Origin of the sequence: Acinetobacter rudis, from assembly GCF_031157835.1 — a bacterium.
Lineage (GTDB): Bacteria > Pseudomonadota > Gammaproteobacteria > Pseudomonadales > Moraxellaceae > Acinetobacter > Acinetobacter rudis_A.
Genome location: NZ_JAVIDR010000015.1, coordinates 1 through 57671, shown reverse-complemented (window position 1 = coordinate 57671; position 57671 = coordinate 1). Strand labels below are relative to the sequence as shown.

The window sequence follows — 57671 nt, the reverse complement described above, 5'->3', positions numbered from 1 at the left end:
AGCCCTTGATTTTAAATTAAGGGCTTGTTGTTTTTTAGGCTGATTGCATATAAATGGTATTATTTTATTCTCGTTTGGGGGGATATAGGATCACACCATTGAAAATGATTAAAACTGTAAAAACACATATTATTTCTGGTTTTTTAGGCGCTGGTAAAACAACGCTGCTGGCTCACCTACTCCAGCAGAAACCTGAAAATGAGCGTTGGGCTGTTTTGATGAATGAATTTGGGGAGATTGGTGTCGATCAGCAATTGCTTCAGTTACAAGATGGTTATGTGGTTAAGGAGTTATTAGGTGGATGTTTGTGTTGTACTAGTCAGCTCCCAATGCAGCTAGCATTATCTCGTTTAATTCAGGAACAGCAACCTGATCGTTTATTCATAGAACCAACAGGTTTGGGACATCCAGGTCAGTTATTGGATCAATTGTCTGAGCCACATTGGCGTACTCATCTAGATTTGCGCGCGTTGGTTATTTTGATTGATGGCTCACGTTTACACGACCATCAATGGACCAGACAAAATCTATATCAAGAACAATTACAAGCGGCACAAATTGTTGTGATTTCTCATCAAGATTTAATGACGGCTGCTGATGAATTGGCTTTAGAACAGTTAAAAGAACAATATTTAGGGAAAGTTGAGCATTGGTTGGTCATTAAACATGGCGCGTTGGACTTGAATGCCATTGATATTGCATTACGTCAGACACAACGGAAATTGAGTCCATTACTACATATAAAAAAGACGGTGGATTTCAAGCATGAAAAGGTTGAAGTTAAAACATTGCCTTATCATTACACTCAACAGAATGGTCAATATTTAGTTGCAGGATGGCGCTTGCCTAAACAGTGGTGTTTTGATTTCTATAATTTATTAGACACGCTTAGCGATTTAAAAGATTGGCTTCGTATTAAAGCAATTTTTAATACCAATCAGGGATGGAAGAGCTTTAACTTTAATCCTGAGCAGTTAAATTATCAAAGCCAACCCGAAAATTTGGATAATCGCATTGAGATTATTACTCAAGTTGCATTGGATTGGGAGGTGGTGGAAGCTAAGTTATTGGCTTGTAGGTTGGGCATGTAAAGAATATTGACTAGAAAAATATCAACTTAAGGTTCTAGCGCTGATTTGATCATGCTTTATTAAAAAAAATCTTATATGCTTAGCGCCAAATAGGAGTAGCCCATATGGCATTAAAAGCAACGATTTATAAGGTCAATCTGAATATTGCCAATATGGATCAACATGTGTATCAAGATTATCAACTCACAATGGCTTTACATCCATCTGAAACTATTGAACGCCTTATGGTGCGTTTATGTGCATTTGCGCGCTATGCATCAGATGATTTACAGTTCACTCAAGATTTATTTGAAACCAGTGAGCCTGCCTTGTGGGAAAAAGATCTAACTGGACAAATCGTAAAGTGGATTGAAGTCGGATGTCCAGATGAAGATAAGGTTAAAAAGGCAAGCCCACGTTGTCAGCAAGTAGCTGTAGTAAGTTATGGTGGGGCTGTTGATGAGTGGTTTAAAAAATCATCCAAACTTAAAACGCTATCTAATGTGACTGTTTGGAAAATCGAAGAAAGTAGTACTCAAGCAGCGGCTGAATTATGTCAACGCACAATGCAGTTACAGTTGAATATTATGGATGGTGAGTGGGATTTGATTGCAGATCATGGTCAAGCTCGAATTGAGTGGACACAATTACAGTAATGATTTTCATAACCTATGCATTTGGTGATAATACTGAGTTCATAGATGATAGATTGTAAATAGGGGTGATGTGAATGAGTGCAACTTTAGAAATTATTGAATTGAAAGAAGGGACTGGTAAAGAGGCAGTTAAGGGTGCTTTGATTACAACTCACTATACGGGTTGGCTTGAAAATGGTACTCAGTTTGATTCTTCTGTAGATCGTGGTCGTTATTTTGAATGTGTAATTGGAACTGGGCGTGTAATTAAGGGGTGGGATCAGGGCATTATTGGCATGAAAGTGGGAGGCAAGCGTAAGCTGATTGTCCCTGCACATCTTGCATATGGTGAACGCAAAATGGGTAATGTGATTCCTGCGAACTCTAATTTGATTTTTGAAATTGAATTATTTGATGTTAAAACCCGTGATGAATAAGTTGATTTACTAAGTCAGCTATAAGGGTTTTAAGCTACTACTGCATGTTTAAGTTGTTATTTTTACTGTAAACATGCAGTTGAAAAAATTTCATGTTTAGATGTAGTGTTTGAAACTAATTATGTTTTTTAATTAGCTGTTTTTTTATAGAATATTTTAAAATTATAAAAGAATCAGCGTGTTTAAATAGAGGATTATTTCCAATGAATATACATCTATATGGTTCTCTAAGAAAAAAACAATATTGATTAATAAGTTTTAATAATAAGATGAGATAGGTTTTGTACCAACCAATGAAAAAAATCAAGAGTCACGAGCATAATTAAAATGAAAACATGTCATCTAAGGTCACTTACTGATTGAATAATTACAATATTAACTACTTAATTTAACATATATCTCTTTGTAAAAATAAAACTTGGGTCTTAATATCGTCACCTATTTGTTTGGAATAGGTGCTGTTTGTAAACAGCAATTAATTAGACTTTTAACTCTAATTAAAAAGTATGCTGTTCTCTTTAAATATAAGAGGGCAGTAATTAATAGTGGTGTACGAGTAAATAATTCATGCTGAATCATTATGAGTTTTCTGTTCTAAAAATTGGGATGAGCTTGTGCTTGGCATTAGCAGCAACGTTTAGTTCTGCCGAAGAAATTCAAGATGCCGAATTACCTCCCGTTGATTTAAGTACACTTACTGTCATTGGGTATCATGAAATTGTTGCACAAAAAAATGCAATTATTCCAGATTATGCAGTGACAACTAAGCAATTCGAGCTACATTTAGATTGGTTGCAGAAAAATGGTTATCATTTTATTACTGTTGACCAGCTATTGAAGGCCAATGAAGGGAAATATAAACTTCCCTTAAAGCCTGTGCTATTAACAGTCGATGATGGATATCAGTCCTTCTATCAAGATGCTTACCCAATTATCAAAGCGCGTAAAATTCCTGTTGTACTTTCTGTTGTAGGTTCTTGGTTAGAGCCTAAGGCAGGTTCAATTGTACAATTTGGTGATGATCAATTGGCGCGTGATCGTTTGCTGAGTTGGAAAGAATTAAAAACAATGCAAGATAGTGGCTTAGTCGAAATCGGTAGCCATAGTTATAATTTACATCGAGGTGTTATGGGGAATCCCCAAGGCAACTCAGAACCCGCAGCAATTACCCGCATTTATGATAATAAAACTGGTCAATATGAATCAGATGCAGATTATGTAAAACGAATTACTCAAGATTTAAAAAAGAATAATCGTGTTTTAACTTCTCATGGCCTGCGTTCTCCTCGTGTTATGGTTTGGCCTTATGGTCGATACAATATGGAGACAGTGCGCATAGCTAAAAAAATGGGCATGCCTGTCGCGATTAGTTTAGATGATGGGCCAGACCATATTAAGAAATCTTTGGGTCAACTGAATCGTATTTTGGTTGAGGGAGATATGAGCACAGACAGTTTGGCTCAGGAAATTCAGAATCGACAAATGAATCTGGGAGATAATAATCGTCCACAGAAAATCATGCATGTTGATCTTGATTATATTTATGATCCTGATCCTAAACAGCAAGAGCGTAATTTAGGTTTATTGTTGGATCGTATCCGAGAAATGCATGTGAATACAGTATATTTGCAGGCATTTTCAGATCCTGATGCAAATGGTTCAGCAGATATGGTGTATTTCCCTAATCGCTATATTCCTATGCGTGCAGATATATTTAATCGTGTTGCCTGGCAGATCGCAACACGTACACAAGTGAATCGAATTTATGCTTGGATGCCACTTTTAGCTTGGGAGTTACCAAAGGATAATCCAGTTGCCAAAGATTTGGTTGAAACACAATCAAGTGGCGAAGGTAATCATTTGAACATGGGATATATTCGTTTAAGCCCATATTCAGAAAATGCGCGTAAAGTTATCAAAGGGATCTACCAAGATCTTGCGAAATCGACGCCATTTAATGGCATTTTATTTCACGATGATGTCACGTTATCTGATTATGAGGATGCAAGTCCAGCAGCAATGAAATTTTATAGCCAGAATGGTTTACCTACTGATTTAGCAAAAATCAGAAATGATGATGCTTTATTACAGAAGTGGACAACCTTAAAAACGAATAGTCTAGATAATTTTGCATTAGAGCTTGCTGCTGATGTACGTGAGTATCAGCCATTTTTAATGACTGCCCGTAATTTATATGCGCAGGTGGCCTTATCTGCTTATGCGGAAAACTGGTATGCACAATCATTAGAGCAGTCCCTTAAAAAATATGATTTTACCGCGATTATGGCCATGCCTTATATGGAGCAAGTTGATGATTCGAACAAGTTTTATCAGCAACTCATACAGCGCGTGAAACAGTATCCACAAGGGATGAAAAAAACTGTATTTGAATTGCAAGCCGTAAACTGGCGTACAAATCAAAAAGTTCCAACAGAGGAAATGGTGAATACAATCCAATCATTGTATCAACAAGGGGTAATTCATGTTGCTTACTATCCCGATGATCCAATTCAAGGTCATCCGAATACAGCTGAAATGCGTAAAGTTTTTGATACCAAGTCGTATCGTTTAATTCCATAAGGCAAGCACATGTCGACTTTTCAGAGTATTTGGCAGTCTATACTGAACTTCATTTTCTATTATCCATTGTTTATGTCTTTTCTATGGATGATTGGTGCATTGATTTTTTATTGGTCTGAACGTAAAGAACCACCTTATCAACAGCCAAAGGAATTACAAGAGTATCCCAAAGTTGCCGTTTTAATTCCTTGCTTCAATGAAGGTGAAAATGCCTACGAGACCATAAGTCATGCTTTAAAACTTGATTATCCAAATTTTGAAGTAATTGCAATTAATGATGGGAGTTCTGACAATACTGCTGAGGTATTGAACCGAATTGCTGAACAGTTTGAGCATTTGCGTGTTGTACATTTGGTTGAGAACCAAGGTAAAGCAATGGCATTGCAGGCTGGAAGTTTAGTGACTGATGCAGAGTTTTTGATTGGTATCGATGGTGATGCTTTATTAGATCCTCATGCTGCTAAATGGATGATTCGACATTTTCAACATAACCCGAGCATTGCCGCAGTAACAGGAAATCCACGAATTCGTAATCGCTCGACTCTATTAGGGCGAATACAAGTGGGAGAGTTTTCTTCTATTGTCGGGATGATTAAACGTGCTCAACGTACTTTTGGTCGCGTATTTACAGTTTCTGGGGTTATTACTGCTTTTCGTAAAAGTGCAGTACATGATGTTGGTTATTGGTCTCCCAATATGCTAACTGAAGATATTGATATTACATGGAAGTTGCAGCGAGCAGGTTGGGATGTACAGTTTGAGCCAAATGCCTTGGTATGGATTCTCATGCCAGAAAGTTTGTCAGGTTTATGGAAGCAGCGTTTACGGTGGGCGATGGGGGGAGCGCAGGTATTGATAAAAAATATCGATATCATTGTTAAACCTAGCTTGAACTTTTTATGGCCACTTTATATTGAATTATGTTTAACATTAATTTGGTCATATTTAATGTTATTCATTGCCATTATGTGGTTATTACAATGCATTTTACCGTTAACAGGATTTCCTGAATTTGGATCTCCATTTTTACCCTTGGGTGCTGGGGTATTGTTGGGGGCAACATGTTTGTTGCAATTTGCGATTAGCAAATGGATGGATAGCCGTTATGAACCTGGCCTTTGGAAAAATTACTATTGGATGATTTGGTATCCATTTGTTTTTTGGCTTATTACAATTTCAGCAAGTATTGTTGCCTTTCCACGAGTATTATTTAGAAGTCGAACTGAGCGCGCGCGTTGGATTAGTCCAGACCGAGGAATAAGACATGATCGTTAACCATTTGAAGGAGAATTGTTTGTGAAAAAGAATCCTCTCATCATTGATTTAAGGCAGCAATTTCCTTTACATAAGCGTTATTTCTCAAATACAACAACGCTATTGTTATGGGGGAGTTGGCTGTTGCTGTGGCGACCTGTGATGATTGTCGTGAGTTTGATTTATGCGCACCAAATTAATTTACTGAATCGAGTTTTCGACACTTTTTCTTCGGTTGTTGAAAATGGGTTTGCTGCTTTGGTGGCATGTGCAATAACACTTTGGATGTGGAGTACTTTTGTGTCACCAAAGTCAAAAGTGCAAGTTACGCAAAAAAAAGTGGAAGATTATGCAAAATACTTTGGTTTGCATCAACAACATTTAGAGCAGACAAGGCAGCAGAAAGTTGTGTATGTCCATCATAATCAAGAAGGCAAGATTACTCACCTGAATTGATTGTTTTTCAAATAGCACACTACAAATGAGTGGTTTTATAAAACCACTCATTTTCAATGATACAAGTAGCTCTAGTTTATGCAAAAGTTAAATGCTGCAGAAAGTATTCGGGGAGTCGCTAGCTTGGTCGTGGTGTTCTCACACCTGAGTTTAAGTTTTTTACCTGGTTTACATCGCTTTGATCCACCTCCCACTGAAATATCATGGGTTACCTGGGTTCACAATTCACCTTTAGGTTTTTTATATTCAGGTACTGCAGCAATTTATGTTTTTTTTGTTTTAAGTGCATATGTACTCAGCTTTGCAATATACAAACATCAAACTCAGATTAATCAACAGCTGCAAAGTATGATGATTAAACGCTACCCGCGTTTAATGATTCCTGTACTGAGTTCTTGTGTGCTGACATGGCTCATTGTTAATAGTTTTCAAGTTGATCCGCAATATACTCAAGCATGGTTAGCAGAATATTTAGCTCAAGACGTTACATGGTCACAGGCGATCTATGAAGGTACAGTAGGTGCTTTTGTTTTTGCAGAAAGTTCCGTGAATTGGGTACTTTGGACTATGCAAATTGAGTTTTTTGGCTCATTTCTTCTATTTTTACTCATTTATATTGGACAAAAGAATCAAGCCTTATTCTTTATGAGCGCTAGCTTATTACTCATGCTTAGTTACTGGGTATGGGGTGAAGGTATGCTATTAGGCTTAAGCTGCTTTGTGATTGGTTTATATATCTATCGTTATGCGAAACCACTTCATCGGGCGAGTGCTTTACTGTTACTCACATTGGGATTGTATTTGGCAGGTGTCCATCAAGATAGTACAGCGTATCAATGGTGGGTTACATTACTTGGAGAGCGTGCCTATGAATATGGTAATTTCTTTGCGGGTATTTTAATTGTATATAGCATTGTCATGAATGTGGAATTATCAAAATACTTAGATAAAACAGTATTGGTCATGTTGGGTAAATGGTCTTTTTCCATTTATTTATTACACTTACCTTTACTGTATTTATTTGGAGTCCCCATTTTAAATTATTTGATGACTTGGCAAATGGGGGATGCTGTAACATTGGTTATTTCATTATTGTTATATATCGTATTGCTTATTGTTAGTGCTGCAATTTTTAGTCGATATATTGATCAGTTTGCAATAAAATTAGCTCAAAAGTTGAATTATTGGTTTCAGCAACGAAAAGTGTAGTGCTTGACACGATCATTGAAGATTTAGCCTGGATTTTTCAAATTTCGACAATATATGGTGTCTTTGACACAAGTTATTCGGTTTCTTTTGATAAGTGGTAAATCGACTGATACTTTGCTTAAAGAACCAATATAAATCGTGAGATAAATGAATAAATAGCTCATGGTTTTGCAAATGTCTTAGAAATATAAAGGTCTATTATGCTGGTATGGGAATTGTTGTTTTTATTATTTGTCATTGTTTTATGCCTGCTTATATATTGGCAGTCTCAACGTAGTGAAAAAAATAAAGCGCATAGTAGATTTATAAAAATCAATAACATGTGGTCTAAAAATCAAAAAACCAAGGCAAATACTTCAGCAACAGAGTTGTTACCAGAGCAACTTGCTGAGATCGTAGAAGATAAACTACGTTTTGATCAAGTAGCTGACTTACTTTTTGAACAGCGAAAACACATTATTTCAAGAGCAATGGCTGAGCAAATTCAACAACAATTTTTAAATAAAATGCCTGCAAAGTGTCTGAGTCAAGTTGTTGACTATGAACTTGGTGAATGGTCTGTATATTGGAGTTATGGGGAACAATCATTGGAATATTATGTCAGTCGTTATGGTGTTTTTTATACTCATGTTGACCGTTTTGGCTGTGAACATAAGAAATAGAATAATGCTAGTCTGAATTTTAAGCATCAATATAGTTTTGTTTGAAATAAAAACTAATTTTAAATCATTGGTCATTTATTTGAGAAATCTATAGCAATAGTCATGATTTTTTTATTGTATATTGTGAGATTTTTTGTATATTGCCATTTAAAATCAGATGCATATTTAAACTGGGTGTTTGGTAAATTTTTTAGGCTTAAATTTTAATGCCTTATATTTTGATATTATTTTCTACTTCATATTCTCGATAGATTTTGATATTGAATATTTATGTTATTCATTACAAGATAATCGAGTATTCTAAAATTTGTACTATAGTAAGATCATGAACTGTAAAAAATAACCATTAATTGTTAATAGTATTTAAATTTCTTTGGGGTAATCTCATTTCATGATATTTAATGTTTGGCTAAGAGCTGAGTTGTTTTTTACATTACTGCTCATCTAAAATAATCATAATTAGAGCATTTTAGTAGTAAAAATAGTTATAATTCAATTGGTTGTTTTGATTTTAATAAAGAAGATGGAGAAATAATATAATGAAATTCGCCTATACAATTTTGTATGTTGAAGATGTTAAAAAGACTGTGCAGTTTTATAAAGATGCCTTTGATTTTGAGCTTAAGTTTCAACATGAAAAGGGGGATTATGCCGAACTGGAAAGTGGTCAGACCACAATTGCTTTTAGCTCTTTTGACTTGATTCGTTCATTGGGGAAAAATCCTAAACGTGCAGACAGCCAAGCTCCTCATTTTGAATTGGCCTTAGTTACCGATCATTTAGAAGAAGCATTGCAACAGGCAATTGCTGCTGGAGCCAAGGAAGTTAAACCAATCGAGCGTATGCCTTGGGGACAATCCATTGCATATGTAGAGGACATTAATGGCTTCTTAATTGAGTTGTGTACATCAATGATGATCTAATCAGAGTAATAAACCACACACAAATACCTTGTGTGTGGTTAGTCTTCTAAGCAAATTGCTTTAGTACAGCGAGATAGTCTTCACTATGGCGTGGGAATTGTGCAATCACTTGATGAATGGTTTGGCCTTGTTTATTCGTTGCTTGTAAATCTCGACCATCGGCAACAAAACGTTGTAACAGGCGCTGATAGTCACCAGCACGCATGTGTTTATATGCATGATAAAGTACATGGAAATCAGCACTTTCGCCAACAGGAGGAAGTTGATTTAAATAGGCAAATACACGTTCATCTGACCATTCTTCATTGAACGTTGCAGGCTGAGAGAGTGCCATGTCGATATCTCCATATTCTAAGAAAAATAAAAAAGGCAAAATAACTTGGGTCATTCTGCCTTTTTTAATCATTGATGACTAATCAATTATGTTTTTATCGTTCTTCAGGTAAATTGATATTCATTTCTAGCATTTCAATATTTGCTTCAGAACGAACTTGCATTTGAATGTGTTGTTCATCAACACCACGTACATAACGATTGACCACCTGCATGATTTCTTTTTTCATTTGGTCAATTTTATCCTGGCTTAAACGTTTTTCTAAGCCTTGTTCAGACGCAACAATAACTTTTAAACGGTCTTTTGCTGTTTGAGCACTGGACGGTTTGTCATCGCTGCTGAAAAGTCTACTCCAAAATCCCGCCATGTTTATGCTCCAAATAAACGTGCCAACCAACCTTTGGGTTTCACGTTAATGTGACGATAAGGACGCTCTTCACCAAGGAAGCGTGCAACAAGATCATCATAGGCTTGACCAGCACTTGCATCGGTATACAGAATGACAGGTTTACCTTCATTCGAAGCTTGAAGTACGCTTGGGCACTCAGGAATAACACCTAAAGTTGGAACACGTAAGATATCTTTAGAAATATCATCAACAGTCAACATTTCCTGTTTATCTGCACGCTCTGGATTAAAACGTGTAATACATAAATGCTTACGTACGCGTCCTTCATTTTGTTCTACTTTTTTGGTCTTACTGTCTAACATCCCAATAATACGATCTGAGTCACGAACAGATGAGATTTCAGGGTTAGTAACAATAATTGCCTCATCAGCATGATACATGGCTAAAATTGCACCACGCTCAATACCAGCTGGAGAATCACAAATAATATAGTCAAATTCCTGTGATAATTCATCCATCACACGTGCAACACCTTCATCTGTAAGTGCATCTTTATCACGTGTTTGTGAAGCAGGTAAAATGTATAAATTTTCGATTTCTTTATCACGAATTAGTGCTTGTTGTAAGCGTGCTTCGTTATTTAATACATTGACAAAATCATAAACGACTCGACGTTCACAACCCATGATTAAATCAAGATTTCGTAAACCTACATCGAAATCAATAACAACAGTCTTATGGCCTCGTAGGGCTAAACCTGTTGCAAAAGATGCGCTAGTTGTGGTTTTACCCACACCACCTTTGCCTGATGTAACAACAACAATTTTGGCCACCGAATCCACTCCTGTTATGGTTATACCCCAGTTGATTGAGGTTAATGGTGTTTAGGTTAATTACATTAAATTTGTAGAGCTTCAAATACAAGCTCTTGTTGTTCATTCAAGTAAATATGTACGGCTTTTTTTATCATATCTTCAGGAATATCATCTGAAACACAGTAGGTTCCAGCAATTGAAACCAACTCGGCCTCTAATGAATGGCAAAAAATTCTGGCAGAAGTATTACCAGTTACGCCTGCAATAACTCGACCACGAACACTACCATAGACATGAATGTTACCAGAAGCGATTAACTCTGAACCACTATTTATTCCCGAATTAACAATGATATCACCTTGGTTTTGGACTAAACATTGTCCAGTTCTAAGTATTTCATCATGGTATGAAGTAACTTGGCTTACGCTTGGAGCTGCCGGCTCATTGGTTGTAGTTGTCGGTCCATTATTGTGTTCTACAACTTGCTCTTTCGTCGCTTTTATTTTTTGTAATGGGCGATCAGCTGCAATGACAGGAAATTGTATTAAACGAGCTTGTTCACCTAATAAGCCATCAATAACAGCCATTGGTTGTAAATCTAAATCAATAAGTAATTGAATAAGAGATATAAGTTCCTGTTCAACTGTAGTATCGATAATGACTAAAGCACCCTGATAAGCATTTTCACTCAACATTGTTGAAAGTTTACTGCGGATGACGGAATGGTCACTTGTGTCAAAAGTTAATCGGGTGAAATTAACCATTCTGCCGGTGATCCGTATATCGCCCATAATTATTCCTTAAGGAGCTCCGAATTTAAAATGTGATCGGAATAAATTGAAATTCAGCAAATGCTAGTGCAATTTGAAGCATTTCACTAGCAAAGATACAAATATTTTCAAGAGATTGATTAATCTCTGGCAGATTCATATTTTTCTAGCTCAATTTTCCATTGTTTTACTCGAATTTGCTTTTCAATCGCATCTAAGCTCTCATAAACCGCAGACTCAACGAGTTTTTCTAAGTTTTGGTTGTTAATATCAATGTTGCTTATTTTGTCAGCAATATGCTGATAAAGCGAATTAGGCTCATGCATTGAGCCTTGAACTAGCGGTTGCAATAGCCCTTGGCTAATATTTTCTCCCAAACGTTGGCCAATGTCTTGAATACGTTGTTCTAATATTCCTCCAACAATAGGTAAACGTCTTAAAATTTGGGTGAGCTCAGGCGTATCTTCAATTGCTTGATTAACCACTTGACCAACTTGGTAACTAATTTGATGCTGTTGTAGTTTAAGTTCTGTCGATAATGTTTCTTGAAGCATTTCAGCTAAGGTTGTTGCAAACAGCTGACGATGATGATCAATTAAATCATGGATGATTTTACGATGTGTAGAACTACTGTTTAATTCATGTCGAACACCATCAACAACAGTCATTACAACGCGATCAGAAAGCTCTTCCATGACCAGTTTGTAGTAAAAGGTGAGCGTCTTTAGCAGTTTTTGGGGAACAACATGGTGTCCCATTTCATGTAGACGATATCCAATAACAATGGCTCGAAATAGTCTCAGAAAGCGCAATTGCGGAGTAATTGCAAGTAATTCGTACCAATGAATAAAGGGGAAGAAAAACCAGCGCTGATGATGTTTTCGTATAATTGCAATACTCCAGCGCACAGTAAACTCAATGAGTAAAAAACTAATAAACCAGCTTTCAGTTGTAATCACCCAAGGATTGAGTTCTTGTCGATAAAAACTCAATACTGCATCAAGCTGCAACATACCAAAGAGCCAATGTGCAAAATTGCTCATTAAGATGGCATTAGATAATAAACAGAAAAGATTGATAACAATAATGCCCATCATAAAGATGTCATAGATTAAATAAATCTTACGTTCTGTCATATTTTGACCATGAGCTGACTGGTCAGATGGAGCTTGAGGCAATGGAGCTGACATAAATGTCCTTGCTGAAAAACACGATCGTTTTGTGAAAACTTAGCACAGTTGTGTGCCAAGTTTATAGTGACTTAAGGATTGCTTATATATTTGGCTTTCATTTCCGTAATGAGTTGATCCTTTTCAGTCCAGATTTGGTCAATCCATTGCTGGAATTGTTGGCGATATTCAGGATCATCTTCATAACTTCCTTCTAATACCCAGCTTGGAAGATCAATTTTACGCACGTTGACCATAATTTTCGTGGTATCTCCTAGCCAGAAGTTTTGATAGTCTGGTACGCCATCAGGATACACAATGGTCATATCAACAAGCGCATCTATCTTATTACCTAAGATGTTGAGTGCTAAAGCTAAACCACCAGCTTTGGGTTTAAGTAGGTTCTGGTAAGGCGACTGCTGTTGGGTATGTTTTTCAGGTGTAAAACGTGTGCCTTCTAAATAGTTGAGTAGGGTAAAAGGTTGGCTGAGCAATAACTCACAAGCACGACGAGCTTCATCAAGGTCACGATGTTTTAACTCAGGGTTTTTGGCAATTTGAGCTTTACTGTGTCTTTTCATCATAGGGAAGCCTAAAATTTTAAAGGCTTGACCAACAAAAGGAATAAAAATAAGCTCCCATTTTGTAAAAAAGCGAGTAAGCGGCATTCGACTCAGGCCAAAATACTGGTTGACTGTGGTATCTACCCAGCTTTGATGATTGGATGTCATTAAATATCGACCTTGTAAATTCAGGTCAAGTTTTGGATCAATACTGATATCCCATTCTAGTTCAGGAAGCACATGATCAATTAACCAATTATTCACTCTTAACCAACTATTGGTAATCTGAATATTGGTTTCATCAACTTTGCTAGATTGTTTAAATAATTTGGTTAAGCCTAAAGCAAGTACGGGTGGTCCATGTAAAAAAGTACTTCCTGCCATTACTGAGCCAACAGTCAGACCCTTAGAAAGTTTTTTAAATCGTGTTTGCTTTTTTATTTCTGAAGTCATAGAACTATCCCAATGTTCCTACTTGAGTTAGGGGGGTATTTTGACTTGAGTTGCTAAGCCATGTCAAAGTGCTATAAATGAGAATGAATTATGAGGACTAATTCTAAAATATATCATCGAACATATTACAATATGTAATTTTAAAGTTTATTATTAACAAAAAATTAATGGCAAAAATGGTTTGTTTTTACCATTATTGCAACATATTTAAACAATACAAGTTGGAGGCATGTCATGCGTGCATTAGTAATTACTACGGTAGCTGGGGTTTTAGCACTTTCAGGTTGTCAAACAACAAATAATGGAACAGGCGGTGGTTTAAGCGATTATCAAAAAACGGCGATTGGTGCTGGTATCGGTGCCTTGGCTGGTTACGGTTTATCTCGTTCAAATGCAAACACTGCTGCTCAAAATAACCGAGCAGCTGCGATTGGTGCAGCATTAGGTGCTGGTGCTGGTCTTTATCTTGATAATAAAGAGAAAAAATTACGTGAACAAATGGCTGGAACAGGGGTTGATGTTTCACGTAATCCAGATGGTTCTGTAAACTTGGTTATGCCAGGTAGCATTACTTTTGATACAAACAAATCTAATATCAAACCAAACTTCTACGGTACTTTGAACAAAGTAGCAAGTACACTAGCTGAAGATAATAAGAGCGTTATTCTTGTAACTGGCTATACCGATAGCACAGGTAACGATTCAATCAACCTTCCTTTATCACAAGCGCGTGCGCAGGCTGTGTCAAACTATTTGACTGGACAAGGTGTACCTGCAGTACGTATTAATGCTCAAGGTCATGGTTCATCAAATCCAATTGCTGATAACTCAACTGCACAAGGTCGTGAAATGAACCGCCGTGTAGAAATTAGTATTTATGCAAAACAATAATGAAGTCTAAAGGACTGCAATATTGAGATTTAGGTGAGCATTAGTCTGACTTAAAATCATAAAAAGGCTTTATACATCAAGTATAAAGCCTTTTTATTCACACTGCTTTTATAAATAAAATCAGCTAAGATAGCTTTATTTTTAAAATAGAATTACACAATGCTAGCATCTTCTCGTTATGTCTTTCCTGACCCTATTCAGGCAGATCCTGATGAACAAGGCTTAATTTGTATTGGTGCTGATTTGAGCCCAGAAACACTCTATCAGGCTTATCGTCAGGGGTTATTTCCATGGTTTTCCGAGGGTGAGCCTATTTGTTGGTGGAGCCCAGAACCTCGTTGTATTATTCGACCAAATACATTTAAGCCAAGCAAATCGCTTATCCGTAATATGAAAACGAAAGGGTATTACATTACGGTTAATCGTGATTTTGAGCAGGTGATTCGTCGTTGTGCTTTACCTCGCCAATATGCCGATGAAACATGGATTTCTGAAGAGATTATTCAAGGATATTGCGCCTTATTTGACGCAGGATATGCCTATAGTATTGAGGTGTGGAATGCAGAAGGACAAATACTTGGTGGTCTTTATGGTGTAACGATTGGGCAAGGATGCTTTGGAGAGTCTATGTTTAGCACAGCAACAGATGTGTCTAAAATGGCTTTTTATGCGTTAATGTTGATTGGACAAGAAAATCAGTTGGAGTGGATTGATTGTCAGTTAGTAAATGATCATTTAATGAGTCTAGGTGCTTGTACACTTTCTCGCCAAGACTATCTTAATTCGTTACAAGATGTTGTAAAACGCCCGGCTATTGATTGGAAAAAATATCAGGAGGGTGTATTTTTAACTCGTAGCATCGCTTTAACTGCAGGATTAAATAAAGAATAGCGCGAGGGGCATTGCATATTATGAATTCTTATCACCCAAAGTCCCTACTGAATGATTTACAGTATTATATTACACCACCGCATGATTGTAGTTATTTAAAGAATAAATCAGCTCGGATGGTATTTTTAGATCCAGCGCATCAAATTGATGTACTCACCTTATCTGAGCTATCTCGTTTAGGGTTTAGACGTAGTGGTGATTTTGTTTATCGCCCTGAATGTCATTTATGTAAACAATGTTTGTCTTGTCGAGTTCCTGTTCGAGATTTCACTATGAACAGTACTCAAAAGAAAGCATGGAAGCGTAATCAAGACTTAGTATTTACGATTGTTTCGAGTGCAGATGCAACAGATGAGCATTATGCTTTGTACGAACGGTATATACATGCTCGTCATGCTGATGGTGATATGTTTCCACCGAGTCATGATCAATTTGAGAAATTTCTTATCCAAAGTTGTACTGAAAGTTATTTCTTAGAATTGCGTGAAGAGGGGCGTTTACTTAGCGTTTCTACATGTGACTTTCTAGATGATGGTATTTCAGCCGTCTACACTTTCTTTGAACCAAATGAACAACATCGCTCATTAGGGGTATATGCAATTTTAAAGCAGATTGAACAGGTCCGTGCGATGGGGTTAGATTATGTTTATTTAGGATATTGGGTGCCACACTCAAATAAGATGAACTATAAGACCCAATATAGCCCAATTGAGATATTACTAGATGGTAAATGGAAGCGTCTTAATCGACGCTTGAGTGACGAAGAAATTCAGCAATTAGGGGCAATGTTGATGACAACTTTCCCGGCAGAATGGGAAAATATTATTTTTAATAAGTAAAATTTTAAATAGAACAGCCAAAAAAATTTATTTAAATAAACTGGCAAAGTCGTCATGGCAGGTTTTCACCATGATTACAGCGTGTTCACGGTTGCCGCCATGGGTTGGATAATAATTACGACGTAGGTCAATTTGATGAAAATCAAGTTTTTCGTAGAGTGCGATTGCATTTTGATTACTTTCACGAACTTCTAAAAAAATCTGTATAGGTTGGTTTTTTAATAGTTGGATTGATTGTTCCAATAGGGTTGTAGCATGACCTTGACCTTGATGCTCAGGATCAATAGCGATTAAAAGCAAATTGGCTTCATCTAATACGGTTTGGAAAATACAAAAACCGATAATTTGTTGGTTGATTTCCACTACAGTACAACTATCACTGTCCAGTGACTGTTGAAATTGATTCATACTCCACGGATGAGTTTGTACTTTTTGCTCAATTTGATGGACCTGAAGGAGATCTGCTTGACGCATTGGACGAATCATGTGGAACAATCTTAGCGGTTAAAGTTGCACCATTATAAAAAAATAATGCAAAAATACGAGTGAATCCTTCTCAATAAGAGGAATTTTTAGTCATCCTATTGAGAAGAAGTAGAAAGAGGCAGTATTTCTACACAATAACTATTCAGTAAAACCAGTTATTGAACAACAATGATTAAAGCCCAAGTTTCAATTTCCATTGATCTAATAATGCAGTGCTATCAAGTTGATTGGGGTGAAAGTTAGGCTTGAAGTAAGCAAGCATTTCTTTATACATTCCAGTGATGATGCCTTTTGAAGGGCTGTAAGCATAAATATAGACATCTTTTAAAGCTTGAGCATTGAGCTGTTTATCTTTGACAAGTAAGTAAGTTAAAAATGTATTCTGTACAACAAAGAGCGTCACCATAGAGAACACGAGTGTGCTGGTACGTGCAAGGTATGCTTTGTTACCTTGACCAAAAATAGCCTCAAAAACATCATAAGCTACTGCTTTGTGTTCATTTTCCTCAATAGCGTGCCAAAACCACATCGTTGACATGGTTTCATCTGTCATTATGGCTTGAATATGTTCATTTTCTAAAAGTTGTGCAGCTATAGTGGCTGTGAAATGTTCTAAAGCCGTTGTGACCATTAGGTCAATCATTTCCTGTTTGCCACCAAAAGGCTTAGCTGCTTTGCCTGCTAATTTGCGTACAAATTGAATGATATTATCGGTATAGCGTTCAAGGCTGGCTACGTCATGTCCATAACTTTGCGCCGAAGCATTAAATGCAATATGTTCATGAGTATGCATCGCCTCTTGACCAATAAAGGCTCGAATTTCTTTTTGTAAGCTTTGATTGTCCTTTATTTCTGGATAATCGCGAACTGCACGTACACTATCAATAAAATAGCGTTCACCAGCTGGAAAAAGTGCAGACAGTGCGGTCAGGAAGTGTGTAATTCCTGGCGAGTTGTTTGCCCAGTATTCTGGAACATTTTGAAAATTGAAATTCATTCTACGAACAGGAAATGAAGCCCCTGCACGATTTGAAATAGATATTTTTGCGTTCATAGCAATACTCCCTTTGAGTGTTAAACACTCAGATACATGTGATTATTTTTCTAAGATGGAGTATTACTTGTTGTGAATGGAGGAGTAAGTGCCAATTGGGACAGGCAAGTATCAGTTAAGGACAATAGGCTAGTGTATTGTTAGACAACATGTTTTTTTTAATCTGAGTTAAATAAGCAATAACTCAGATTTAACTTAATAAAATTAGGAAATATTTTTTTTAATGTGGCTGAGTATCATCATTCAAGGCTTCGGTATGTACATAGATATGTATAGATACCGATGCCGTTTTAGGGGAGTGTTAATATCTACTCATGCTAGCTTTTTGCAAGCGTTGCGCTTGGTTTAAAGTCTATTTTGATAAATACCTTCAATAGTATCAACCAAGGTGCGTGTGGTCTGATCAATTTCAAAGTTGAGTTGGTCACCTAATTGTACAGATTTAAAATTGGTTAGACGTAGTGTTTCTGGGATTAGATCGACAGCGATATAAGATTCTTGTTTATTGACTTGATTTACCGTAAGACTACAGCCATGCAAGCCAATAAAGCCTTTTAAGAAAAAGTACTTCATTTTTTCCGTTGGGATTTTTAATTTAAGGTGTAGGGTTTCGCCTAAACGACTGAGTTCAATTACTTGGCAGCTTCCTTCAATATGTCCATAAAGGTTATGGCCACCATTTTCCATTCCCATTTTAAATGATCGTTCTACATTAACCTGATCATTAACCTTAAGCTGAGAAAGTGTTGTTAAGCTAAGTGTTTGTGCTGCGATATCAAAACCCACTGATTTTTGATCTGGAGCAATTGCACAGATGGTTAAACATGTTCCATCAATGGCAACACTGGCTCCCAAAAATACATCGTTAAAAAAACCCTGAGTATTCGAAACGACAATGCTGTGATGACCTTTGTGCGCTTGCACAGATAAAATGGTTTCAGTACCAAGAACAATTCCAGTATACATAAGACAGCTTCATCAGAATGTGAATTAAAAATTATAGCGCATATGATTTTGATTTCAATTGCAGCATTATTGATGTGACAGATACAGTGACGATAAAAAAAGCTTCCCAATAATGCTTTTATGCATAACAATGTCGTCACTAAAAAAAATTAAAAAACTTATATTGCACGTTTTATTTTTTAAACATCATGTGTTTTGATGAGTGATTTGCTTGGGGGTGAAATGTATATTTCTCCTTTTCACTAACATCTAGCATGTTAAAATTGAAAGAAATTGGCCTATGAACAGTATTGCTCCATTCTTTCCATATCAGGTTTTTAGAGCTTATGATATTCGCGGAAGAACCACCCAATTAGATGCAAAATTAATTGCTGCGATTGCTCAGGCTTTTGCTCAATTATTTAAATTAAGGCAACAACACCAAATTGTGTTGGGCTATGATGCACGTTTAAGCAGTCCAACTTATGCCAAAATTATTCGTGATGTATTGGCAAGTGAGTTTGAAGTCATTGAGCTTGGTTGTTGTTCTACTCCACAAATGTATTTTGCAGCACATTGCTACCAAGGTAATGGTGTAATGGTCACAGCGAGTCATAACCCGAAGACAGATAACGGGTTGAAATGGGTGATTCAAGGTGAACCACCTACACCAGAGGCCATTCAATTGATTGGTCAAACTGCATTACAAGCCTTTGTACAAACTAAAAAGCCCTTGCCCGTAGACCCAGTAGCAGTACACCAGTTTTTAGCATTGAGCATTGATGCTTATGAGCAATTTATCTTAAAGGATATTCATTTAGATCAACCTGTTAAAGTTGTTATTGACGGTTTAAATGGTTCTGCCGGATTTGCAGCAAAACGGATATTACAGAAGTTCAGTAATGTAGAAGTTGTTGCCTTAAGATGTGAACCCAATGGTAATTTTCCAGATCATGCACCAGATCCTTCAGTTGCCTGTCATCTCACTCGATTACAACAAAAAGTCATAGAGCAGCAAGCAAATCTAGGGATTGCCTTAGATGGTGATGGTGACAGAGTTGTATTACTCGATGAACAAGGTCGAATTATTTCAGCCGATCAGATGCTTGCACTTTTAGCTGAAATTTGTCTGCCTGAGCATCCAGACCGTGAAGTAGTGTTTGACGTGAAATGTTCGACTATGGTGCGACAAAGTATAGAGTCAGCAGGTGGTACTGCTAAAATGCTTAGAACTGGCAGCAGTTTTTTACGTCGTTACATTCAATATTCTCATGGTCAGGCAATTTTAGGGGGCGAATATGCTGGGCACTACGTATTTAATGATGGTCGAGGTCTAGGTTTCGATGATGGTTTATATGCAGCCCTTCGCGTAATGGAATATATGAATCAGACCAAACGGAGTTTATCATCTCTGATGGGGCGTTATCCGCAGCGCTACTATACTGAAGATACTTATATTAGTACCCGAGAGACGAATCCAGATTTGGTATTGAAAGAACTCGCACAGCGCAGCGAAGAATTTGATGCTGAGCTAAGTAAAATAGATGGTGTTCGGCTTGATTTTAGTCATGGTTTTGGCATCATGCGAGCATCAAATACGGGAGACTTTTTTACTGTTCGTTTTGATGCAGACAGCCAAGCGAGATTAAATACAATCCGACAGACTTTCGTGACCATGCTGTGTGATCGTTACCCTTTGATTGCACAAGATATTTCAAATATTCAATGAGGAGAGGTACATGCCATATCAGCACACTGGCATTGATAAAGCACAAATTTTGACAGAGGCTCTGCCTTATATCCAACGTTTTTCAGGTAAAACCTTGGTTGTCAAATATGGTGGCAATGCAATGACTGATCCTGCTTTAGAAAGCTCATTTGCTCGTGATATTGTTTTATTAAAAACAGTAGGCTTAAACCCCATTGTGGTTCATGGTGGTGGTCCACAAGTAGATGCAATGTTGAAGCAGCTTGGGCGTGAATCTGACCGTATTGATGGTATGCGAGTAACTGATGCCGCAACGATGGAAGTTGTTGAGATGGTCTTAGGTGGTAGCGTAAACAAATCAATCGTGAATTTAATCAATCAACATGGTGGCCGAGCAATTGGTTTAACGGGTAAGGATGGTAATTTAATCCGTGCGCGTAAACTCTATATGGAAAAAAGCTTAGAAAATGGAACTGTTGAACAAATTGATTTAGGTCAAGTTGGTACTGTTCATGGTGTTAAAACAGATGTTTTAGAAATGTTCTGTGATAGTGACTTTATTCCTGTTATTGCACCCTTAGGTGTTGATGAAGAAGGCAATACTTATAATATCAATGCGGATTTAGTTGCCGGTAAAGTTGCAGAGGCACTTGGTGCAGAAAAATTGATTTTGTTAACCAATATTGCTGGTGTCTTGGATGAAAATAAAAATCTACTGACTGGGCTAAGTACCCAAGAAGTTGATCGTTTAATTGAATCTGGTGTTATTTATGGTGGAATGATTCCTAAAGTTGGCTGTGCCTTGGATGCTGTTAAAGGCGGTGTTGTGAGTGCTCATATTGTTGATGGACGTGTACCACATGCCACTTTATTGGAAATTTTTACTGACCATGGTGTAGGGACTTTGATTACTAATCGTGGTAAAACAGCTTAAGCATATAAGACCATACTCAGCCAGCTTTTTGGCTGAGTTTTATGGTGATTAAATGTCATTTTCTTGTCATGAGGATTGCATAGTGTAGAGTGAAATAAAGGAGTCCTTGACGATGCTCGAAAAACTCAATCACTATCGACAAAACTTTAGCTTTCCCCTTAATCGACCAAAAAAATCATCCTCGCAATACCGTTTTGAATGGATCAATGACCTTAAACAATTAAAAGAAGTACAAAAATTTAGAGCTGAACAATTTTCTGAACAGTTTGGGATTCAGTTTGAAAATGGTTTAGACCAAGATCTTTATGATTTAGATTGTGAACATGCAGTATTGAGAGATAAATGGAGTAATGAGATTGTTGCTTATACCCGTTTAAAACACTTTCAAGGCCACGAACTCGCTCAAAGTTATAGTGCGCAAGAATTTGATGTTTCGGCTTTTGAGCATTTATCAAATATTGTTGAAATTGGACGTACTTGCGTTCATCCACGTTATCGAAATGGGCGGGCTTTATCAACTTTATGGTTGAATCTAGCACCAACAGTATTGTGGAAGATGAAAGCCAAACATTTAATTGGTTGTGTGAGCATTCGCTTAGAAGACAACTTGGCACGTGCTTACTATACCCATCAATATATTCGTCAGTTACCTCGCCACCAACTTATTCAAGTGGCTGCAAAACCAAGTTTTGAGCCAAATTACCCACAGTTTAGCTTTCCACAAGATGAACGTATTCCGAAGCTATTTCAGGTCTATTTAAGTATGAATGCGCGACTTTCTGCGCAGGCTTACCATGATGTAGATTTTAACTGTCTTGATTATTTTGTTATGGTTGATATGAATGAAGCAATCAAACAAATCGTTTTTAAGAAAAAAATCATGCGTTAGTCATTTTATAGATAAACGCTTGCGAAGAATATGATTTGCAAGCGTTTGTTGGCTGATGCACAATGGCCTCAGGTCATTTATGTTGTTAGAAGAATTATGTGCCAATTACTTGGAATGAATTGTGCTACGCCCACAGATATTACATTCTCTTTTCGTGGTTTTTCACAGAGGGCAGGGATTACCTCGGATCATTCCGATGGTTTTGGTATCGCCTTTTTTGAAGACAAAGGCTGCCGTCTGTTTATTGATAATCAATCTGCTGTAGATTCACCTATTGCAGAGTTTGTACGTAATTATCCGATTAAATCACGTAATGTGATTGCACATATTCGTAAAGCGACACAAGGAAAAGTGACCTTAGAAAATTCGCATCCATTTAGCCGTGAGCTTTGGGGACGTAAGTGGATTTTTGCACATAATGGTGATTTACATGATTTTTCACCAGACTTGTCTGAGCGTTTTACTCCTATTGGTAACACAGATAGTGAGCTGGCTTTTTGTTATATTTTAGATCAACTGGTAAAACGTTTTGGTTATGTTGAACCTAAACTAGAGCAAGTCTTTGCTGCATTAGAAGAAATTTCTCCCAAAATTGCTGAACATGGCACTTTTAATTTCTGCTTTTCCAATGGACAAGCATTATTTAGCTATGCAACAACGAAATTACATTGGTTGGTACGCGAACCGCCATTCCAACATGCACGTTTGATTGATATTGATGTTGAGGTCGATTTTAGTCAGGAAACATGTGAACTTGATCGTGTTGCAGTGATTACAACTGACCCATTAACACGTAATGAGCAGTGGCACGCATTTAGCCCTGGTGAACTGATTTTGTTTAAAGATGGTCAGCCCATTCTAAAAGCACAAACTATTGTACAGCGTTTATTACGTGAACAGGCAGATCCAAGTTTAAAGAGAGTCACTCGGGCAGATCAGTACTAAGTTCAATGAAAAAAATCATTTGAAGACTAACTTCAGTGATTATCCTGTTCTTTTTCTGGTGAAACTTTGATTTTCGCTGATGAGAAAGGCAAAATAGCAGCAGTTTTTCACTGGATATACCGCATGCAGGACAATTCTATGTCACGATGGTTATCGCCGCTGATGGCATTTTGTTTATCATTTATTCTTATTGCAGGTCTTGCTCCTAGTTTAGGTCTAGCAGTGGATCGTCAGATTGATTTTTGGATGCTATGGCTCGCGACAATGCTATTATTGGCTTTACCCATTGCTTATCTTGAGATTGCCTTAGCTAAAAGAAGTAAAACCACCGCATTAAATGCTTTATCAAGTTTAACGCGTGATGCTGATGTTTCACCTAAATGGCGAATAGTCGGCTGGCTCGCTGTTGTATTTATACCATTTTTGGCAGGTGGTATTGTTTTTAATATCACTGCAATGAATCTAAAGCCGAGTGCACTGGCCATTGAACATCATTGGTTGGTTTTGATTTGTGTCATATTGGCATTTGGTTTGTCATTTATTTCGCGTCAAATTTTACTTGTATTAAGTGTAGTTGGTGTTTTGGCTTCACTGGTATTTGCTACAGTTTATCCTGCTGCACTTACACCTTGGCATATGACTGAATTAAGCTTCGGTGAGTGGGGGAATGCAACCATTCTTGCTTTAGTTGCAACGGGTCTAGGTTTAGGACTGTACTGGCAAAATAGCTTAAATAATATTCAAGCTCAAGATTCTGCTACAAAGACTGTGTTACCTATATGGTTAGGGCAGTTATTGGCAGTGATTGCTTTTGCTTATTTTGGCGTAAATGCACAGCTTCCAGCAATTAGTATTGTATTTAGTGTTATTGCTGTGGCTGCTTTGCTACTACAGTTTGCACGTGTGCAATTACAACATCGCCAAGTTTCAGTCTTTCTTCAATATGCGATTTGCTTTGCAGCACTTGCAATTTGGTTTGTCCCTAACTTGGCACAGTGGCTCAATCCATTACTCATGCTTTGGGGCTTGGTTATTTGTTTCATCTATACCATTTTTGTGGGATGGATGATGAAAATTAGCCATTTGCGTAAAGCCATGAATATGGGGAATGAGGCGGTATACAATATCTGGCGTATTGCAGTACGTATCGTTTTACCACTTTCAATTCTACTTGCCATTGTTGCATTTGTCGGACAATTGATCTAATGACACAAGCGGCACAGGTATGGGTGAGCTACGTTTCACCACAATTACAGTTTTATCAAGCAGTTGAATTTAGAGCAGGTATGACTGTGCGTCAGGCAATTGCGCTTAGTGGTTTATTACAACAAGTGACATTTGAACAGCCAATGCATGTTGGTATTTTTTCGATTCAGGTTGCCGATCTTGACCATACCTTAGAGGCTGGTGATCGAGTAGAGGTTTATAGACCTCTACAAGCTAACCCGAAAGAAATCCGTCGTAAACGTGCTTTGGCAAATCCAGTGGGGCGATATTGCAGAGGCAATCGTTTTAAACATTTGAAGTAATCGCTATAAGCACTTGAATTGAATAAAAACCCCTCAGCAGAGGGGTAGTAATTTTATTTAAAGTGACTATAGTGGAGGAGCATTAAGAATGGCTTCTTTTGATGGTGGTAAACCTGGCTGAGAATCTGGGATAGTTTCTAAGCCTTCAACTTTGTTTACGATACCAGACTCATCAAAATACACTTTCAGGTGTTGGCCATTCGCTGCAGGAATTTTGGCTTTTTTCGCATACGTTCCAGGAATGTAGTTGTAAATATAGTCCCAACGTAAAGGGTTTAATGGATCAGTTACGGTTGGACTGCCAAGTAAGAAACGTACCTGTTGGTGAGTCATCCCGACTTGAATTTGTGAAGCTTGCGCTTTGGTTAGTGGTGTTCCTTGAGGAATATCAACCTTGTAAACGCCAAAGACAGAACAACCACTGAGTACTGTGGCGGTAAATAAAGCCAGCATGATTTTTTGCATTTTGCTACACTATCCCAATTTATTTTTGATGCAATTGATACAATGATAGATCATACTGCATCTAAACTCTGTTGCATATTCCAACTTAAAATTTGTTTAGAGACACCGTTATATGGCTATTTCAAATCAAGACTTACGCAAAGCTGGACTGAAAGTCACCTTACCACGAATAAAAATTTTGGAATTACTTGAAAATTCAAAACAACATCACTTGAGTGCAGAAGATATTTATAAGACCTTACTTGAACAAGGTGAGGATGTTGGTTTAGCGACGGTATATCGTGTGTTAACTCAATTTGAAGCTGCAGGAATTATTCAACGTCATCATTTTGAAAACAATCACTCTGTTTTTGAAATCATGCAAGAAGATCATCATGATCATATTGTGTGCCAAAATTGTAATAAAGTAATTGAATTTACTAATGATATTATCGAAGAGGAGCAACATAAAGTTGCTGAACAGTTCGGTTTTTCTTTGACAGGTCATTCCCTAAACCTCTATGGTTTTTGTAGTGATAATGCTTGCCAAGAGGCAATGCGCAAAAAGTAATAAATACATAAAAGTACTTGTGTATGAAAAAGAGAGAGGAATTTATCCTCTCTTTTTTTTAGAAATTTTCAGGATAGTGCGCCACAGTACGTGCTTGTTCCGAGAGAATAGTTCCTTGTTGTACTAAAGATTTTAAACATTGATCAAGTGTGATCATCCCTAATGCACTATTGGTCTGTAAGCTTGAATACAGCTGAGCAATTTTATTCTCATGAATTAAATTACGGATTGCTGGCGTTGAAAGCATGATTTCATGAGCAGCCACACGCCCTCCAGTTGTTTTTTTTAGCAAAACTTGTGCAATGATTGCTTGTATTGATTCAGCGAAGAGCTTACGAATAGGTTCTTTTTCGGCGGTTGGAAATGCATCGATAATACGGTTCACTGTTTTACAGGCTGAAGCACTATGCAAACTTGCGAAGACCAAATGACCCGTTTCTGCTGCGGATAAGGCTAGGCGAATGGTTTTTGCATCACGTAACTCACCAATAAAAATAATATCAGGATCTTGGCGTAGAGCTGCATGTAGAGCTGTATTAAAGTTAAGACTATGTTTTGATATTTCTCTTTGTTGGATTAGGCATTTTTTTGCTTGAAAACGGTATTCAATCGGATCTTCAATACTCAGTATGTGTGCAGATCGGGTTAAGTTGATATGTTCTAACATAGCTGCAAGTGTGCTTGATTTTCCTGACCCTGTAGGGCCTGTGACTAAAACTAAACCATGTGGAAAAGTACAAATTTTTTCTAAGGTATTTTTAAAATCGAAATGAGTTAAGGGGATTATTGTGGAGGGAATACAGCGTATTGCTGCAGAAATGCCACGACTCTGAGAAAATAAATGGATTCTAAAGCGAGAAGCATCTGTAAGTTCTAAGGCAAAATCTAATTCTTGTTGTTGCTGGAGCTGTTCAATTTGCTGATGGGTCAAAACTGTTTTAAAGCTGTTGAAAAGTACCTCACTTTCTAAGGGTGCCAAATTGAGCGTTTGTAATTCACCATCGATTCTAAGTATCGGGGCAATTCCAGAGGAGAGGTGTAGGTCAGAAGCTTTTTGCTTGAGTGTAAGCTCAAGTAGATTGATCAGATCCATTATGATTATAGTGAGTGCCTTATTTTTGTTATTTTGTAGCATAATAAGAGCTAATTTCTGCTTGGCCAATTGTAGGCTGACGAAGTTTTATAAATTTGAGATAAGAGTAAATCCGTATGAATGAGCTGCATCTAGCACGACGTGAAGTATTAGCACAGATTCAAAGCGCTTGTGAGTCAGCAAATAGATCTGTAGATGACGTACAGCTTTTGGCGGTATCGAAGACCCATCCAAGTCAAGCCATTGAGCAGTTATATCAGGCTGGACAACGCAGCTTTGGTGAAAACTATTTACAGGAAGCTTTAGAGAAAATTGAAGCACTAGCAGACTTAAACATTGAGTGGCATTTTATTGGACATATACAACGTAATAAAACCAAGCCATTAGCTGAAAAGTTTGCTTGGGTGCATGGCGTGGACCGTCTGATTATTGCTCAGCGATTATCCCAACAGCGCCCAGCAGATTTAGCGCCACTCAATGTTTGTTTACAAGTGAATATAGATCAACAAGATACTAAGGATGGTTGTTCAGTAGAAGAAGTAGCCACTTTAGTTCGTGAAATTAGTGCCTTACCACAGTTACGTTTACGTGGTCTCATGGTTATTCCAGCACCAAATCATCATCAAGCTTTTCAAGATGCGGCAACATTATTCGAGCAAGTAAAAGGCGAACATGCACATCCTCAAGATTGGGATACTTTGAGTATGGGAATGTCAGGGGATTTACAAGCCGCGATTAGTGCAGGGGCAACCATTGTTCGGATTGGTACGGCACTATTTGGTCAGCGTCATTACGCCCAAGTTTAGTTTTTTAGATCATATAAATCATCTTTTCTTTATGTGGCTTTGTGTTTATAGTTTTTACATTATCATGCAGGATATAAAAGCTAAATGAAGAAAATAAATCAATTTGTTGGGGTTTTTAGTGCCATCTTTCTGGCTGCATGTAGTCAAAAACCAATTGAAACACAACAAAATAGCACTAGACTGAATCAGGAAACAACAGCGGTTTCTGTAGCGAAAGATCGTATAACAAATGCTAAGATTTCAAGTGAGGAACGCTTAGGTACGTCTTGGGGAGATGATATTCAATCACAGGTGACAGAAGTCGACTTACGCCGTTTAAGTAATAAGCCTGTGGCTGAAGTTTTATTACGATATGCCAATAAAGACTTCCAAGGTCGGGCTGTAAATAGTATTGCCTTGAATGCTGGGAAAATTAGTCTTTCTGTTGTTGATGATCGAGGTCATGGTTTGGCATTGTACCGTGCAGACCAACAGTACTTTTTAGCTGGTAAGAATGGGCAAAGTTATCAACTTCGTTATGAAAATCACACAGGGAAAACTTTTGAAGTCGTTGCAAGTGTCGATGGGCTCGATGTGATTAATGGCCGAGCTGCATCACGCCATAATGCGGGTTATATACTTGAGCCTTATAAGACATTAGACATTGAAGGTTTCCGTAAAAGTAATGATGCAGTCGCTTCATTTACTTTTAGTCAACCTAAAGATGCCTATGCAGCCAATAGTGTCAGTGGCTCAGTGCAGAATACCGGTATTATTGGTAGCGTCATTTATGAGCTCAAAGTTCCTGAGGTAAAACAACGTAGTAATAACCAATATGCTCCGGCACCGAATGCTTTTCCAGCAGATCGTTAAGCCACTATTTCAATCCGACTCGCACCTGCACCACAGGGATTAACCTGAATTTGTACAGGAATACGCTCATGCATGTCTGGTATATGTGAGATTAAGACGACTTTTCGTCCTTGACTTTGCAATTGGTCAAGGGCGTTCATGACCATATGTAGTGAACTTGCATCCAATGTTCCAAAACCCTCATCAATAAATAATGATTCAATTTTCATTGAACCTGAGGCCATATTGGCAATTGCCAAAGATAGGGCTAAAGCAGTTAAAAATGATTCACCACCAGAAAGCGATGATACCGAACGAGTTTCACCATCCATGTCGTGATCTATGATGGCGAGACTGAGTGAATTTTCTAAGCGTTTTAGCGTATAACGCTGTGACAACATCACCAGTTGTTGATTGGCGTACTCAATTAAAATATCTAGGTGATATTGCTGAGCTAAATCTCTGAATTTTTTACCATGCGCATCACCTAACAAAGCAGAAATTTTACTCCAACGATATTCTTGCTGTTGTATTTGCTCAATGTCCGCAGAAAATTGTTCTAATTTACTCAAGTTTTGTTGGTAAATTTGCTGCTTTAGCTTAAGTTGATCATATTGCTCACGTTGTTGTGCGAACTGCGCCGTGTGTTGAGAGATTGCTGTAATTAGAGCATCGTACTGGATCGATGGTTGATTAGATTGATGCTCTTGGCACTGAGCATATAGTGTGTTGAGTGCAGCAGTGGCGTCATTGAATGCACGATCAGCCTGGGCCAATTGTTGACGAATATCTTGTATTTGTGCAGGACTTACGGCTTGGAGTTGAGCCAATTCCACTTGGTTAAAGTCCTGATGTTGCTTAAGCCATTGATCAATGTATAACATAACTTGTTGTAGGCTGTTTTGATTGTGATTGGCTTGGGCCTTGAGCTGTGCCAGTTCAGTTTTTTGTGCTTCGTACTGGAGTCGGCAAGTTTCAAGATTTTTTTGTTCAAGCTGGTATTGTTCGAGTTGTTGTTGATCTTGATGTTGCTGTTGTTCTAACCACTCTTGTGGTTTGCAATCGGCAATCGTGGTCATTAACTCAATGAGCTGCTGAGCCTTCTCTGTATTGCTTTGGCCTCGATCAGCAACTTCTTGTAAGCTAAGTTGAAGCTCTTGATTCTGTTGTTCTAATTGATTGAGTTGCGCTGTAATTAACTGACTCTGTTGCTGTAGCTGCTCATGCTGCTGGCGTAGTTGCTGTTGTATTTGTAGCTGTTGGGCACGTTGCTTTAAGCGCTCTAAGAGCAGTTGCCCACTTTGCGAGACCTGTTGCTGCCAGTGTTGTTGCTCAGTTTCAGTTAAACAGGCAATGAGGTGTTGCACCTGCTGCTGTAGTTGCTCTGCGGTAGCAATTTGGTGCTGTTGTTGTTGTATTTGCTGTTGTAGTTGATTCTGATCTTTTATTGCCTGACTGTAGCACAGCTCAGCCTGAGCCAGTTGATCGAGTGATTGTTGATACTCAGCACGTTGCTGTTGTACAGCTTGTTCAAGTTGCGGAGTGGGTTGAGTTAAATCTAACTGTAATCCCAATGTCTGCGCAGTTGGTCTGAGTTCAAGACTCAAATGTTGATATTTAGCATTGAGCTGATCAAGCTGTGCTATGTACTGCTCCTGCGAGGTTTGTAAACGTACCACGTTTTGTTTGGCTTGTTGCCAAGCATGTAAACTGTGTTGCTCTTTCTGCTCAGCTTGTTGTTCTTGTTGCAGTTGTAGCTCAAATAAGGTTTTAGAGAGCGCTTGTTGATTCGAGTGATAGGGATGTTCAGTACTCCCACAGACGAGACAAGCTTGACCTTCGACCAGATCTTGGCGGAGTTTTTCTATATTTTCACTGTGCAGTAAGCGTTGTTGTTGCAATATATCCTGCAATTGGGTGCGCTCTGTTTTATGTTGTTGCAACAGTTGCTCAGCTTGGTCTGTAGCGTGTTGCTGCTGTTGTAATTGCTGTACTGTATGGTCAAGTTGGTTTTGAGTCTGTACTCTTTCTTGTGCTAGTTTGCTTAACTGTTGCAGCTGTTGGCTTATAAAATCCAATTGCCCCAATTGCTTAACTTGGCTCTCACGCTGCAGTCGGCTCTGACTCAGTTGCTGTTCGATGTGTTCGATATGCCCGAATTGATTAATGGTCTGTTCAAGTTGTAGCTGTAGTTGTTTTAAGGCTTGCTCAGCTTGATGTATCGGCCCCAAATGATGCTCAATCGCAGGGTATTGCTGAATAAACTGTTCGAGCTGTTGTATATGCGCCTGTATGCCCTGATCGAGAGAGCTAAACTGTTCGGTGTCACAAAGCTGAAGGTGTAGTTGTTCGAGTTGTTCAAGTTGCTGTTGGCCTTGTTGCTGACAGCGAATAGACTGTTCTTGTAGTGGTTTTTGCTGTTGTAGTAACTGCTGTTGTTTGCTTTGTAGCTTTCGATACTGTTCGGAAATTAGCCCACGTAGTTCAACGCATTGCTGTACTTGTTTGAGCTCATTTGCATATTGTTTACGAAAGGCTTGGCGTTGATTAAAGCCATCTGCAGCTCGTTGATACTGTGCTTGTATATTGGCATATTGTAGTTCTATATCACTAAAATGCTGGTGCAATTGGGTAATATTAGGGCTGAGTTGTTGTTGGATGTGCAGATACTGCTGCTGTTGATCGACCTGAGAACGAATTTCTGCAAAGATTTCAATCCTTTTTAAGCGATTGTGCTCAGGAGTCAGTGCTTGTTGTGCCAGTTGTTGTTGCGCTTGGTATTGCTTCTTCTCATCGAGTGCCAGTTGTAGTTTTTGTTGTTGCTCGTACCATTGCTGTTGTTGAGTGAGTTGTTGTTTATCTTGCTCTAACTGTTGTAGCTTAAGTTTTGTACTATTGAACTGAGCTTCCAGCTCAGTCACTTGTTCTGGTGTGAGGAGCTCAATATGTCCGATAAGCTGCTCAAGCTGTTTGCGCTCTGCTGCAATATCTTTGGTCTTACGAAAGGCCAATTCACCAATTTTAGTAAATATATTGGAGTTGGTTAGATATTCAAGTAATTCACCACGTTCATTATCTCGTGCTTTGAGAAAAGCGGTGACTTCTGACTGTGCCAATAAAACAGCACGTGTAAATTGCTCAAAACTTAATTGTGTAATTTTTTTGATATATTCATCAACAGCTTTGGCTTTATCTGCAAGTACAATACCATCGGTTAAGCATTTGAGGCTACGTTGAATACTTTGTAATTTTCCAGCTGGATTTTCACGTGCACGTTTGATTTCCCAGCGTACAGCATAATGTTTTTGATCTTGTGCGATGAAACATAACTCAGCATAACCATGTGCTGTACCGCGGCGTAGTACGGTTAAAGGTGAGTTGACTGGGAGTTCAGAACCATCAACATCGGTAATTTTACCATCACTGTCTTTGAGGCGAGGGACACGGTTAAAGAGTGCCAAGCACATTGCATCAAGAATACTCGATTTGCCTGCACCTGTTTTACCTACAATCGCAATCAGTCCAGCACTAGCCAAAGGTTCACTATCGAAATCGATATGTTGTTCACCAGCAAGAGATGCTAAGTTTTTAATTTTAATAGAAAGAATTTTCATGCATGCCTCCCTTGCTCAAGTTGCTGTTCGAGTATTGTTTCTGCCTCTTGGACTAGGCTCGCAAAATCTTTTTCCACTTCGGTATCTGTGTCATAACCTTGTTGTTGCCAAAGCTGCTGAAATAAGCTGTAGGGTGTTGGTGGGCTAAGATTAATGCTTGGATTTTGCTCTGGGTCATTTTCATTTTTTTGATAGACACGAACAATCCGTACAAGTCTATAGCGATCTTGAGGTAAAGCATCCTCAAATTGTTGCCGTAATTGAGGGGCTGGAGGAGTCAGAGTATGGTACTCGATATCGACATACGGCCGTTGTTCTAGTACATCAATCGCTCCTTGAGGGAGTGCTCGGAGTTGATCAAATACTTCATTTAATTCCCCTGTGATTTTATAGAGTTCAACACTGCGTGGAATCACTAGGCTATTCATTTGCACTGGTGACGCAGATGTAGCATTTGTTTCAATGCAAACTTCGATTACTTGGTGTTTATAATTGATTTCGCTGAAGGAAAGAGGAATGGGCGAACCACTATAACGGATATGTGGATGTTGTACTTTTTGTGGTTTATGTAAGTGCCCTAGAGCAACGTAGTCAATACTTTCATCAAATAATGCTATAGAAAGAGCCTCTTCATTGCCAATGATAATCGGGCGTTCAGAGTCACTGGTCTCACCACCTTGCATATGAGCATGAGACATCAAAATTAGAGCTTGATGATCTGTTTTTTTACTTTTGGCTATGTTTATCAGTTGTTGATGAATATAGGAAATGGCATCTTGACTATTGCGACTATGTTCTTGGTTACTGGTTATTTCAGCTGAACGCAAGAAAGGAAGTGCGAGACACCATGCAACAATTTCTTGTTGAGCATTATAAATGGGTAGAATTAAACGCTCTAAATCTAGCTGTTGATTGTCTTGGCGTTTTAACACACCTACAGCATGAGTTTGATATTTTTCAAGTAAAGGTTCAACTTGCTCAATGCGATAACCAGAATCATGATTACCAGCAATCATTAATGTTTGCAGATGTGGTGCTCGAAGCTGTGCATCTGCTAAAAATTGATAGAGCTGTTTTTGCGCCTGTGAGCTCGGATTAATAACATCGAAAATATCACCAGCAATGAGTAATGCATCGGGCTGTTTTTCTTCAATCTGATTAAGTAACCAAGACAGGAACTGGGTATGTTCATAGTGGCGGTTATGCTGGTAAAAATACTGTCCGAGATGCCAGTCTGAAGTATGAAAAAAACGTACAGTCATTACACAACCATAAAAATAGATGAACGCCAATAAGTTAGCATAAATTGATGTTAGATTGAGTTGGACTTTGCATGAATTACACGTTATGTCTAGAGCGTAGACAATAAAAAACCGACGATTCGAGTGATGGAAAATCGTCGGTTAAGATGTTTCTAATAAGAACCACTCGAATATGCTGCTGAATCAAATGGAAAGAAACATGAGATTTTTTTAATCGTTACCAAGTTGGTTACCAATCATATTGTGGATGCCGACACAAATAGTTCAGAGTAACCGCAGACCTTACAACCACATTAACGTTATAATGTTTAGATTGGTTGACAATAAATTCAAAAAAATTTGTTTTTTTGATTTTTGGCTTTTAGGCTTAGATAAATCACTTGGATTATCAGCATGTTTACACTTAGTCGCTATTATTTGTGGTTTCTTTTCTTTTGTTTTGTTTATACCATTGTGACAGGTTTAATCGCTGCTTGGATTCCAAACGAAATTGCTGCTGCTCTTGTTACTACACCTTATCTAGCTGCAATGATTACAGTCTTACATATTTTTTTAAAACGTGAACGGCGAGCACCAACTTCAAGTGAAAAAAAATACTTTACAGTTGTTTTCCTGATTTGTTTTTGGCTTTTTAATATATTGGGACTTTTAGCAAGTTTAGCCTATTTCTCAGCACAAGACCCTAATGTTTGGCAGAGCTTTCTAAGCTATTTGAACCATGGACAATTTTTACTGATGGCGTTGGGAATGGTAGTGCTGGTCAGTATTCCGATGGTGCTTATTACGCTGTGGTTCTACGGTAAACAAGCACAGCGTATGGCTCTGCGCTTGTTTGGTTCATCCAAAAAATAATTTATTTGATGCAAGAGCACTGGTTGAATTAAGCAATTTGGCTATTTTTCTGTAAGCGAGCAGTTGAATAGGCTGTTGCATCAACAATTGGTGATTGCTTTAACATTAATTGACGTAAAAGTTGTGCAGAAGCCGGTCCCATACATAAGCCATTTCGATAATGCCCAAAGTTGGCCCATAAGTTATCTTGCTCTGGCATTTGACCAATATACGGTACGCCGTCTGGTGAACCTGGTCTTAAACCTGCCCAACGTTTAACTATGGAGAACTGGCTGAGCGCTGGCACCATTGCGAGACAGTGTTTTAAAATATTGTCTTGAGTTGTTTGATCAATTTGAGTATTAAAACCACAGTGCTGTACACTCGAACCACAAAGCACATGGCCATCTGGACGAGGGATTAAATACATAACTTCATTCATACACATGGTTGGCAACCATTGTGCTGGAGTTTTAAATAATAAAATTTGCCCCTGCACGGGCTCAACAGGAATATTCAGATTTAATTGTGTTGACCAATGAGCAGACCATGCACCTGTTGCAATAAGAAAATGTTCAGCATGGAATTTTGTACCATCTTGACTACAAATGGACTGTACACGGTTGTCTTTGAGATTAAACTTTACAATCTGTTGTTCTGTATGAAATGTGACACGAGGATGTTGAGTTAAATAGGTGATCAGGGATTTAAGCAGGCGAGGGTTGCGAATATTAGAAAGTTCAGGAAAGTAAATTGCTCGCTGTAATTGTGGTGATATTTTATTGTTAATTTGATGTAGCTCAGTGCCCTCTACGAGTTCACAATGTTGCATCGGCTCTTGATAACGATCTTTATAGGCAAGTCCTACAGCGAAGTCATCTTGATCGAAAATTAACATACCCGTGTTATGAATTTCAAAATCAATGCCAGTACGTGAAGAAAGCTGAGCATTATAACGTTGATACTCTGCTTTACCATACTGCGCTAAAATATTGACTGCTTCAGGATAACGCCATGGATACATCGGGGATAGTATGCCACCACCAGCCCATGAAGCTGCTTGCCCAGCCTGTGATTGGTCAAAAATACTCACGGTACAACCGTGTTCGACGAGTTCTAAAGCAGACAACAGACCACTAACGCCTGCGCCGATAATGGCGATATGCATGGTGTACTCAGTAAGAGATCAATAAAAAAGGAAAAATGAACATGTCATCTGATTGATCACATGTTCTTGGGAAGAGCATTAAGCCATTGCTTTTAGCTGTCGTGCAGCATGTTCGGCATAGTAGGTCCAAATTCCATCAGCACCAGCACGACGGAAACACATTAAACTTTCCATAATGACTTGTTCTGATAACCAACCATTTTGAATGGCAGCGGCTAACATTGCATACTCACCACTTACTTGATAAACAAAGGTTGGTACAGCAAAGTTGTCTTTGACCTCACGTACGATATCAAGATAAGGCATCCCCGGTTTTACGATAACCATGTCTGCACCTTCTTGAATATCAAGTGCAATTTCATGTAATGCTTCTGCGCGGTTCGCAACATCCATTTGATAGGTATATTTGTTGCCACCTTTTAAATTACTTGCAGATCCAACAGCATCACGGAATGGTCCATAGAAACTCGAAGCGTATTTGGCAGAATAAGCCATAATACTCGTATCAATAAAGCCATTTGTTTCTAAGGCTTGACGAATAGCGGCAATACGGCCATCCATCATATCACTTGGCGCAATAACATCGGCACCAGCTTCAGCATGACTGAGGGCCTGTTTGACCAGACAGTCTACTGTTTCATCATTTAGTACATAACCTTGATCATTTATAATGCCATCTTGACCATGTGTTGTGTATGGATCAAGTGCACCATCAGTGATGAGTACCATTTCTGGCAATTCTTTTTTTAATAGACGTAGTGTGTTTTGTACAACGCCATCTGCACGCCAAGCGGCTTCAGCTGTTAAACTCTTGTCTTCTTGAGGAGTGACTGGAAAAAGTGCCAGTTTTGTTACGCCTAACTGTAACAAAGTTTCAGCTTTCTTTAGCAATAAGTCTGCGGAAAGACGTTGAACATTTGGCATGCTTGGAACATCTTGAGTTTGGTTTTGTCCTGGTAAAACAAAAACAGGATAAATCAAGTGATCTGCACTTAGATGAGTTTCGCTAATCATCGCTCTGAGGTGATCATTTTTACGGATTCTTCGCATACGCGTAGCCGGAAAAGCGGGACGATTGAACGTATAAGTCATAACAATCTCGATGTTCGCTATTAAACTAGCCGACATTGTAGCCCCCTAAATCCATTTGTGGTGAAAAAAACGTAGCTTTTTTCACCACGTAGATAATTTGAGTAATATATGAGCGAATCGCAAAAGAAGTGGACGGGTAATATTCACTTTGGTACAAAAGTTGATATACACGTCGTGCTTGAACAGCTGATCAAAGCTTTTAACCATTCACCTTATTTTTCTCATAACAGTATGCAAATGCGTATCGTTGACGGTGAAATCGAAGGTTATATTGAAATGCAGCCTTATTTAATTGGTAACGTTGCTTTTCAGATTTTACATGGTGGCGTTGCTGCGACATTACTGGATAGTATTGGGGGGATTGTCGCAATGTCAGAGTTATATAAACGAACTGGGGTAGACGAACTACCTGAGACTTTAAAGAAAGTCTCTCGTTTGGCAACAGTTGATATGCGAGTAGACTATTTATCCCCTGGACGTGGTCAGTATTTTATTGCCAAAGCAGAGACATTAAGACTGGGACGCAAAGGGTGCACAATGCGTATGACCATGGTGAATGATGAAGGAAAGGCTATCGCAACAGCAATTGCTTCATATGCTTATTAATATAGATATAATCATGATTGTAACTTAACAAAAGTTATGCCCCATAATCAGCTGTTTGTGGGGTTTTTTTAAATTTTTTTCTATAGCGGCAAAATAATTATAATTTTTATACAGATGATAAAAAAAGAAAACGACCTAAGTACAAATTGATGCGTTAAGCCAAATATGAGTAGGTACACTGTAGACGCAACATTATTTTGAATAATAAGAACTTTCGAACTTAAGCATCTGCCGAATAATCATATAAATATATTGCATCGCTTAAAGATAAAAATGGTCAATATTACGTGAATGGCGGTTGTACGGGTTTAGTCGAAGAAGGAAAATATAATGACAGACAACCCTAACTCTAAAGAACAAACGCCTGATTCGGCTCAAACTGGATTATCTTCTCATTTAGATTCTACAAAAAAAGCACAAGTACGCGAGTCTAGGCGGCGATATTTATTGATGTTGATTGCTGTTGTAATTGTGATTGGTGCAATAGTGAAACTCGTAGCAGTCTTATTTTTTAATCATAAGGTTTCTACTGATAATGCTTATGTTGGGGCAGAAACAGCGAACATTAGTACGATGGTGAGTGGTCAAGTGGTTGCGGTTCAAGTGAGTGACACTCAACTGGTGAAAAAGGGAGATGTATTAGTTGTTTTAGATCCAAGTGATGCCCAAATTGCAGTTGAACAAGCACAAGCTCAGTTAGCCAAAGCTCAACGTCAGTTTAATCAGAGTAGTGCTCAAATTGAAAGTTTGGGTGCGCAAGTATTAGTGTCGCAAGATGATATTTTAAGGGCTAAAGCGCAGGTGACTCAGGCAGAAGTGCGTTTAACACGTATTACAGCTGAATTTAATCGCCGAGTACAATTAAATCAATCTGGTGCAATTTCTAAAGAAGAGTTTGCAACCGCTCAGAGTACATATAACTCAGCTCGTGCAGATCTGGAGCTTGCAAAAGCAGGGCTGACACAGGCTGAATCTAAACGAAATGCAGCAAAAAGTAATTTAGATGCAAGTAAAGCGCTCGTTGAGGGAACAACACAAGCGAATTTACCTGATGTATTAGTTGCTAAAGCGCAGTTGAAACAAGCCAATTTAGAGTTACAACGTACTGTGATTCGCGCACCTTTAGATGGTGTGGTCACGCGTAGAAATATACAAGTGGGGCAACGTGTTTCACCTGGAGCAACGGTGATGATGATTGTGCCGGTCTCCCAGCTTTATGTGGATGCCAATTTTAAAGAGAGTCAGTTACAAAAAGTACGCGCAGGACAAAATGCGATTTTAACAGCTGATATTTATGGTAATCGTGTGAAATATCATGGCAAAGTGGTTGGTTTAGCTGGGGGTACAGGATCTGCATTTGCTTTAATTCCAGCACAAAATGCGACGGGGAACTGGATTAAAGTTGTACAACGTTTGGCTGTTCGTATTCAACTTGATCCGCAAGAGTTGGCTAAAAACCCCTTAAGAGTTGGGTTATCAATGGATGCCACGATTGAGTTAGATTCAAAATAAATAATTATGCTGAACTTTTTTAAATAAAAAATACGAAGACTATGGATAAAACAATATTAGAAACCAATTTAAATGGCACCCGTTTATTAATTGCTGCCTTTATTGTGGGATTGGCTAATTTTATGGTGGTACTTGATATGACCATTGCCAATGTTTCAATCCCTACAATTACTGGGAGTCTAGCGGTTTCACCCTCACAAGGGACGTGGATTATTACCTCATATGCGATTGCTGAGGCTGTGAGTTTGTGTTTGTCAGGTTGGTTAGCACAGCGTTATGGTTTGGTACAAACTTTCAGTGTAGCCCTGATTGGATTTACTGTATTTTCAATTTTTTGTGGGTTGTCTAATAGCCTTGAATTATTAGTTTTATTCCGTATTGGGCAGGGATTTTTTGGTGGGCCAATCATGCCCCTCAGCCAAACTTTAATGATTAGCATCTTTCCTCCCAAAAAATATGCACAAGCACTTGCTATCTGGGCCACAACAACAGTAATAGGACCCATTTTAGGACCAATTCTGGGAGGTTGGATTAGTGATAATTGGGTATGGAATTGGATCTTCTTAATCAATGCGCCTATTGGTTTGGTTTCAATTTATGGTATTTATTTTTTCTTATTCAAAGTAAAGTCACCCTTAAGTAAGTCAAAGTTTGATGTCATTGGAATAATTCTACTCATTGTTTGGATTGGTGCTTTTCAAATGATGCTAGATATGGGGCATGACTATGATTGGTTTAACCATATGAAAATATGGAATTTAGCGATTATTGCTTTAGCTAGCTTTATATTTTTCATCGTGTGGGAATTTACCGAAAAGCAACCTGTTATTCAGCTTAGAATTTTTACAAATAAAGGCTTTAGCATAGCAACCTTTGCATTATCTCTCGCTTATGGCGCATTTTTTGGTGGCATAGTAATCACACCACAGTGGCTACAGCTTAATATGGGATATACCGCAACTTGGGCAGGATATTTAACGGCAACAATGGGAGTAGGAAGTCTCTTGATGTCGATTGTTGTAGCCAAGTTTTTACATAAAATTGATCAGCGTCTTTTGGCAAGTGTGGGTTTTATATTATTTGCACTCTCTTCGTTATTACGAGCGTTTTGGGCGAATAATGCCGATTTTATGGATTTGGCTTGGCCTCAAATTATACAAGGTTTTGCTTTGCCATTATTTTTTATTCCTTTGAGCAATATTGCCTTAGCATCGGTGCAATCACACGAGTTGGCAATGGCTACGGGAATGATGAACTTTATTCGTACCTTATCAGCAGCAGTTGGAGCATCAATTTCCATGAGTTTGTGGAGTGATTTTGGAGTTTCAGCACGTAATGAAATGATCGGAAGTGTTCAATTGAGTGAGAGTCAACAGGTTTTACAAGGAGCTGATATTTCACCAGAGAGTGGTTTATTTATATTGTCGAATTTGGTTGACCATGAGGCCATAACCGTATCTATTAACCATATTTTTTGGGGGCTTACCGTGATTTTTCTATTTATGAGTGTATTAATCTGGTTATCTCCTAAACCACAAAATATGCTAGATAAACTTCACATTCATTAATATAAATGTGCTTAATAATGCGGTTTATTTTGTTAATGATAATTTGATTGATATATGTTGATTAAGCACAACTATGATATTACTTATCATGTAATACATTTTTAGATCCACGCAACTTAACTATAGGGCGTGGATCACTTGATTTAAGATTTAGCTCTTTTTAGTGCTGTTGCCCATTCTGCTAAACGAGATTGGCGTTGATCTTCACTCATTTGTGGTTCAAAACTGCGGTCTAATTTCCAAGATTGTTGAATTTCATCTAGATTTGAAAATACACCGGCTTTTAAACCTGCCATAGCGGCAGCCCCCCAAGCAGTGGACTCTAGCATTTTGGGGCGTAGGACAGGAACATTTAATAGATCTGCTTGAAATTGCATCAACATAGCATTTTGACTTGCGCCACCATCAACTCTTAATTCGGTTAATGGTTTAGAAATATCTGATTGCATGGCATTGAGTACATCGGAAACTTGAAAAGCAATTGATTCAAGTGCGGCTCGTGCAATATGTGCTTTGTTTGTACCACGTGACATTCCACATAAAAGTGCGCGGGCATCGCTGTCCCAGTGTGGTGCACCTAAACCTGTAAATGCTGGGACAAGCACAACGCCATCACTATTACTTACCTGACATGCTAACTTTTCGACTTCAGCACTGTGTTTAATGATTCCAAGCCCATCTCGTAACCATTGCACTATTGCACCAGCCATGAAAACACTGCCTTCGAGTACATAGCGAGTTTGGCCTTGGCACTGCCATGCTAGACTTGTAAGTAGTTGATTGTGGCTATACTGAATTTCATGACCAGTGTTGAATAGCATAAAACAACCCGTACCATAAGTGTTTTTTGCACTGCCAGCTTCAAAACAAGATTGCCCGAACAGCGCTGCTTGTTGGTCCCCTAAAATTCCCATAATAGGAATATTGGCACCTAATAATCCTGTTGCCGTATCCGATATATAGGTGTCTGAGGAAATAATTTTCGGTAACATGCTGCGAGGGATATCAAAAGCATCGAGTAGTTCATCATCCCATGTCTGTAGGTGTAAATTCATCATCATCGTGCGAGAAGCATTACTCATTTCAATGATATGTTCGGCACCATGAGTTAAGTTCCAAATTAACCAACTATCGATCGTACCGAATGCGACCCGATTTTGTGCGGCTAAATCTCTTAGACCTTCTATATTATCAAGTAACCAGACTAGTTTTCCTGCACTAAAATAAGGGTCCACTCGTAAACCCGTTTTATGGTGTATGGTTTGGGTAAGTCCTCGCTCAATTAGTTGGTTACACCAAGCAGCAGCACGTCGATCTTGCCAAACAATAGCTGGGGCAAGAGGGCGGCCTGTTTTTTTGTCCCATACCACAGTTGTTTCGCGTTGATTGGTAAGTCCCATGGCTGCAATATCTTTAGGCATGAGACGGGCAGCAGCAATGGCTTGTTGTATAACAGCAATTTGTGTTGTCCAAATTTCTTGTGCATCTTGTTCAACCCACCCAGAATGTGGGGTTGTAATATGGATTTCACGTTGTGCGGTGGCATGAATTTGAGCATGTTCATCAAAGATAATTGCTCTACATGAGGTGGTGCCTTGGTCTATTGCAAGTAAGTAGCTCATATTTTTTAGTTTTTTTAGGTGGAAATCGCTATATTTTAGGCCATTTAAAATGAGTATGCTTGTTAAAACATATAAATAGAGAGAAAAACATCGTAATTTAAAAAAAATCTGTTAAGATATGAGGGTACTTTGGGGATGTTATTGGCTTCGACGCTGATGATGAAGCTCATAGATGCATGCCGAGAGCGCATTTCCTCTCGTAAATAAAATTTGCAATTTAATAGTCGCAAACGACGAATCTTACGCTCTAGCTGCCTAAGGGCAGTTTGTCCGCTTCACTGAATACTTGTGGTCAGTGAACCCGACCGAAGCGAACGCACACAAGTCCGTATAAAGTCAAGCCTCGGGGCTTTATACCAAACTTAGAGGATCGCGTTTTGTACCCTGTTCGTCGGGTCACAAAATGTTAAAAAAATAGACGATATCTAAGCATGTAGTATTCTCGAGTGTAGTGTTGGCGGACGCGGGTTCAACTCCCGCCATCTCCACCAAAATTTTGTAATAAAATCAGCCACTTACGAGAGTGGCTTTTTTTATGACAGGATTTTGACAGGATTTGACATCCTAAACCTGTCAAAACAGTATTAAAAAAACTCGCATATAGCGAGTCTTGAAAATTATAAGAAATATCTTTTAGTCTGTTTTCAGCTTCGACATTTCAATTTTATTTTTATCCCCATGAATCCACTTTGCATAACGCTTGATCAGCATTTGAAGGCTGTGGCCAAGTTGATCTGCAACAAATACCGGGTTAACTCCATCCATAAGCATCATCGTTGCATGGGTATGTCGTGCATTATATGCTGGACGATGCCGAATCATACATGATTGCATTGCTTCAACTAAACGAAGACGTGGAGGCTTTTCATTAAAGAAAGGTTCTGAAGTCTCTGGGCATATCATCACGTAAGAGCTGCTAAGTCTCATATCTTTAATAGCTTTCAGTGCTGCTTTAGATCGGTCATTTAAATAAACTTCTCTAGCTACATGTGTTTTGGTCACATTTTTTTCAGTACCACGCACCCGACTTTTGCTAATACGCATAGTGTCATTAAACCAATCAATATCTGACCATCGTAAAGCGATTAATTCAGATGGTCTGCAGCCTGTCCAGAACGCTAGTTCGTAGTACCAATAATAGAAAATATTTTTATCGTCTAAATTGGATTTTAACCAGGATAAAAGTGCATTCATTTCATCTCGGCTAAAAGGATCGGGTATATCTAATTGAACCTTTTTATTTTTAATATTCTGAATTGGATTTTCAGTAATGTGCTTTCCTTCGATCGCTGTTGCAAATACACCACGTAATGGGATCAGACAATTATTTAATGTCTTAGCTGTCTGAAAATCCTTTTCAGCAATAACATCTCGAATATCATCAGTAGCAATCTGATCAATAGGTGTTAAAGCAAAATAAGGCATCCAGTGTTTTTCTAGGATGTTTTTATAGCCTTTCTTTGTATCAAGATTACTTTCGCAATGTTTAAGATATTTCTGAGCAACTTCCTGAAATAACACGCCATCACCTACGATAACGTGCTGGGTATCTATTATTTCACCACGAGCTTCAGCAATATCCTTTTCAGTGAGAATCCCCCATTCGGCTTTAGTGATTAACTGACTTCTAATTTTGCTGGCTGTGCTAATACCTTCCGCAGTCGGGGGGTGCGGTAACGTGATGTTATAGGCTTGTTTGTGTCGTTCAAAGTAGATTTGGATTGAGCCATTTCTGATCCGCACGCCAGTAGGTAACGATTTGTCGCTTGTTCTGTCAGCCATTGGTTGTAACCCCGAATAGAAAAATAAATATTGCCATCTTGCTTTGACCAAACTAGATCTTCTGGCCATTTCTTACGTCTGTGAGTTAGTTTCTGTTCCTCAATACCAGTGAGTTTTGAAAACTGGAAAGCATCGACCCAATCAACAGGTGTTAAGCCTAGTTCTAATAAGGCTTCTATGATTTCATTTTTCATGTCTGATCCCCGATTTAGCTTCTGCTTCTGTTGCAAGTCTTAATTCAGAAGAAAATGAATGAGCCAGTCCACCAGGTAATTCGACTGTCACCATTTCTACGCCACTGCTTTTATATGTGCCGCGTTTTACATTCATGACTAAATTATTTGGAATAGAACTATCTGCATAAACGACTTTGTCATTAGCTTTAAACTTATTCATGTTGGCTCTCCAATTCTTTCATCAGGCGATCTGCGGTCTTACGATCAACAGTTGCTGGTATCACGTGTGGGCCAACCATGTGAAATGACATAACCAAAGCACCATTTTTTTCACTTAGTTGGACATTGTTTAAATTGGCCAAGTTGATTGCATGTTTTGTGAAATTTAAATCGGTAAAGAAAATCATGACACCCACCGTTCTGCAGTTAGTGCCTGGGCATAAAACTTAACTTGGTCTTCATTTTCAAGTGAGATCTCTGGTTGTAATTCAATAAACTTAGCTCTACGCGCTTGAACTAGGGACATTCATTTTTAGAACTACAGGCTTTAATAGTATTCGGACTTTAGCTGCAAGGCTGGCTTATTACCACGCAGCCTCAGGTGGTCTACTGTCCTGTCTACCCCTGCAACTGACTTTGCGAGGGAAAAGTACAATACAAAGCTGTCGTGCGCCTGTGTATTACGTGGACTTAACTTTACGTGAAGGCGTGCAGTTGCATGAAGCGATTCAAACAGCACAGGAAATCAAAGAGCAGATTCAACAATCAGGCTTTCAACAATTGGCTTTGGATCAGATTGCACGGCAGGGTTTTGCTAATGCGAAGTTTGAAGTGAATAGCGACGAGGGGCTTGAGGTAGGTGAAGAGTTCTACGGTGAGGAGAAACTGCAAGTTCATGAGGTATCTCAAGTGCAAGATATTCAGAAGGGATTGCAGCAGTCAGTAAAGGCTGTGCATTAGCAGGTTAAGGGGCTGAGTAAAAAATTATAGGGCTGTCCTATCATTTGAGCGAATACCCGCTCGCATCATTGAATTGGAGTAAACATCATGAATGCGTTCGTAGGCCAAACCTTTCAAATGAATCAATTGATTAACATCAAACAAGTCATCGAGTTCACAGGTGTTTGTCGTTCAACCATCTATGAAATGATGGATGAAAACTCACCTTATTACGATCCGACCTTTCCAAAGAAAGTTACGATCACAACAAAGCGCATCGGCTGGTCAGCTTGGGAAATCAATGGATTGAGGACAAGCTGGCAAGTCGATAAAGTGGTGGGAGCGTGAGCTCCCTTTTTTGATTATGGAATTTCACTAACTATTAATGATAGTAGACTGCATGTAATTCATATGATTTACATTGACTTATTATTTGAATAATAAATAATTTATTGAAACTTATAGAGTATAATTAGCCAATTTTTTATAAATAGCTTGTAAGATGTCTAATATTAATGTTGAGAATCAATCTGAAAAATCAAATCTAACATATTGGTTTGCTGGAGCCTCTTTTGGTGGGAGTGATGATCAGTTTGAGCGTTTTATTAGTCAAGGCATCTGGGAAAATGGTTATGAAACTGAGTTAATTAATAAAGTTAATTCAATGAATGTTGGGGATAGGATTGCTATTAAATCTTCATATGTTCGTAAAAAAGGCTTACCTTTTGATGCTAAAAATAATTTTGTTTCAGTCATGGCTATAAAGGCAATAGGAATAATTACTGCTAATCGTCAAGATGGCCATTTTGTTGATGTCAACTGGCAAGTTTTTAAAGAACCTAAAGAATGGTATTTCTATACAAATAGAACAACGTTGTGGAAAGTTAAGTACGAATCAGAAGATGCAAAAAAACTTATAGATTTTGCCTTTGAGGATCAACCACAAGACTATGATTATTTTCGTAATCAGCCTTATTGGAAAGGGCGTTTTGGTGATGTTGAAAAAAATGGGATTACTTGGGCTCCTTTTTTTATTGAACTTTCTAATCAATTATTAAGTTATAAAGAAAATAGAGTTGATTTGGTCGAAAAGATAAAAGTCATAGCACAGAAGCATAATTTATCTTATTTACTTAATAAAGAGTTAAATGATATTTGTCCATTTACAGTGTTGGGTATGGTCAATAGGCAAATGACGATTATAAATCGAAAGGCTATTGCTGCTGACTTAGCACGAGTGCTTTTAGTAGATGTTGATGTTCCAATAAACTTTGAAGGTATTCCTGTATTAAATAATATGAAATCATGGTTTTTTTCATTTGAAGAGATGCAAGAGCCAAATGATGTACAAAATTTATGGGATTTTTTTGAATTATCAATTAGATTTGCAGAAGATGAGGAAACAGTTCAATCTAAGCAAAGTTTTATAGAGTCGTATGACAGTCTTTTATTGCAAAAGGGGATCGGTTGGAATATTACAATGGCCTTGTTTTGGATAAGACCATGGGATTACTTAAGTTTAGATGGGACATCGCGAAATTATATTGAAGAAGAGTTAAGTGTTAAAATTTTATATAGCGGCCCTAAAAAAACAATTGATGGTAAAAACTATTTAGATTTAATGGATAATCTAAATGAATTATTTAAAAGTGATGAGACCTCTGTCAAAAGTTTTCCAGCATTAAGTATAAAAGCGTATGAAACAAAAATCGTTGAAGAAGATGAGGTAGTAGATGCTAACCCAACTGTTTTCGTAGATGAAAGAGTTACTTTGGAAAATATTGTCGACAAGCGTTGTTTTTTAAATAAAGAAAAGTTATCACTAATTGTTCGTAGAATGGAGCTTTCAAAAAATGTTATTTTTCAGGGTGCTACAGGAACTGGAAAAACTTGGTTAGCGCAATTGTTAGCTGAATATTTAGTGGGAAAAAATAAAGAAAACTTTATCCATGTGCAGTTTCATCCTACAACTTCATATGAAGATTTTATTCGGGGATGGAGACCTAATTCCGATGGGAAATTACAGCTTGTTGATGGGGTATTTCTTGAGTTAATTAATCGAGCACGTCATAACCCAACACAAAAATTTGTTATTCTCATTGAAGAGATTAATCGTGGTAATCCTTCACAAATTTTTGGTGAAATGTTGACATTAATTGAAAAATCAAAACGTGCTTATGAACATTCATTAGAGTTAATCTATAAAAAAGACAAAAATGAAAAAATCTATGTGCCTGAAAATGTTTATGTGTTGGGAACAATGAATATTGCTGATCGTTCCTTGGCTAAATTAGATTTGGCTTTTCGACGCCGCTTTGCTTTTGAAGAGCTAGAACCAACATTTAATGAAGTTTGGATGAAAGAGGTTAAAGACAATATTAACCAAATAACAGATCTACAACTTCAGCAACTACAATTAAAGATTGAGCAGTTAAACACAGTTATTCAGCAAGATCCAAGGCTAGGTAAGCCATTTTGTGTTGGCCATAGTTTCTTTACACCTACGCAGACTTTTGGTGAGTTAAAAGAATGGATTGAAGATGTGGTTGATGCGGAAGTAAAACCATTGTTAATAGATTATTGGCCTGATAATCCAGCTCAAGCATCAAGTTTATGTGACAATTTAAAGGATATCTAAGGAATATGTTGGATATCCATTGCCATTACATTACAAAATATGGCATCCCAATCAAAAATGTTTGGTTGTTAATTTTATATGCTTCGGAAGTCTATAAGACTTCCAAAGAAAGTTTTTCGAATGTTGAGGATAATTTAGATGACTTATACACCGTAATTTTAGAGTTACTGTGTGATCAGTTTGATAAAAATATTACTAAGGGATTATCAAGTAATTATGTCAGTCGAAATAAAAACTTAACTCGAGTGCGTGGTAGTATTAACTTTTTAGTCACTGAAACTAAGATGTTAACGCAGAGGGGGAAGGTCAATTGCTCTTATGATGAACTCTCGCTTGATATCCCAAGATATCAATATGTATTGATGACTTTGAAGAATGCATTGTTTTTAAAGGATATAGATAGATTAAGAACACGAATTATCCAGTATATTAATACTCTTGAAGGACTTGGTGTAACATGTCCTCGCATTCAAAATTATAATCTTAATTCGGATCGCTTCGGATATTTCGACTATTCTGAACAGGCGCTTCTACAAACATGTCAGTTATTAAATGAGCTCAAAATCCCAGCAATGTATAAAGGGAATCATTTACTGCCTAATCTAGAAGAAATGAGTGAGGAGTGGCTACGAAAATTATTTGAGAAAGCCATTTATGGGTTCTATGTTAAGAATTTACATGCCCAAGTTTGGGATGTAAGTCATAATAAAAAGTTACAATGGCAGTTTGATGTGGATTCAAACTTGACGAGTATGATGCCCTTAATGGAAGCTGATATTATTTTAAAGAATAATAAAGAAAACTATTCGATGCTCATTGACACCAAGTTCAATGAAATTTTAATACGAAATAGATTTGGAAGTTCTAAATTCAGAAATGGTTATATATATCAGATTTATGCTTATCTAAGATCTCAAGAAAAAGATGGTAGGCCTATATATAAAAGAGGAATCTTATTGCACCCAGGTGTAGGTTATGAAATCTCTGAACACGTAAAAATTCAAGGCTATTCAATAGAGTTTAAGACGATTAATTTAGCAGGAGATGCAAAAGAGATTAAAGCAAAGCTGTTTGAATTGCTATAACTTGGCTGGTTAAAGGTCAGTTTAATGTCATTGTGTGATTAACTCTTCCTTTCTTAAGTATTCAAAGTATTTCTCAGAAATTAAATAACGTTATCATTAATTTCATAAACAGAAGTGTTTAGTATTTGTGCGTCATCATTTGACGCAGCTTATTAAGCTTTGTGGCTTTTTAACTCCAAATCGATGACAATAGCGCTCAAAGAAATTTGAGATTTATCACGTGATTACTGGCGAAATTAAAAGCAAAATAGACCAAATTTGGAATGCATTTTGGAGTGGTGGTATTTCAAATCCACTTGAAGTCATGGAGCAAATGACCTATTTGCTGTTTATTCGTCGACTTGATGAAATCCAGATCAGTAAAGAAAAGAAAGCCAATCGGTTAAAGAGAGAGATCGAACAGGCTATATTTACGGCAGAGCAAGATCACTTGCGTTGGTCTAAGTTTGTGACTATCGGTGATGCCACAGCTCTGTATGACATTATTGCCAATGAAGTCTTTCCATTTATCAAAAACTTAGGCGCAGGAGATGAGACGACTTATAGTCATCACATGAAGGATGCGCGTTTTACCATACCTACACCAGCGCTATTAACCAAGGTGGTGGATTTGGTTGCTGAAGTGCCGATGGATGATAAAGATACCAAGGGTGATATTTACGAGTACATGCTGGGTAAGATCGCATCAGCAGGTCAAAACGGTCAGTTCCGTACCCCGCGCCATATTATTAAAATGATCGTAGAACTCATGCAACCCAAACCAACCGATACGATCTGTGACCCAGCGTGTGGTACAGCAGGTTTCTTGGTGGCTGCGAGTGAATACTTAAATCAGCATCATAGCACTGAGATTTTTGCCAATCCTGAGGCAGCGAAACGCTTTAGTGAAGAAACATTTTTTGGTTATGATTTTGATAGCACTATGCTTCGTATTGGTTCTATGAATATGATGCTGCACGGTGTAGAAAACCCAAGTATTGAAAACCGTGATTCTTTGAGTGAAGCGCATTCACATATTGCTGAAAAATACAGTTTGATTTTAGCCAATCCGCCATTTGCAGGTAGTTTGGACAATGAAAGCTGTGCCAAGAACATTCAAGCGGTAGTCAAAACTAAAAAGACTGAATTATTGTTTTTAGCCTTGTTCTTACGTCTGTTAAAAACAGGCGGTCGTGCGGCGGTGATTGTGCCTGATGGCGTGTTATTTGGCTCATCGAAAGCGCATAAAGATTTGCGTCAACAGATTGTTGAAGAGCAAAAACTCGAAGCGATTATCTCTATGCCATCTGGGGTATTTAAACCGTATGCTGGGGTTTCGACTGCAATCATGATTTTCACTAAAACCATGTCCGGCGGTACGGACAAAGTTTGGTTTTATGATATGCAGGCAGATGGTTATTCACTGGATGATAAGCGTAATGCACTTGATGCGTCTAAGCATGAAAATAATAACATGCCTGACATTATTGCCCGTTTTAAAAACTTGGGTGGTGAAAAAGACCGTAAAGCCACAGAGCAAAGCTTTTTAGTAGATAAAGCCGACATTGCTGCCAATGGTTATGACTTATCGATTAACCGCTATAAAGAAGTGGTGTATGAGCAAGTGGAATATGAAGCACCAAGTAAAATATTGGCAGATCTTAAACAGCTTGAAAGTGAAATTCTAAAAGGAATGGACGCACTTGAGGAGATGCTGAAGTGATAATTCCTGTTAAAAAAATAAGTGCATTTTGCAAAACAGGAAGTGGTGGTACGCCTTCTCGTTCAAATAATCAATTTTTTGAAAATGGAACAATTCCCTGGGTCAAGTCGGGTGAATTAAAAAACCGTTATATTACAAATGTTGAAGAGTATATAACTGATTTAGCAGTAGAAAAATCCTCAGCTAAATTAGTCTCAAAAGATTCTTTACTGATTGCTATGTATGGCGCAACAGTTGGAGAGGTTTCTCAGCTTACTTTTGATGCAACAACGAACCAAGCTATTTGTAATATTCAACCTGATGAAAATATTTGTGATGTTAATTATCTATACAGATTTTTAGAAGCATCAAAACCGTATCTTTTGAGTCGTCGAGTCGGTGGTGGTCAGCCAAATATTTCCCAAGGGGTCATTAAGGATTTAGAGGTTCCACTCCCACCACTTGCCGAACAACGTCGTATCGCTGCTATTTTAGATCAAGCGGATGAGTTAAAGCAAAAACGTCAGCAAGCGATTGAAAAGTTAGATCAGCTTTTACAAGCCACCTTTATTGATATGTTTGGTGATCCTGTCCGTAATCCTAAAGGGTGGGATTTGGTAAAAGTTGGAGAAGTAGTTGATGAGTTTATTGGTGGGAAAAATATAGAATGCCCTGATGAAAGCGACTCTATTTATAAAATTCTAAAAGTTAGCGCAGTCACTTCAAAAGTTTATAAACCTAATGAAAGTAAATTTGTACCTAATACATTTGAGCCTAATCCTTTAGCAATTGTCGAAAAAGGTGATTTACTCTTCAGTCGAGCAAATACAACCGAATTAGTTGCAGCAACAGCATACGTTTGGGAAACTCCTGAGAATATTGTTTTGCCTGACAAATTATGGAAATTTTCTATTTCAGATGAATCTAAAATAAATAAACTTTATTTGTGGGATTTATTTAAAAATTTAGAGTTTAGAAGTGAGCTTTCAAAATTATCAAGTGGTACGAGTGGCTCAATGAAGAATATTTCCAAAGGCAAATTGAATGAGTTTAAAATGCCGTTACCTCCTAAAGAACTTCAAGATAAATTTGCGGAATTTTCAACAAAACTTTGGGGGGAAATTAAGACTTTTCAGCAATCTTCTGATAGTTTGGATTCACTATTCAAATCATTACAAAACCAAGCATTTAGCGGTACTTTATAAAGTAACCTCACCCAACCTCTCCTTAAAAAGGAGAGGTTGGCAGTGTAAATGATGCGTTTGAACTTGCAATGCTGCATATTGCAAAGGTGAATAATGTTGTCTTTGTTGCATAGGTTGTGTGGTGTAATGCCAAATTGGTTGTTGATATGCTAATAATAATGATATTAAATAATAATTTAAATTTACTGATAATGGTTTTTCATGATTTATAAGGCTCGCGCTGCATTAACAAAAATCTTTGGTTGTATAGCACTTATTTCAGTAATTACTTTGGCTATATGTTTTTGGAAGCTAAATTATGTTGGTGTGAAAATTCAATATTTTTTAATACCAACAGCAGTGGTTTCGACTATTTTATGGTGGTTAATAAATCCAGATAAAGATAATTCTAATGTAAATTGAGGAAAAAACATTGGACTAGAGCGATTGCACAATAAGGCGCTATGTCAATTGAATGATGATCCGTACTAAACATCAAATCCATTGAATCAATAAGACCATTTGGTAAAAAATACAGCCTACATCGTTGTTGTTAAACTCTACTTTTCCACTTATTATAGATGCTTGAATTTATTGAAAAACTATTCATTGAATGACCATTGAAAATAAAGTATAAGGTGGGGTTATGAGCAACTTTCAGTTTTTAGAACCTGAATTTAAAAACTTGGCAGCTACGGCTAAAGAAGCCGAAAAGCTCGTGTATATATCCCCAAAATTTGCCCTTGCAGCAGCTCGTACCTCACTTGAAAACCTTGTGCTATGGCTGTATCAATACGATAAAAAACTCACCCAACCTTATGACCCATCACTGCATAACTTACTCAATGACCACAAATTTAAAGACCTAATTCCGTCTTATATTTGGGACAAAATGGACAATATCCGCATGGTTGGCAACAGTGCCGTACATGGGAAAAAGTTCAAACAACTCACCACAGAAGACACGGCTAAACATATCAGCCATTTATTCCTGGTGTATGTCTGGTTTGAGCGTAATTATGGTTCACCATCTAAAGATCGCTCTCAGCCGCATATTTTTAAAACCGAACTGATTCCAGATGCAGGCAATACCCAGCAAGTTACCGCCAACCAAGAACAGCTTAAACTAGAAGTTGCACGCTTAGAAAAAGAGCTTGCTGAACAACATAAAAAAGAACGAGAAAGAGAACAAAAGCTTTTTGAACTCTCCGCAAATCCTGAAATACGTGAACAACTACTTGCCAATATAGATGCGGAACGTGCCCAAAAGCGTGCCGAAGTTGAACAAGCTAAACTTGCCAATAGCCAGGTTCCTGACCATACCGATTATAAAGAAGACGAAACCCGAAAACTTAAAATTGACCTCATGCTTGAAGAAGCAGGTTGGGAAATGGGTACAACGGTTCGTGAAGAAGTTGCTGTAACAGGTATGCCGAGTCCATCGGGTAAAGGTGCTGTGGATTATGTGCTGTATGATGCCAATGGCTTGCCGTTGGCAGTGGTTGAAGCTAAACGTACATCAACCGACCCTGATATTGGACAACAACAAGCTAAGCTTTATGCAGATTGCTTAGAACAACAAACAGCACAACGCCCTATCATTTTCTATACCAATGGCTACAAAACCCGAATCTGGAATGATGTACAAGGTGGCCCACCACGATTGGTTCATGGTTTTTATACGCAGGCCGAACTAAAACGTTTGATTGAAAGACGTAAAAATAATCCTGATTTGGCGAGCTTCCCGATTAACAGTGAAATCGCAGGACGCTATTACCAAACCCGTGCCATCAAAGCCATGCTTGCAGCTTACCAACGTAAAGAACGTGCTGGCTTACTGATTATGGCGACAGGTACAGGAAAAACCCGTACTGCGATTGCTTTGGTGGATGTGCTCATGAAAGCCAACGTAGTACAAAAAGCACTCTTTCTGGCTGATCGTACATCCTTGGTCAATCAGGCACACAATGCTTTTAAAGCAAATTTAAAAGATGCTTCATTCGTCAATTTACTTGAAGATAAAAACCAAGTTGGTCGAGTGTATTTCTCTACCTATCAAACCATGATCGGTTTGATTGACGAAAAAAATGCCGATGGTACACGCCGATTTGGCACAGGCATGTTTGACCTGATTATTATTGATGAAGCACACCGTAGCGTTTACCAAAAGTTTGGTGAGATTTTTAAATATTTCGATAGTTTGCTTGTTGGTTTAACCGCAACGCCACGAGATGAAGTAGACCGTGATACATACGCACTGTTTGGCTTAGAAAGCGGTGTGCCAACCGATTACTATGATCTTGATCAAGCTATTGCAGATGGTTATCTAGTCCCACCCAAAGCCTATTCTGTTCCATTGAAATTCATGCGTGAAGGCGTGAAATATGACGAGCTTTCAGAAGAAGAAAAACAGCATTGGGATAGTTTAAATTGGGGCGATGAAGAAGCACCTGAAGAAGTCTCAGCATCTAAGATCAATAAGGAACTGTTCAATACAGATACGATTGATTTAATGCTCAAACACTTGATGGAAAATGGCATTAAAACCGAAGGCGGTGATCGCCTAGGTAAAACCATTATCTTTGCCGTCAATCAAAAACATGCACAATTTATTGCTGACCGCTTCAATGGCAACTATCCGCAATATGATGGCAAGTTTGCGCGTGTTATTACGCATGCTACGAAGTATCCGCAAAGCTTGATTGATGATTTTAGTAAGAAAGATTTGCCTGAACCACAAATTGCGATTTCGGTGGATATGCTCGACACTGGGATTGATGTTCCCGAAGTGATCAATCTCGTGTTCTTTAAAGCTGTACGTTCTAAAGTGAAGTTTATGCAGATGATTGGACGTGGTACACGCCTCTGCAAAGAACTGTTTAGCCCAGAAAATGATAAAAAAGAATTCTTTATTTTCGACTACTGTTCTAACTTTGAATACTTTAATGAAAACCCAGATGGTGCGTCTGTATCGACGATAGAACCACTAGGGCAACGCCTATTTAAAGCACGTTTAAATATCTTAAGTTTGCTGAATGCGAAGGACTACGACACCGAAGAATTAAAAGCAGTACAGCAATATCTACGTCAAAGTTTACAGACTGAAGTGAAGTCGATGAACAATGAAAATTTCATTGTGAAGTCAGAGCTTGAGCATGTTGAACATTTTAAAAATGATGATGCTTGGAACAATTTAGATGACCTTGCCATTGGTACATTACGAGAACACATCTCTAAATTACCAAATCAGCTTGAGCCTGAAACATTAGAAGCCAAACTTTTCGATATGTTGTGCTACAACTTAGAACTTGCAGTATTGGAAAAGAATAATAAGGCAATTGAGAACTATGCCAATCGAGTGATTGAAATCGCGTCTAAATTGGAAAGCAAAGAAAATATTCCTGTGGTTGCAGAACAGATTGCATTGATCCAAGAAATCCAAACCGTAGAATATTGGAAAGGCATCACCTTACCCATACTTGAAGTGATGCGTAAGCGCATTCGTGGCTTGGTCAAGCTGATTGAAAAATCGACCTCGACTATTGTCTACTCCATGCTTGATGATGAAATTGGAGATATGCAGGCAGTCGATATCCCACTTGTATCAACAGGTGTAAACCTTGCCCAATATCGCAAGCGTGTTGAAAGCTTCATTAAAGCCAATGAAAACCATATTACTATTGCCAAGCTCAAGCGTGGATTAGCTCTTACACCTACTGACTTAAGTGAGCTAGAGCGTTTTGTTTTTGAAGCACAGGAAGTAGAAAGCCGAGATAAATTTGAGGAATGTTTTGGCACAGAAAAATCCTTACCACTGTTTGTTCGTTCTTTGGTGGGCTTAGATCGTCAGGCGGTTCAAGATGCTTTCTCAAAGTATTTACAAGGTACAAGGTACAACGAAAAGCAGATTCGTTTTGTGGAAATGTTGATTGAGCATTTAACACAAAATGGTGTCTTAGAGGCTTCTCAATTATATGAACCACCTTTTAACCAAATTCATTATGAAGGGATTGATGGTGTGTTTGCTGATGGGGATGCAGACAGTATATTTGGGGTTATTGAAGCGTTTAATGAAGCGGTGGCTTAGGTTATATTTTAGGGGGAAAGAATATGGTTGCGCCTTTAGTTTTAGCAGCAGTATGGTTGGGCGGTGCTGCATTAACTGGTATTGCTGGTTATTTAGCATATGAAAACTGGGAAACTATAAAAAAGAAGTTTTCTGGAAAATCCATTGTAATTTTAGGACAACGAGCAACTGGTAAAACAACGTTACTAAATTATTTACTTAAAGGTGAAATCACATTAAAACATGAAGCTACTATTGGTGTTAAAAAAGTTAAAATTAGCAAAAAAAAACTAGCAGATCTTGGCTGGAATGTTCGTTTGAAGAGTATTCAAAATGATTATAGTGGGGTTACTTCTAATTATGAACAATGGTTAAAAGCACTTCAAAATGCTGATATTTTTATTTACCTATTTAAAATTGATGAGTGGATCTTAGATGAGGGTACTGTAGAAGCCCAAATTGAAAAAGACATAAAAAATATTCAAAAAGTATTAAATGGTAAAAATATACCAATGTTTATCATTGGTACTCATTTAGATCTACTTGAAGGTATTGAATATAATAATGGAAAAGAAAAAATTAAATTGATTGATGATCTTCAAGATGAAGTATTTTTTAAAAATATTAAATCTAGATTAAATGTGGATAATTCAAAAGCCTATTTACATTTGGGGAGTATGAAAGATGAAATGGGGTTAAATGAAATTATTCATTTCATAATCGGCCATATGGGAGAATAGATGTGGAAGATATGAAAATCTATCTTTTTGCACAAGCATTAGATAATAATAGCTCTGATGATTGGTATGAATATACCTCAAGTTCTATTGAAAAAATAACCAAAGAAAATGATCAGTCGTGGGTTAATAATTTAATATTTGAACTGACTGATAAGGGAGAGAGAGAAAATTATCATAATGTAGAGTGTTATTATAAACTAAACTCTAATGAATTTTTTGATTTTATGTTGCTAATTGAAAATCAGCAGGAAGATAATATTGGAAGAAAATCGAAAACAGCCTTAATAGTTAAAGGCTATAAGGGTGCCCTACTGGATTTAGAGGAAATATTAACTTCATTCTGGATTAAAACTAATAGAAATTCATCAATTTCTGGAATATTGGCTGAGCAATGTCAGGATGTCCTAAAAATAATAAAAAAAAAGAAAAAAAGAAAATACCTAACCCCATTGATATTGGTAAGTTTAAGCATAATATTAGTAATTTTTTTTCAAAAATTAAGCAAAGGATAGAAGATGAGTCTTAAAAGCTTTCCTAATAATATTGATGAACGTCGAGTAGTATGGTGTTTGTCTCAGGATACAATTGATATGGCTTTAAATGATAAGTCTACTTCTGAATTATTACTTGTACCCAATGTTACTGTTATCCAGCTCCCTTTAAGTCGCATTGCGAAAAGGAAGTCGGAGAAACTCTGTGAATTAGACAAACTAAATTTATTGAAAGTAGATCAAGTTCTAGTATGTTCAGATGAAGGGGTTAATAGCAAAGAAAAGTATCTAAACTTGGAAGAAGTTATAGATGACTTCTTAACTTACAATTTAAAAAAGGCAAATGCCTATGCCAGATTTTTTGCGGCATTAGGTGCAACCTCATTTGAGTTTGAACATAAAAATTTTGATTTTTCTAATTCCAAAGTTGATTTTTCAGCATCACTTGATGGAGCTGCATCTAGGGTTGCTAAAGCTAATACAGATTTGACAGCTAAAGCAGAAAAAACGCTCAATCAAATTGCTTCAATTATGAAGAGTTACACTCAGAATGAATATTCAATTGAACAAAGAATATTGTTAGCAGAAAAAATACTGGAAGAATATGGTTTAGAAAATGACGAAATTTGCCATCATGAATTAGCTACACTTAAAGATGGTGCTGCGCATTTAAGTGATCTTAATATATCTATGTCATCTGCAAGCGATAGTAATAGAAGTATGAATATTCTTATTGATGTTGGACTTAATTTTCCAAAAGCGGAAACAGAAGGCAAAAACAGTTCACTTATATCCTTTAAGTCTAAACTTGAATTAGCATCTATAGTTAAGAACAGCTTCGATTTTAATTTAAAAGTCAAATTTTAGTAAGTATTTGATGAAACACTACCGCTAAAAAGAATAACTAATGCCTATAGGGGGGCAGTTCAGTTATATGATCCACCATTCAATCAGGTTTATTTTGAAGGTATTGATGGTGTGTCTGCTGATGGGGATGCAGACTGTCCCGTCCTGAAATAAGTTTACACATTGGAGACTTATTTTATGGAATATAAACAAAGCCAACGAGTTAAGCGCAC

Annotated in this window: 53 protein-coding genes, 1 other RNA gene and 2 pseudogenes; 37 read left to right on the top strand and 19 right to left on the bottom strand. The window is 37.8% G+C overall.

Annotation, left to right across the window (positions count from 1 at the left end):
- Positions 1 to 98 precede the first annotated feature (98 nt).
- The 9 genes from RFH42_RS12590 to RFH42_RS12550 all read left to right on the top strand — a co-directional run bounded on the left by RFH42_RS12590 (position 99) and on the right by RFH42_RS12550 (position 9226).
- Positions 99 to 1091 carry a CobW family GTP-binding protein gene (locus RFH42_RS12590; RefSeq protein ID WP_308976016.1) on the top strand — a complete coding sequence of 331 codons (993 nt, stop codon included), beginning with the start codon at positions 99 to 101 and terminating at the stop codon, positions 1089 to 1091.
- 104 nt (positions 1092 to 1195) lie between these two features.
- Positions 1196 to 1726 (top strand): YaeQ family protein, encoded by a 531-nt coding sequence (locus RFH42_RS12585; RefSeq protein WP_308976015.1) that lies wholly within the window; start codon positions 1196 to 1198, stop codon positions 1724 to 1726.
- A gap of 74 nt (positions 1727 to 1800) precedes the next feature.
- Positions 1801 to 2142: an FKBP-type peptidyl-prolyl cis-trans isomerase gene (locus RFH42_RS12580; RefSeq protein WP_308976014.1), complete on the top strand. Its 342-nt coding sequence runs from the start codon at positions 1801 to 1803 to the stop codon at positions 2140 to 2142.
- Between the two features lie 606 nt (positions 2143 to 2748).
- Complete coding sequence (gene pgaB, locus RFH42_RS12575; protein WP_374990837.1) at positions 2749 to 4722, top strand: poly-beta-1,6-N-acetyl-D-glucosamine N-deacetylase PgaB; 1974 nt, start codon at positions 2749 to 2751, stop codon at positions 4720 to 4722.
- A 9-nt stretch (positions 4723 to 4731) separates the two neighbouring features.
- Positions 4732 to 5997 carry a poly-beta-1,6-N-acetyl-D-glucosamine synthase gene (gene pgaC, locus RFH42_RS12570; RefSeq protein ID WP_308976013.1) on the top strand — a complete coding sequence of 422 codons (1266 nt, stop codon included), beginning with the start codon at positions 4732 to 4734 and terminating at the stop codon, positions 5995 to 5997.
- A gap of 21 nt (positions 5998 to 6018) precedes the next feature.
- Complete coding sequence (gene pgaD, locus RFH42_RS12565; RefSeq protein ID WP_308976012.1) at positions 6019 to 6432, top strand: poly-beta-1,6-N-acetyl-D-glucosamine biosynthesis protein PgaD; 414 nt, start codon at positions 6019 to 6021, stop codon at positions 6430 to 6432.
- Between the two features lie 78 nt (positions 6433 to 6510).
- A complete protein-coding gene (locus RFH42_RS12560) occupies positions 6511 to 7641 on the top strand; it encodes an acyltransferase family protein (protein WP_308976011.1) in 1131 nt (376 codons plus the stop codon).
- Between the two features lie 320 nt (positions 7642 to 7961).
- On the top strand, positions 7962 to 8303 hold the full coding sequence (locus RFH42_RS12555; protein WP_308976010.1) for a hypothetical protein: 342 nt from the start codon (positions 7962 to 7964) through the stop codon (positions 8301 to 8303).
- 539 nt (positions 8304 to 8842) lie between these two features.
- Complete coding sequence (locus tag RFH42_RS12550; protein WP_308976009.1) at positions 8843 to 9226, top strand: VOC family protein; 384 nt, start codon at positions 8843 to 8845, stop codon at positions 9224 to 9226.
- A 46-nt stretch (positions 9227 to 9272) separates the two neighbouring features.
- On the opposite strand, the gene RFH42_RS12545 is transcribed toward RFH42_RS12550, so the two are convergent.
- The 6 genes from RFH42_RS12545 to RFH42_RS12520 form a co-directional block, all read right to left on the bottom strand.
- Complete coding sequence (locus RFH42_RS12545; protein ID WP_308976007.1) at positions 9273 to 9560, bottom strand: PA4642 family protein; 288 nt, start codon at positions 9558 to 9560, stop codon at positions 9273 to 9275.
- 94 nt (positions 9561 to 9654) lie between these two features.
- Entirely contained in the window at positions 9655 to 9927 is a 273-nt protein-coding gene (minE, locus tag RFH42_RS12540; protein WP_308976006.1) for a cell division topological specificity factor MinE, read from the bottom strand.
- Positions 9928 to 9929: 2 nt separating this feature from the next.
- A complete protein-coding gene (minD, locus tag RFH42_RS12535) occupies positions 9930 to 10742 on the bottom strand; it encodes a septum site-determining protein MinD (RefSeq protein WP_016657266.1) in 813 nt (270 codons plus the stop codon).
- A gap of 65 nt (positions 10743 to 10807) precedes the next feature.
- Positions 10808 to 11515 (bottom strand): septum site-determining protein MinC, encoded by a 708-nt coding sequence (gene minC, locus RFH42_RS12530; protein ID WP_308976005.1) that lies wholly within the window; start codon positions 11513 to 11515, stop codon positions 10808 to 10810.
- A gap of 119 nt (positions 11516 to 11634) precedes the next feature.
- A complete protein-coding gene (locus RFH42_RS12525; protein WP_374990836.1) occupies positions 11635 to 12684 on the bottom strand; it encodes a preprotein translocase subunit SecA in 1050 nt (349 codons plus the stop codon).
- Positions 12685 to 12755: 71 nt separating this feature from the next.
- Positions 12756 to 13679: an acyltransferase gene (locus tag RFH42_RS12520; protein ID WP_308976003.1), complete on the bottom strand. Its 924-nt coding sequence runs from the start codon at positions 13677 to 13679 to the stop codon at positions 12756 to 12758.
- Between the two features lie 234 nt (positions 13680 to 13913).
- Here RFH42_RS12520 and RFH42_RS12515 point away from each other — a divergent pair, with 234 nt between their 5' ends.
- The 3 genes from RFH42_RS12515 (at position 13914) to RFH42_RS12505 (ending at position 16300) form a co-directional block, all read left to right on the top strand.
- On the top strand, positions 13914 to 14570 hold the full coding sequence (locus tag RFH42_RS12515; RefSeq protein WP_308976002.1) for an OmpA family protein: 657 nt from the start codon (positions 13914 to 13916) through the stop codon (positions 14568 to 14570).
- Positions 14571 to 14729: 159 nt separating this feature from the next.
- Entirely contained in the window at positions 14730 to 15461 is a 732-nt protein-coding gene (gene aat / locus RFH42_RS12510) for a leucyl/phenylalanyl-tRNA--protein transferase (protein ID WP_308976001.1), read from the top strand.
- A 20-nt stretch (positions 15462 to 15481) separates the two neighbouring features.
- Positions 15482 to 16300 (top strand): arginyltransferase, encoded by an 819-nt coding sequence (locus RFH42_RS12505; RefSeq protein ID WP_308976000.1) that lies wholly within the window; start codon positions 15482 to 15484, stop codon positions 16298 to 16300.
- 27 nt (positions 16301 to 16327) lie between these two features.
- Here the strand turns inward: RFH42_RS12505 and rimI are convergent, their stop codons facing one another.
- From rimI to RFH42_RS12490, 3 genes are all read right to left on the bottom strand, one after another.
- Positions 16328 to 16786 carry a ribosomal protein S18-alanine N-acetyltransferase gene (gene rimI / locus RFH42_RS12500; protein ID WP_308975999.1) on the bottom strand — a complete coding sequence of 153 codons (459 nt, stop codon included), beginning with the start codon at positions 16784 to 16786 and terminating at the stop codon, positions 16328 to 16330.
- A 172-nt stretch (positions 16787 to 16958) separates the two neighbouring features.
- Complete coding sequence (locus RFH42_RS12495; RefSeq protein WP_308975998.1) at positions 16959 to 17840, bottom strand: metal-dependent hydrolase; 882 nt, start codon at positions 17838 to 17840, stop codon at positions 16959 to 16961.
- A 345-nt stretch (positions 17841 to 18185) separates the two neighbouring features.
- Entirely contained in the window at positions 18186 to 18806 is a 621-nt protein-coding gene (locus tag RFH42_RS12490) for a riboflavin synthase subunit alpha (protein WP_308975997.1), read from the bottom strand.
- 280 nt (positions 18807 to 19086) lie between these two features.
- Here RFH42_RS12490 and RFH42_RS12485 point away from each other — a divergent pair, with 280 nt between their 5' ends.
- The 6 genes from RFH42_RS12485 to RFH42_RS12460 all read left to right on the top strand — a co-directional run bounded on the left by RFH42_RS12485 (position 19087) and on the right by RFH42_RS12460 (position 24790).
- Positions 19087 to 20514 carry a phosphomannomutase/phosphoglucomutase gene (locus RFH42_RS12485; protein WP_308975996.1) on the top strand — a complete coding sequence of 476 codons (1428 nt, stop codon included), beginning with the start codon at positions 19087 to 19089 and terminating at the stop codon, positions 20512 to 20514.
- A 10-nt stretch (positions 20515 to 20524) separates the two neighbouring features.
- Positions 20525 to 21427 (top strand): acetylglutamate kinase, encoded by a 903-nt coding sequence (gene argB / locus RFH42_RS12480; RefSeq protein ID WP_308975995.1) that lies wholly within the window; start codon positions 20525 to 20527, stop codon positions 21425 to 21427.
- A gap of 112 nt (positions 21428 to 21539) precedes the next feature.
- Positions 21540 to 22316 carry a GNAT family N-acetyltransferase gene (locus tag RFH42_RS12475; protein WP_308975994.1) on the top strand — a complete coding sequence of 259 codons (777 nt, stop codon included), beginning with the start codon at positions 21540 to 21542 and terminating at the stop codon, positions 22314 to 22316.
- A 96-nt stretch (positions 22317 to 22412) separates the two neighbouring features.
- Entirely contained in the window at positions 22413 to 23261 is an 849-nt protein-coding gene (locus RFH42_RS12470; RefSeq protein ID WP_308976041.1) for a class II glutamine amidotransferase, read from the top strand.
- Positions 23262 to 23399: 138 nt separating this feature from the next.
- The gene (locus tag RFH42_RS12465) at positions 23400 to 24467 is read left to right on the top strand and encodes a hypothetical protein (protein WP_308975992.1); all 1068 of its coding nucleotides are present in this window, start codon (positions 23400 to 23402) and stop codon (positions 24465 to 24467) included.
- Positions 24467 to 24790, top strand: coding sequence for an RnfH family protein (locus tag RFH42_RS12460; protein ID WP_308975991.1), 324 nt, complete (start codon positions 24467 to 24469; stop codon positions 24788 to 24790). Before RFH42_RS12465 ends, RFH42_RS12460 begins: the two co-directional genes overlap by 1 nt.
- A 66-nt stretch (positions 24791 to 24856) precedes the next feature.
- On the opposite strand, the gene RFH42_RS12455 is transcribed toward RFH42_RS12460, so the two are convergent.
- Positions 24857 to 25255: an outer membrane protein assembly factor BamE gene (locus tag RFH42_RS12455; RefSeq protein WP_308975990.1), complete on the bottom strand. Its 399-nt coding sequence runs from the start codon at positions 25253 to 25255 to the stop codon at positions 24857 to 24859.
- 112 nt (positions 25256 to 25367) lie between these two features.
- On the opposite strand from RFH42_RS12455, the gene fur reads away from it, so the two are divergent.
- Positions 25368 to 25805: a ferric iron uptake transcriptional regulator gene (gene fur, locus RFH42_RS12450; protein ID WP_308975988.1), complete on the top strand. Its 438-nt coding sequence runs from the start codon at positions 25368 to 25370 to the stop codon at positions 25803 to 25805.
- Between the two features lie 58 nt (positions 25806 to 25863).
- Here fur and RFH42_RS12445 read toward each other — a convergent pair whose 3' ends face one another.
- Positions 25864 to 26898, bottom strand: coding sequence for a type IV pilus twitching motility protein PilT (locus RFH42_RS12445; RefSeq protein WP_308975986.1), 1035 nt, complete (start codon positions 26896 to 26898; stop codon positions 25864 to 25866).
- 116 nt (positions 26899 to 27014) lie between these two features.
- Here RFH42_RS12445 and RFH42_RS12440 point away from each other — a divergent pair, with 116 nt between their 5' ends.
- Both RFH42_RS12440 and RFH42_RS12435 read left to right on the top strand, forming a co-directional pair.
- A complete protein-coding gene (locus RFH42_RS12440) occupies positions 27015 to 27704 on the top strand; it encodes a YggS family pyridoxal phosphate-dependent enzyme (protein WP_308975985.1) in 690 nt (229 codons plus the stop codon).
- A gap of 84 nt (positions 27705 to 27788) precedes the next feature.
- Positions 27789 to 28556, top strand: a complete 768-nt coding sequence (locus RFH42_RS12435; RefSeq protein WP_308975984.1) for a hypothetical protein — start codon at positions 27789 to 27791, stop codon at positions 28554 to 28556.
- Here RFH42_RS12435 and RFH42_RS12430 read toward each other — a convergent pair.
- Positions 28553 to 32149 carry an AAA family ATPase gene (locus RFH42_RS12430; RefSeq protein ID WP_308975983.1) on the bottom strand — a complete coding sequence of 1199 codons (3597 nt, stop codon included), beginning with the start codon at positions 32147 to 32149 and terminating at the stop codon, positions 28553 to 28555. The genes RFH42_RS12435 and RFH42_RS12430 overlap by 4 nt on opposite strands.
- Positions 32146 to 33411: an exonuclease SbcCD subunit D gene (locus RFH42_RS12425; protein WP_308975982.1), complete on the bottom strand. Its 1266-nt coding sequence runs from the start codon at positions 33409 to 33411 to the stop codon at positions 32146 to 32148. The genes RFH42_RS12430 and RFH42_RS12425 overlap by 4 nt, the downstream gene beginning before the upstream one ends.
- Positions 33412 to 33804: 393 nt before the next feature.
- Here RFH42_RS12425 and RFH42_RS12420 point away from each other — a divergent pair, with 393 nt between their 5' ends.
- The gene (locus tag RFH42_RS12420) at positions 33805 to 34263 is read left to right on the top strand and encodes an ABZJ_00895 family protein (RefSeq protein ID WP_308975980.1); all 459 of its coding nucleotides are present in this window, start codon (positions 33805 to 33807) and stop codon (positions 34261 to 34263) included.
- 28 nt (positions 34264 to 34291) lie between these two features.
- On the opposite strand, the gene RFH42_RS12415 is transcribed toward RFH42_RS12420, so the two are convergent.
- On the bottom strand, positions 34292 to 35410 hold the full coding sequence (locus RFH42_RS12415) for an NAD(P)/FAD-dependent oxidoreductase (protein ID WP_308975979.1): 1119 nt from the start codon (positions 35408 to 35410) through the stop codon (positions 34292 to 34294).
- A gap of 78 nt (positions 35411 to 35488) precedes the next feature.
- Positions 35489 to 36502, bottom strand: a complete 1014-nt coding sequence (gene hemB, locus RFH42_RS12410) for a porphobilinogen synthase (protein ID WP_308976040.1) — start codon at positions 36500 to 36502, stop codon at positions 35489 to 35491.
- 108 nt (positions 36503 to 36610) lie between these two features.
- On the opposite strand from hemB, the gene RFH42_RS12405 reads away from it, so the two are divergent.
- The 3 genes from RFH42_RS12405 (at position 36611) to RFH42_RS12395 (ending at position 40188) form a co-directional block, all read left to right on the top strand.
- On the top strand, positions 36611 to 37108 hold the full coding sequence (locus tag RFH42_RS12405; protein ID WP_308975978.1) for a thioesterase family protein: 498 nt from the start codon (positions 36611 to 36613) through the stop codon (positions 37106 to 37108).
- Between the two features lie 330 nt (positions 37109 to 37438).
- Positions 37439 to 38620 carry an HlyD family efflux transporter periplasmic adaptor subunit gene (locus RFH42_RS12400; RefSeq protein ID WP_308975977.1) on the top strand — a complete coding sequence of 394 codons (1182 nt, stop codon included), beginning with the start codon at positions 37439 to 37441 and terminating at the stop codon, positions 38618 to 38620.
- Between the two features lie 41 nt (positions 38621 to 38661).
- On the top strand, positions 38662 to 40188 hold the full coding sequence (locus RFH42_RS12395; protein WP_308975976.1) for a DHA2 family efflux MFS transporter permease subunit: 1527 nt from the start codon (positions 38662 to 38664) through the stop codon (positions 40186 to 40188).
- A gap of 143 nt (positions 40189 to 40331) precedes the next feature.
- Here RFH42_RS12395 and glpK read toward each other — a convergent pair whose 3' ends face one another.
- Positions 40332 to 41810, bottom strand: coding sequence for a glycerol kinase GlpK (glpK, locus tag RFH42_RS12390; protein WP_308975975.1), 1479 nt, complete (start codon positions 41808 to 41810; stop codon positions 40332 to 40334).
- A 131-nt stretch (positions 41811 to 41941) separates the two neighbouring features.
- Here glpK and ssrA point away from each other — a divergent pair.
- Positions 41942 to 42301: a transfer-messenger RNA gene (ssrA, locus tag RFH42_RS12385) on the top strand.
- 142 nt (positions 42302 to 42443) lie between these two features.
- On the opposite strand, the gene RFH42_RS12380 is transcribed toward ssrA, so the two are convergent.
- From RFH42_RS12380 to RFH42_RS12370, 3 genes are all read right to left on the bottom strand, one after another.
- Positions 42444 to 43592, bottom strand: coding sequence for a tyrosine-type recombinase/integrase (locus RFH42_RS12380; protein WP_308975973.1), 1149 nt, complete (start codon positions 43590 to 43592; stop codon positions 42444 to 42446).
- Positions 43593 to 43775: 183 nt separating this feature from the next.
- Positions 43776 to 43988 carry a hypothetical protein gene (locus RFH42_RS12375; protein WP_308975972.1) on the bottom strand — a complete coding sequence of 71 codons (213 nt, stop codon included), beginning with the start codon at positions 43986 to 43988 and terminating at the stop codon, positions 43776 to 43778.
- Positions 43981 to 44175 carry a hypothetical protein gene (locus tag RFH42_RS12370; RefSeq protein ID WP_308975971.1) on the bottom strand — a complete coding sequence of 65 codons (195 nt, stop codon included), beginning with the start codon at positions 44173 to 44175 and terminating at the stop codon, positions 43981 to 43983. The genes RFH42_RS12375 and RFH42_RS12370 overlap by 8 nt, the downstream gene beginning before the upstream one ends.
- A 106-nt stretch (positions 44176 to 44281) precedes the next feature.
- Between RFH42_RS12370 and RFH42_RS12365 the strand changes: the two are divergent.
- From RFH42_RS12365 to RFH42_RS12315, 11 genes and pseudogenes are all read left to right on the top strand, one after another.
- Positions 44282 to 44728 (top strand): annotated as a pseudogene (locus RFH42_RS12365) (recombination directionality factor); the annotation flags it as partial.
- Positions 44729 to 44815: 87 nt separating this feature from the next.
- Positions 44816 to 45039, top strand: a pseudogene (locus RFH42_RS12360) (helix-turn-helix transcriptional regulator).
- Positions 45040 to 45209: 170 nt separating this feature from the next.
- Positions 45210 to 47345 (top strand): McrB family protein, encoded by a 2136-nt coding sequence (locus RFH42_RS12355; protein WP_308975969.1) that lies wholly within the window; start codon positions 45210 to 45212, stop codon positions 47343 to 47345.
- A gap of 5 nt (positions 47346 to 47350) precedes the next feature.
- On the top strand, positions 47351 to 48430 hold the full coding sequence (locus RFH42_RS12350; protein ID WP_308975968.1) for a 5-methylcytosine restriction system specificity protein McrC: 1080 nt from the start codon (positions 47351 to 47353) through the stop codon (positions 48428 to 48430).
- 220 nt (positions 48431 to 48650) lie between these two features.
- Positions 48651 to 50132, top strand: coding sequence for a type I restriction-modification system subunit M (locus tag RFH42_RS12345; RefSeq protein ID WP_308975966.1), 1482 nt, complete (start codon positions 48651 to 48653; stop codon positions 50130 to 50132).
- A complete protein-coding gene (locus RFH42_RS12340; RefSeq protein WP_308975965.1) occupies positions 50129 to 51316 on the top strand; it encodes a restriction endonuclease subunit S in 1188 nt (395 codons plus the stop codon). The genes RFH42_RS12345 and RFH42_RS12340 overlap by 4 nt, the downstream gene beginning before the upstream one ends.
- 201 nt (positions 51317 to 51517) lie before the next feature.
- The gene (locus RFH42_RS12335) at positions 51518 to 51718 is read left to right on the top strand and encodes a hypothetical protein (protein ID WP_308975963.1); all 201 of its coding nucleotides are present in this window, start codon (positions 51518 to 51520) and stop codon (positions 51716 to 51718) included.
- Positions 51719 to 51941: 223 nt separating this feature from the next.
- Positions 51942 to 55382, top strand: a complete 3441-nt coding sequence (locus RFH42_RS12330) for a DEAD/DEAH box helicase family protein (RefSeq protein WP_308975962.1) — start codon at positions 51942 to 51944, stop codon at positions 55380 to 55382.
- 23 nt (positions 55383 to 55405) lie between these two features.
- A complete protein-coding gene (locus RFH42_RS12325) occupies positions 55406 to 56101 on the top strand; it encodes a GTPase domain-containing protein (RefSeq protein WP_308975961.1) in 696 nt (231 codons plus the stop codon).
- 11 nt (positions 56102 to 56112) lie between these two features.
- Positions 56113 to 56613: a hypothetical protein gene (locus RFH42_RS12320; protein ID WP_308976039.1), complete on the top strand. Its 501-nt coding sequence runs from the start codon at positions 56113 to 56115 to the stop codon at positions 56611 to 56613.
- A 3-nt stretch (positions 56614 to 56616) separates the two neighbouring features.
- Positions 56617 to 57459 carry a hypothetical protein gene (locus RFH42_RS12315; RefSeq protein WP_308975960.1) on the top strand — a complete coding sequence of 281 codons (843 nt, stop codon included), beginning with the start codon at positions 56617 to 56619 and terminating at the stop codon, positions 57457 to 57459.
- Positions 57460 to 57671 lie beyond the last annotated feature (212 nt).

Bases quoted from the DNA above. Each gene is read 5' to 3' on its own strand.
- hemB (WP_308976040.1), bottom strand. From the start codon at position 36,502: ATGACTTATACGTTCAATCGTCCCGCTTTTCCGGCTACGCGTATGCGA.
- RFH42_RS12555 (WP_308976010.1), top strand. From the start codon at position 7,962: ATGTGGTCTAAAAATCAAAAAACCAAGGCAAATACTTCAGCAACAGAG.
- RFH42_RS12465 (WP_308975992.1), top strand. From the start codon at position 23,400: ATGTCACGATGGTTATCGCCGCTGATGGCATTTTGTTTATCATTTATT.
- RFH42_RS12425 (WP_308975982.1), bottom strand. From the start codon at position 33,411: ATGACTGTACGTTTTTTTCATACTTCAGACTGGCATCTCGGACAGTAT.
- RFH42_RS12470 (WP_308976041.1), top strand. From the start codon at position 22,413: ATGTGCCAATTACTTGGAATGAATTGTGCTACGCCCACAGATATTACA.
- RFH42_RS12445 (WP_308975986.1), bottom strand. From the start codon at position 26,898: ATGGATCTGATCAATCTACTTGAGCTTACACTCAAGCAAAAAGCTTCT.
- minE (WP_308976006.1), bottom strand. From the start codon at position 9,927: ATGGCGGGATTTTGGAGTAGACTTTTCAGCAGCGATGACAAACCGTCC.
- RFH42_RS12485 (WP_308975996.1), top strand. From the start codon at position 19,087: ATGAACAGTATTGCTCCATTCTTTCCATATCAGGTTTTTAGAGCTTAT.
- rimI (WP_308975999.1), bottom strand. From the start codon at position 16,786: ATGATTCGTCCAATGCGTCAAGCAGATCTCCTTCAGGTCCATCAAATT.
- RFH42_RS12475 (WP_308975994.1), top strand. From the start codon at position 21,540: ATGCTCGAAAAACTCAATCACTATCGACAAAACTTTAGCTTTCCCCTT.
- RFH42_RS12495 (WP_308975998.1), bottom strand. From the start codon at position 17,840: ATGAACGCAAAAATATCTATTTCAAATCGTGCAGGGGCTTCATTTCCT.
- RFH42_RS12430 (WP_308975983.1), bottom strand. From the start codon at position 32,149: ATGAAAATTCTTTCTATTAAAATTAAAAACTTAGCATCTCTTGCTGGT.
- RFH42_RS12370 (WP_308975971.1), bottom strand. From the start codon at position 44,175: ATGATTTTCTTTACCGATTTAAATTTCACAAAACATGCAATCAACTTG.
- RFH42_RS12330 (WP_308975962.1), top strand. From the start codon at position 51,942: ATGAGCAACTTTCAGTTTTTAGAACCTGAATTTAAAAACTTGGCAGCT.
- RFH42_RS12400 (WP_308975977.1), top strand. From the start codon at position 37,439: ATGACAGACAACCCTAACTCTAAAGAACAAACGCCTGATTCGGCTCAA.
- RFH42_RS12550 (WP_308976009.1), top strand. From the start codon at position 8,843: ATGAAATTCGCCTATACAATTTTGTATGTTGAAGATGTTAAAAAGACT.
- RFH42_RS12525 (WP_374990836.1), bottom strand. From the start codon at position 12,684: ATGTCAGCTCCATTGCCTCAAGCTCCATCTGACCAGTCAGCTCATGGT.
- minC (WP_308976005.1), bottom strand. From the start codon at position 11,515: ATGGGCGATATACGGATCACCGGCAGAATGGTTAATTTCACCCGATTA.
- RFH42_RS12515 (WP_308976002.1), top strand. From the start codon at position 13,914: ATGCGTGCATTAGTAATTACTACGGTAGCTGGGGTTTTAGCACTTTCA.
- RFH42_RS12350 (WP_308975968.1), top strand. From the start codon at position 47,351: ATGTTGGATATCCATTGCCATTACATTACAAAATATGGCATCCCAATC.
- RFH42_RS12320 (WP_308976039.1), top strand. From the start codon at position 56,113: ATGAAAATCTATCTTTTTGCACAAGCATTAGATAATAATAGCTCTGAT.
- RFH42_RS12440 (WP_308975985.1), top strand. From the start codon at position 27,015: ATGAATGAGCTGCATCTAGCACGACGTGAAGTATTAGCACAGATTCAA.
- argB (WP_308975995.1), top strand. From the start codon at position 20,525: ATGCCATATCAGCACACTGGCATTGATAAAGCACAAATTTTGACAGAG.
- RFH42_RS12405 (WP_308975978.1), top strand. From the start codon at position 36,611: ATGAGCGAATCGCAAAAGAAGTGGACGGGTAATATTCACTTTGGTACA.
- glpK (WP_308975975.1), bottom strand. From the start codon at position 41,810: ATGAGCTACTTACTTGCAATAGACCAAGGCACCACCTCATGTAGAGCA.
- pgaC (WP_308976013.1), top strand. From the start codon at position 4,732: ATGTCGACTTTTCAGAGTATTTGGCAGTCTATACTGAACTTCATTTTC.
- RFH42_RS12455 (WP_308975990.1), bottom strand. From the start codon at position 25,255: ATGCAAAAAATCATGCTGGCTTTATTTACCGCCACAGTACTCAGTGGT.
- RFH42_RS12435 (WP_308975984.1), top strand. From the start codon at position 27,789: ATGAAGAAAATAAATCAATTTGTTGGGGTTTTTAGTGCCATCTTTCTG.
- RFH42_RS12355 (WP_308975969.1), top strand. From the start codon at position 45,210: ATGTCTAATATTAATGTTGAGAATCAATCTGAAAAATCAAATCTAACA.
- RFH42_RS12505 (WP_308976000.1), top strand. From the start codon at position 15,482: ATGAATTCTTATCACCCAAAGTCCCTACTGAATGATTTACAGTATTAT.
- RFH42_RS12335 (WP_308975963.1), top strand. From the start codon at position 51,518: ATGATTTATAAGGCTCGCGCTGCATTAACAAAAATCTTTGGTTGTATA.
- RFH42_RS12380 (WP_308975973.1), bottom strand. From the start codon at position 43,592: ATGGCTGACAGAACAAGCGACAAATCGTTACCTACTGGCGTGCGGATC.
- RFH42_RS12415 (WP_308975979.1), bottom strand. From the start codon at position 35,410: ATGCATATCGCCATTATCGGCGCAGGCGTTAGTGGTCTGTTGTCTGCT.
- RFH42_RS12375 (WP_308975972.1), bottom strand. From the start codon at position 43,988: ATGAATAAGTTTAAAGCTAATGACAAAGTCGTTTATGCAGATAGTTCT.
- fur (WP_308975988.1), top strand. From the start codon at position 25,368: ATGGCTATTTCAAATCAAGACTTACGCAAAGCTGGACTGAAAGTCACC.
- RFH42_RS12395 (WP_308975976.1), top strand. From the start codon at position 38,662: ATGGATAAAACAATATTAGAAACCAATTTAAATGGCACCCGTTTATTA.
- RFH42_RS12315 (WP_308975960.1), top strand. From the start codon at position 56,617: ATGAGTCTTAAAAGCTTTCCTAATAATATTGATGAACGTCGAGTAGTA.
- pgaB (WP_374990837.1), top strand. From the start codon at position 2,749: ATGAGCTTGTGCTTGGCATTAGCAGCAACGTTTAGTTCTGCCGAAGAA.
- RFH42_RS12325 (WP_308975961.1), top strand. From the start codon at position 55,406: ATGGTTGCGCCTTTAGTTTTAGCAGCAGTATGGTTGGGCGGTGCTGCA.
- RFH42_RS12585 (WP_308976015.1), top strand. From the start codon at position 1,196: ATGGCATTAAAAGCAACGATTTATAAGGTCAATCTGAATATTGCCAAT.
- RFH42_RS12420 (WP_308975980.1), top strand. From the start codon at position 33,805: ATGTTTACACTTAGTCGCTATTATTTGTGGTTTCTTTTCTTTTGTTTT.
- RFH42_RS12545 (WP_308976007.1), bottom strand. From the start codon at position 9,560: ATGGCACTCTCTCAGCCTGCAACGTTCAATGAAGAATGGTCAGATGAA.
- RFH42_RS12490 (WP_308975997.1), bottom strand. From the start codon at position 18,806: ATGTATACTGGAATTGTTCTTGGTACTGAAACCATTTTATCTGTGCAA.
- RFH42_RS12560 (WP_308976011.1), top strand. From the start codon at position 6,511: ATGCAAAAGTTAAATGCTGCAGAAAGTATTCGGGGAGTCGCTAGCTTG.
- aat (WP_308976001.1), top strand. From the start codon at position 14,730: ATGCTAGCATCTTCTCGTTATGTCTTTCCTGACCCTATTCAGGCAGAT.
- RFH42_RS12460 (WP_308975991.1), top strand. From the start codon at position 24,467: ATGACACAAGCGGCACAGGTATGGGTGAGCTACGTTTCACCACAATTA.
- RFH42_RS12520 (WP_308976003.1), bottom strand. From the start codon at position 13,679: ATGACTTCAGAAATAAAAAAGCAAACACGATTTAAAAAACTTTCTAAG.
- RFH42_RS12580 (WP_308976014.1), top strand. From the start codon at position 1,801: ATGAGTGCAACTTTAGAAATTATTGAATTGAAAGAAGGGACTGGTAAA.